This is a genomic window from Archangium violaceum, from assembly GCF_016859125.1.
Lineage (GTDB): Bacteria > Myxococcota > Myxococcia > Myxococcales > Myxococcaceae > Archangium > Archangium violaceum_A.
The window spans coordinates 3,486,820-3,542,378 of sequence record NZ_CP069338.1 but is presented as its reverse complement, the minus strand read 5'-3'; the positions used below and the strand labels follow the sequence as shown (position 1 = coordinate 3,542,378).

Sequence of the window (55,559 nt, the reverse complement as noted above, 5' to 3'; positions counted from 1 at the left end):
GAGCACAGGAAGCCGGACGAGCCGGTCGCTGCCCGGTGGCTCAGAGGGAAAGTAGAGCTGAGCAAGATTCGTAACCCTCTCGCCGCCCTCGCCGCACCCAAGCAGAACCATCCCGCCCTGGTTCCCAGGGTGGCCCGTCCAGGCATCGAAGCTGAAGCCGTCACCCCCAGATTGGTACTTCTTCTCGCTGAAGAAGCGCACGAACGTCTCGCGCGTGGGCTCGAACTGGAGCTGGAGCGCCTTCTTGCGTGAGCTTGCCTTCTCATACCAGCGGCCGTAGTCGGAGTGACACCCCGACAACAGACTGAAGAAGGTCGCCGCGCGTTGTGCACACTCCTCCGCCGACTCCCGGCGGCCGCCCCAATACGCAGCGGCATAGTAGACATCACTCATGCGTGGTAGGCCTCAATCGAGCGGTACGGTGTAGACCACCTCAATCTCCGCGACGTTCCATTCAATGAACAGCTTCTTGAAAACGGTAACCATGCGGGGTTCCGCAACATGCCAACGGACGCGCATTCCCTTGGCCAGCTTGTACTGCTTTTGCGCTTGCTTCCTCAATGCGTCCAGGCCCTGAAAGGTGAACTTCGGTCCGAGGTTTGGAAGAAACCACTGGTCATACCCGCGGGCCTTGGCTTCGAGCAGAACCCCCGCCTTTGGATCGTATCCATCATACTCCACACAATCGCCATCATGGCAGACCTTGTAGGCCCACCGCCTCGGCGCACCTGTCACCTGGGCCTGATAGGCCCGGGCCTGCTCGGACATGCTGGAGGTGTCCTCCACCCACTGCCCGGGTCCGCCTATCGGAGGCCACCCACCACCGCCCCCCGCGCCCTGGGCGCCCGTGTTGGCCATGTGCAGGACGTAGGTGGCACTCAGCGCGTTGCCCGCCACTGCGACGACACCACCCACTGGCACCACCACCAGGCGCACCGCCAGGAGTCCGTCTCCCGAGAGCGACAGCAGAGGCACCGTCATGCGACCGAGCTTCCCACCCCACGATGCCGCCTTCGCGGCCCCCGCCCCCGAGGTGCCCACCGTCAGGACCATGCCGGTCGCCAGCCGGGAGACGGTACGCACCTTCTCCGCATGAGGTTTGTGGCGGAACTCCTCCCACAGCCGCGGCGAATCTTCGTAGAGCTGCCGCACGGCGCCTGGGAGCTGCGCCAGTCCCTCCAGCGTATCCCCCGTGTAGAAGACGAGCCGGTAGAGGCCCTCCACCATATCCACCACCGCCAGCACCGCGCCCTCGGCCACCGCGAGCCCGGAGTTGTCGTCCGGCTCGTAGATGCCCACCGGACGGGCCCCCTTCGGCACCTCGAGCTTTTCGTTCACGGGAAAGAGATACCCGCCGTCGATCGCGTAGAACGGGCCCACCTCCAAGCCGCCGGCTCGCAGCGTCCCGTCCCTGGCCAGTGCCACCGCGCCCGCCTTCTGGACCGCAACGCCCGTGGTGGGCCTCGCCAGGTATCCGTCCGGGCGCAGCACGAGCACGTTCGAGAAGCGCCGCATCCGCACGTGCAGCTCGTCGCGGGACACCGGAGCTCCACCCGTGGCGGCCTCCAGGAGCAGGTGCGCCGCCACGCGTCGCGGGCCGAAGTTGCCCAGTGTCACCGGCGTGGAAAGCAGGTGCGGCACCAGCTCCAACGCTTGTTGGGGCGACAACGTGCTCCCGTCTCCGGGCACCGCGGTGATGGGCACCCCGGCGTGCACGAGGAAGCCCTGGAAGTAGTCGAGGGACATAGGCACCTCGAAGGGCCGACCGTCGCCCACCCCATCCGGCCACCCCACACCCGTGCCCTCCAGTTCCTCCTGCTCGTCCCCCTTGCTCGCGCGGCGCGCCGACCCTCGGGGCCAGCCTGCCGCTCCGTCACCCACTGCCGCGCAGACCTCCACCTCGGCGCCTTCACTGGCCTCCGCGTCGGCGGCAGCGGCCTCCAGGCCCTCGCCGGGAGCATACGGCCTCTCTCCGGCCGCCCCCCGGCCCCTGCCGCCTTGCTCCTCCGCGCCGGGGCTCACCCACCGAGAATGTCCCCGGTGGCGCGCGCCTCCTGTCGGCGTTCCGCCCATGGGGTAGCCCGTGGCACATGCCGCCAGCAGGACAGCGACCAGGAGCGCCAGCGCGGTCGGCGCCCACCGCGGTGGGCGCCGCGAGAGCCGCCGAGCCTCGAGCTGCGTACCGCCGCCCTCCCCCACCCCAGGACTCCGGTACTCCTTCGCCATGGCGCTGGCCTTTCCCCCAGGTGAAACAACGCTGAAGGATAGGATGCAGAACGACCAACCCGCACGGCCAGGCAGATTGTCGGCACGTCCTCCGACCAACTCGTGAAGCAAGATGGACAGTGGCGGTTCGCGCGACGCACCTTCCACCCGCGCTACGAGGATGACGTCGCCGTCCCCGAGCGGCTCCCCGGCATCACCGCGCCGCCGCTGTCCGGACGAAGGGAACACGGGTGGAGACCGTTCACGTGCAGGTCGCCGAGACCAGGAAGGCCCCGCAGCCGCTCCCGCCCCCGGGGGAACCCCGGGATGTGGCCGCCGCGGTGACCTTCCTGGCGTCGGAAGAGGCGGCCTCCCTCACGGGCGCCACGCTCCTCGTCGACGGGGGCATGGCGCTCGGAGGGCAGGGACGCGGGGGCGTCAGTAACAGAAGCTGTTGCAGTACGGCGCGCCGTTGGGCTGCGTGCAGCAGATCTGGCTGGAGGACGGACACGTGCCGTTGACGCAGCGGGGGCGGCAGAGACCCTCGTCCGGGTTGTCCGGCAACCAGGCGCACGTCGAGGTGCTGGGGCAGTAGCCGGTACCGTACTCACAGGCCAGCCCCTGACGGGTGCTCCCGAGCACTTCTGATTCCTCCGCAGCGTCGTTCGTACCGCAAGCCGTAATCCCGAGAGTACACAGAGCCACAACACACAGAAGTCGCCGCATGGGAACCTCCAGCTGGTAGAATGAGGAGGGCTGGATCATGCGGGTGGCAAGGGGAGCACCGCAATCCGGGCTCGAATCAACGGCCTCGCGGCGCGCGCGTGCCGCCGAGCGTGATACAGCCTCGCCATGCTCGACCTGACGACCTCGATGCTCTTCCTGGCCGCGACGCTCGCGCTCAACGTGACGCCCGGCCCCGACATGCTCTACGTGGTGGCCCGTAGCGTGAGCGAGGGCCGCAAGGCGGGCATCGTCTCGGCGCTGGGCATCGCGGCCGGATGCCTCGTGCACACCTTCGCCATCGCCGCGGGGCTCTCCGGACTGCTCATGGCCGTGCCGCTCGCCTTCGAGGTGGTGAAGCTCACGGGCGCGGCCTACCTGCTCTACCTCGGCGTGCGCGCGCTCCTCAGCCGCGACACCACGCTGACCGCGCCCACCGTCGAGCGCGCCCGCCTGTGGGCCATCTTCCGCCAGGGCGTCGTCACCAACGTGCTCAACCCCAAGGTGGCCCTGTTCTTCCTCGCCTTCCTTCCTCAATTCGTGGACCCGATGCGCGGCCCCGTGTCGGCGCAGCTCGTCCTGCTCGGGTTCCTCTTCAATGCCTCCGGCACGCTGGTGAACACGGTGGTGGCGCTCGTGTCGAGCGGGGCCGGTCAGTGGACGAAGCGCCACGTGGGCTCGTCCACCCTCTTCAAGCGCGCCACGGGGCTGGTGTTCGTGGGGCTCGGGCTGCGGCTCGCCCTGCTCGAGCGGAAGTAGTGGCCGCACCCTCGCCTCGCGTAACCTGGGCGTGGTCCGCAAGACGCGTCCAAGGAGGAACCCCGTGCTCAAGCTGCACCACCTCGTGAACTCCCGTTCGCAGCGCATCCTCTGGCTCCTGGAGGAGTTGGGGCTCGACTACGAGCTCGTCGTCTACCCGCGCGACCCGAAGACGGGCTTCGCGCCTCCCGAGATCAAGGCCATCCATCCGCTCGGCAAGTTCCCCCTGCTCGAGGACAACGGACGGGCATTCGTCGAGTCCGGTGCCATCATCGACTACCTGGTGCGCCGCCATGGTCAGGGCCGGCTCGCGCCCGCGCCGGACTCGGCCGAGTACGACGACTACGTGCATTGGCTGCACTACGCCGAGGGCTCGGCCATGCTGCCCCTCGTGCTCAACCTGTACGTGGGACGTACGGGCGAGGCGGGCGCGCCATTCATGCCTCGCATCTCCGGCGAGGTGAAGAACCACTTCGGCTACATCTCGGGAGCGCTCCGGGAGCGGGACTACCTGGTGGGCAACACCTTCAGCGCCGCCGACATCCAGATGAGCTTCGTGTTGGAAGCGGCGCGGCTCACGGGCGCCCAGGAAGTCCTTCAATCCCTTCCCAACCTCGGCACCTATCTCGAGCGGTTGCAGGCACGCCCCGCCCATCAGCGCGCCCTTCAGCGTGGCAGGCTCGGCGACACGGGCGGCCAGGACAAGCGCTAACGACTCACGCGCCCCCGCCTGGCGGGGCGGCCGTCACAGGTACACCGTACATCCGCGCCGCTCAAGCCGCTCGAGCCACCCGGGTGGCGACGACAGCTTGTTCCACCGCAGATCCAGCTTCTCGAGGTTCGGGAGCTCTCCGATGCTCGAGGGGAGGGAACGCAGCAGGTTGCCCCTCAGGTCGAGGTACGCGAGGTGGGTCAACCCGCCCAGCGACTCGGGGAGCGCACCCAGCCTGTTGTTCCTCAAGTCGAGCTCCGAGAGGCGGGTGAGGCCGCCGATCGACTCCGGGAGGGACGTCAATCGGTTGTTCTCCAGGCTGAGCTTCCTGAGACGCGTCAGCCGGCCGATGGACCCGGGGAGCGAGACCAATGCGTTGTTCTTCAGGTGGAGCTCCTTGAGGTTCGCCAGCTGGCCCAGCGATTCGGGGAGCACCGCCAACTGGTTGTTGTACAAGCGGAGCTCCGCGAGCGCCTCCATCCCGCCCAGGGTTTCGGGGAGGGCCCGCAGCGCGTTGTCCGTGGCGTTGAGATACCGCAGCGCCTTCAGCTTCCCGAGTGACGCGGGCAGGGACGTCAACCGGTTGTCGCTGAGGTAGAGGTAACCCGAGAGACCGGTCAGCTTGCCAAGCGACTCGGGCAGGTGGGTCAACGCATTGTGACCCAGGTCCAGCATTCGTAGCTTCGACAGCGCCCCGATGCCGTCGGACAGGGACGTGAGCTGGTTCTCCGAGAGATCCAGCGTCTCGAGCGCTGTCAGGTGCCAGAGCGACTCGGGCACCGACGTCAGGCGGTTCCTTCCCAGACGCAGGTCCTCGAGCCCACGCAGACGGCAGAGACTCTCTGGAACGGCCGTGAGCCGGTTGCCACGCGCGTCCAACCGCTCGAGGCGCGCCAGCCGCTCGATGGCCGGGGGAAGGGAGGTGAGCTGATTGCCGTCCACGAAGAGCTGCTCGAGCCCGGTCAATTGGCCAAGCGACTCGGGGAGCGACGCGAGCTGATTGTCGTCGGCCAGGAGCCGCGTGAGGCGCGTCAAGCGGCCGATGCTCTCCGGGAGGGAGGTGAGCTGGTTTCCCGTCACGTCGAGCTCATGAAGCCCGGTGAGCGCACCTATGGATTCGGAAAGGACCGCCAGACCGCGGCCCCGGAGCGACAAGGCGGGTCCGGTGCCGCTCTCCTTATTCTGAACCAAGGCCTCGAGGTCGTCTGGGCTCGTCATGAGGCGCATGTACCACCGGACCTCGCGCCCGCCCACTCCCCGAGCGGGAGAGGAACCTTCCACCAGGCGCGGCGAGGGCCTGGGCGGCCAGTCGCCCTCCCGGCGCCTGCTGGGCTCGGTGGGTGCCGGGCCGCGCAATCGCGTAGCAGCATACGAATTCGCTCGCCGCGGGCATGGCCCGGCCCCAGCTTGTTTCGTACCGGGGCATCATCGCCTCGCGCGGAGGGCCACATGTTCGCGCTCTACGTCACGAGCTTCATCATCGGTGGAGGGCTGCTGCTGCTCTCGCTGCTCTTCGGCGGCGAGGCCGGGGGCGTGGACGGGCTCGAGGGCGGAGAGGGCGCCGCGGAGGGAGGCGCCCTGGGCCGCGCGCTCCCGCTGGCCTCGCTGTTCTTCTGGACCTTCTTCCTCGCCTTCTTCGGGCTGACGGGGGTGCTCCTGTCCACCCTGGCGCGAGAGGCGGGGACGCTGCTCACCGCGGGACTGTCGGCGGGCGTGGGGCTGGGCGCGGGGCTCATCGCCTCGCGCGTGCTGCGGGGCCTGGGCCGCGCCGAGGTGGGCAGCGTGGTGCGGCCCGAGGATGTGGTGGGGCGGCTCGGCCGGGTGGTGGTGCCGGTGGGGAGGAATCAGCCGGGCAAGGTGCGGGTGGAGCTGAGGGGTCGAACGGTGGACCTCCTCGCCCATGGCGACTCGGTGGTGCCTCTCTCGCCCGCCCACCAGGTGTTCGTGCATGACGTCCTGGAGGACGGCTCGGTGCGAGTCGTCTCCGCCGAGGAGCCTCGCGGCCTCCAGCCACCCCTTCCCGTCTCGTGAGGAGCAGTCATGGACCCGTCCTGGAGCAACGAGTGGTTCCTCCCCCTGGTGCTCGGCGCCGCGGTGCTGCTGGCCGTCGTGGTGGCGCTGCTGGTGGCCAAGGCCCTGGTGCACGTGTGCCGGCCCAACGAGGTGCTCGTCTTCGCTGGACGGACGCACCGCGCGCGGGATGGCGGCCCGGTGGGCTTCCGGGTGGTGGCCGGCGGACGCGCCTTCCGCATTCCCCTGCTGGAGCGGGTGGAGCGGATGGATGTGAGCCTCTTGTCGGTCCCCATGTCCATCTCCGGGGCCTACTCGCTGGGCGGCATCCCCCTCACCGTGCAGGCCGTGGCCAATGTGAAGGTGTCCTCCGAGCCCGAGGTGCTCGGCAACGCGCTGGAGCGCTTCCTCGGGCACGGCCGTGCCACCATCTCCGAGGTGGCCCGGGAGACGCTGGAGGGCCACCTGCGTGGCGTGCTGGCCACCATGACGCCCGAGCAGGTGAACGAGGATCGCCTCACCTTCGCCGATCGGCTCACGGAGGAGGCCGGGGAGGATCTCCGCCAGCTCGGCCTGCAGCTGGACACGCTGAAAATCCAGCACGTCTCCGATGAGCGGCGCTACCTGGACAGCATCGGCCGGGTGCGCATCTCCGAAGTGCTGCGCGAGGCGGAGGTGGCCGAGTCCGACGCGGTGCGCGCGGCCGAGGAGTTGGAGGCGGCGGCCCATGCCCGGGCCCGGGTGGCCGAGGCCCAGGCGGAGGCGCGCATCCAGCAGCACCACCATGCCCTGGCCGAGCAGCGGGCCGGACTCGAGGCCCAGGCGCGCTCGGAGGAGGAGCGGGCCCTGGCGGCAGCCGAGGAGGCGCGCGCGGAGGCGGAGAAGGCACTGCAGGAGGTGCGCGCCGTGTTGGAGGAGCTGAGGTTGAGAGCGGACGTCATCGTCCCGGCGGAGGCCCGGCGGCGCGCCCGGGAGCTGGAGGCGGCCGGGGACGCCGCGCCCGTGGCTGAGAACGGACGCGCCACCGCCGAGTCCCTGGCCCTCGTGTCGGAGGCCTGGCGGGACACCGGGGGCCACGCGCTGGAGATGTTCGTCCTCCAGCACCTGGAGGAGCTGCTCGGGACCGTGGCGGGCGCCGCGTCCCGGGTGCGGGTGGACACGGTATCCCTGCTGGACTCGGGGGACGGCGCCACCCTGGCGAGCTACCTGCGCGCGTACCCCGCCGCGGTGGCGGAGCTGCTCCGGGAGGTCTCCTCCACCCTGGGGGTGGACATCCCCGCGGTGCTCGGCGGGCCACCCCGCGAGGCACCCCGCCCTCCGGCGAAGGACGGCTCGGGACAGGAAGCGGGAGAGGAGGCCTGGTCATGATGGTGTTCATCGTACTCGTCGTCGTCCTCGCGCTGGCCGTGGCCACGGTGGCCGGGGTGGTGCAGCGGCTGATCCACATCTGCCACCCCAACGAGGTGCTCGTCTTCTCCGGGACACGGCGGCTCGTGGAGGGGCGGCCCGCGCGCTACCGCCTGGTGCACGGCGGGCGCGGCCTGCGCATCCCCCTGCTGGAGCGCGTGGACTCGTTGGATCTCACCAACATGGTCATCACCGTGAGGGTGCAGGGCGCCTACTCGAAGGGTGGCATCCCCCTCAACGTGGAGTCGGTGGCCAACGTGAAGGTGTCCAGCGGGGAGCCCATCCTCGGCAACGCCATCGAGCGCTTCCTGGGCAAGCCGCGCGAGGAGGTGGTGCGCGTGGCGAAGGAGACGCTGGAGGGCAACCTGCGCGGAGTGCTGGCCACCCTCACCCCCGAGGAGGTCAACGGCGACCGGGCCCGCTTCGCGCAGTGCCTGCTCCAGGAGGCGGATCAGGATCTCAACAAGCTGGGGCTGGTGCTGGACACGTTGAAGATCCAGAGCGTCTCGGACGACCGGGGCTTCCTCAACGCGCTGGGCCGCAAGCAGTCCGCGGCGCTGCAGATGCGCTCGCGCATCGCCGAGGCGGAGAACCGGACCCTGGCGGCCGAGCGCGCGGCGCACAACCGCGAGGTGCGCGAGGTGGCGCGCCTGGAGGCGGAGTTCGCCATGGCGCGCGCGGACGCGGAGCGGCGCATCCTGGAGGCCCAGGCGCGGCGAGCCGCCCGGGTGGCCGAGGAGCGGGGCGCGGTGGCGTCCCAACTGGCGCGGGCCCGGGCGGAGGTGGACGTGCAGCGGGTGCGCATCGAGCAGGTGCGGCTCCTGTTGGAGGCGGACGTCCTCAAGCCGGCCGAGGCGCGGCGTCAGGAGCAGGTAGCGGCGGCTCGCGGGGCGGCCTCCCGCATCGTGGAGGAGGGCCGGGCCACCGCCACCTCCCTCTCGGCGATGGCGCGCACCTGGGAGGACTCGGACGGCTCGGCGCGGCAGATCCTCCTCGCCCAGAAGCTCGCACCCCTGCTGGAGACCCTGCTCGGCCCGGTGGGGCAGGCGCCCATCGAGCGGCTCACCGTGCTGGACGCGCGCCTGGGAGGGAATGGGGAACTGTCCTCCCGCGTGGCACTGATTGGCGAGCAACTCAAGCATGTGTTCGGGGTGGAGCCGCGTGAGCTGCTCCGCCGGCTGGCCGGCCCCCCGGCGGCGCAGGACGCCTGAAGCCCGGGTGGGAACCGAGGTGTCGGAACGGGGGCGGCACCGAGCATTGACACGGCGCCGTCCTTTCGTGCTACCTACCCGCCCAGCCATTCGACGCTCCGATGGCGGCGCGACTGAACGTCGTTGCCGTAGGGCGTCCTCGGATGGCGTTCGAGTGATTGGCGTCGTCCGAGTCTTGACCCCCTCCCAGGAGGCCGACCGTGTCCGATGCCAGGCTCCCCGTTCTCGATTTCGTTCTGAGCAATTACAAGAATTTCAACGCACGCGCGACGCGTGACGCGATCCTCGCGTACTGGCGCCACATTTCAGCGGGCGGGCGGATGTTCTGGGCCGTCGCCGGTGCGATGTCCTCCGCCCAGCTGGGGATTTCACTCGCTCCCGCCATTCGCGCCGGATTGATCCACGGCCTCTCGGTCACGGGGGCCAACCTCGAGGAGTCGCTCTTCCGGCTCGTCGCGCATCACAGCTACAAGGACTTCCCTGACTACCGGTACTTCACCAAGGGGGATGATACGAAGATCCTCGCCGACCGGATGCGCCGGGTGACCGACACCAGCATTCCCGAAGACGAGGCGTTCCGAGCGGTCGAGAAGATTGTCGTGCCCATGTGGCAGCGGGCGACAGCGAGCGGTGAGCGGCGCTTCTGGCACGAGTACTTCTACGAGGTGATCCAGGCCATCGAGCCCGGGGCGTACGAGGGCGATCCCGAGGCCTGCTGGCTCCTCGCGGCGGCGCGCGCGCGACTGCCCCTCGTCGTGCCGGGCTACGAGGACTCCACCTTCGGGAACATCTTCGCCTCGTACGTCAAGACGGGTGAGTGCAACGCCAGCATCGTGAAGTCCGGCATCGAGTACATGGCGGACTTCTACGACCGGTACCAGGAGCTCTCGGCGGGCGCTGGCATCGGGTTCTTCCAGATCGGTGGAGGCATCGCCGGGGACTTCCCCATCTGTGTCGTGCCGTCGATCAAGTATGACCTCGCCCAACCCGTGAAGCCGTGGGCGTACTTCTGTCAGATCAGCGATTCGACGACCTCGTACGGTTCGTACTCCGGAGCGACTCCCAACGAGAAGATCACATGGGACAAGCTCACGGAGACGACGCCCATGTTCGTCATCGAGTCCGATGCGACGATCGTCGCGCCGCTCGTGCTCCGCGCGCTCCTCGAGTGCAAGCACCACCCCGCCGAGGCGGAGGCACTCATCGCCCGGCACGGTGGCTAGCCGCGGCCATCTCTTCGAACGGCCGAGCCGGACCCCCGTCCCGAAGCCATCCACGGGGGTTGGGCATGTGCCTGGGGCTGGTGGGCCCCCTGGCGCCTTCCTACGCCGTGCTGACATCGGGAGCGCGCTTCGACCCGCTTCAGGGAAGCGGCCTGGGCTACTTCGGCCAGCTCGTCATGCAGAACCCCTGGTCCCTCCGCATGCGCCGCGAGGCCCTGGAGCAGTTGCAGGGCGCGGGCGTGCGGGGCCTCACCGACTGCCTCACCCAGGTGCGGTTCCGTACCAGACGCGCACCCGAGCTGCGAGACATCCAGCTCGAAATCCACGGACGGTTCCACCCGGACTGCCTGCCCCCCCCATCCTCCGTGCCCCACCTGTGGTGTCGCCATGGGCCACAGTGTCCCGGAGCCGTATGTGCTCGACGTCGCATCGCTGCCGGAGCACGTGGATGTCTCCGGCTGGCCGACGCCTCGACGCTCATCATCGCCAACGAGGTAGACCTCGTCCTCGCGCCTCCGCAGCCGCCCCTCTCCTTCGCCGACGTGGGCGGCCCGCATCATCCTGCCCCGCCAGAAGCCCAGCCTCTTCGAGCGATTCCGGAAGAAGGCCGGCGGAGCCTCCTCTACAGCCCGCCGGGCTGCGGCAAGATGCTGCTGGCGCGCGCCACCGCCGACGAGTGCGGCGCCACCTTCTACAACATCGCTGTACGAGTCCTCTGACACCTCTGCGGAGCCCCTCTTTCGAGAGGCTCTGACCCGAGTGGAGGCGTGGCCTGCACTGGGCTTGGGACTCGCGGGGTCTCAGGAGTCAGGTATGCTCGGCCGCTCCTGGGGGGAGAGAATGCCGAACCTGAAGAACCTCAGCCCTTTCGCGGTAGCGGATTTCCCGTCGCTCACGAAGGAGGGGCTCGAGGTTCTGGTGATATGCGCGGCTGGACGTTTCCGGTTGCCGAAAGCAGGTCGACCCACTTCGGAGCCATTGGAGCCGAGCGACGAGCAACCGCCGCCCCCTTTGTCTGATGTGTATTGGGGTGAGCCCGGCCGCTCCAGCCTGAGGTATGAGGCACAAACGGCCTGGAGTCGGCCAGGCACGGATGTGTACGTGTCCGGAACGGCCTGGGCTCCAGGTGGTCGGCCGGTGAAGGAGATGCTCGCGGCGGTTCGAGTGGGACCGTGCAAGAAAGGCGTGCAGGTGTGGGGGGACAGGTTCTGGAAGAACGGAGTGCTGGGCCCTCGGCCCTCCGAGCCTCTGCCCTTCGAGTCCATGTCGCTCCTGTACGAGCGCAGCTTTGGTGGCGTGGCACAGGCGAGAGGAGATGAACCTCCCTCTTATGAGCCACGTAACCCGGTGGGGCGTGGCTTCTACGCCTCGGTGCGCGAGGCGGTGGACTGTCCCCTGCCCAACCTGGAAGACCCGCTGCGGTGCATGGAAGCCCCCACCGACCGCCAGGAACCTGCGGGCTTCGGTCCCATTGCTCGTGGATGGCAGCCCCGGTTGGCGCTAGCCGGAACCTACGATGCGCAGTGGGTGGAGCGGCGGGCTCCATTGTGGCCCCGAGACTTCGAGGAGCGCTTCTTCTTCGCGGCTGCTCCAGGGCTGCGGACGGAGGTGCCCCTACGAGGTGGCGAGCAGGTCGTGCTCTCTGGCTTCTCTCCAGATGGACAGTACGCATTCCCACTGCCACGACGCCGGTTGGGGGTGAAGGTGTACTTCAGCCATCGCAAGGAGTTGCGTGAATTGCGACTGGATGCCGTCCACCTGGAACCCGATGAACAGGTATTGTCGCTCATCTGGCGCGCGACCATTCCCGCACACCGTCAGCTCGCTGCGCACGAATACAGCGTAGTTCGCGTGTTGGAGCCTTGGGAGGAGTGCTTTCCATGACGAGGCCCACGCATGCACCAGCAAGGTTGGCGATCCTTGGAATCGGGCTGTGTTCGCCCCTGGGGCTGACTGCCCGGATGACGCATGCGGAGTGGGTCGCTGGCACCACCCGATTCCGTTCCTCACAATTACGTGATAGGGCGAGGCAGCCAGTGATTGCCTCGACATTGACGCTACTGGAGCCTCGGCTCTCGCGCACCGAGCGCATGGCCGCCATGGCCGTCACCGCGCTGGAGGAATGCCTGCGTACAGGGCAGGCCGAGAAGGCCGAGCGGTTGCCCTTGGTGCTCTCTCTCCCGACGCCAGAGAGCGGCGCTCCAGTACAGGAGACAGTGCTACTCGAGGCGCTGCGGGACACCGCGGGCTCGGTGCGGCTCGAGGTGCCCGCGTCCGGGCTGAGAACAGAGGGGCGCGCCGGGTTGTTTTCCGCTCTGGTTCAGGCTGCCGAGCTCCTGAGGAGTCAGCGGTACTCGCGCGTCCTGGTGGGAGCGGTGGACTCGATGTGTGATGTCGCGTCCTTGAGTCATCTATCCAGGAAGAATCGCATTCAGGGGACCGCCCAGCGTGACGGCATCATTCCAGGAGAGGGGGCCGGATTCTTCCTGCTAACCTCGGCGGCCCACTTCGACGTACGGGGCCCCAAGCCGCAAGGCTGGGTGATTGCTCTTGCATTGGCCAAGGAGTGCCATCATTTCCTCCAGGAGGAGCCCAACCTGGCAGACGGATTGACGGATGTATTTCGCGAACTCCACCAGCATCCCCTGGTGGGGGGCCGGAAGGTGGACGAGGTCCTTTCCTGCCAGACGGGGGAGAGCTTCTGGGCGCGTGAATTCCATTGGGCGAGCCTGCGCAACGCTCCCCTCATGCCAGAGCCCCTCGTGGTTCGGCTCGTGGCTGAATCACTGGGAGACGTGGGGGCAGCCGCGGGTGCCATGGGCTTGGGGCTCGCATTGCACCGGGTGGGTAGACTGGAGCCAGCTCACGGGCAGGCCGCGCGTGTCCTGGTTCATGGATGCTCCGACACGGGACACGTCGGCGCCTGCGTCGTCGAGGGTCAACCATGAAGGCATTCGTCAACGGCCGTTCCGTGGTGCATCAAGGAGATGGGCTGACCAATACCTGCCCGGCGCCAGATGTATGCAAGACGCCGAGTCCGGGTGGGCCCGTGCCGGTGCCGTACGTCAACATCGCGAAGGACAGCGACCTCGCGAATGGCTCCACGAGTGTTGAAATCGAGGGCCACTCCATCGCACTGGCCAACTCCTATCTGAGTACAAGTACGGGCGACGAGCCAGGCACGGCCGGAGGCGGCCTCATCTCGGCGAAGACGAAGGGGAGAATGAGTTGGGCCAGTTCCAGCATTGACGTGAAGGTGGAGGGGAGAGGTGTCGTCCGTTTCATGGACATCTGCCGGCACAATGGCAACGCGGACAATACAGGTGGGGAGCCGCAGCTCGGCGGTGGGTACATGGGGAGCTACCCGAACACAGACGAGCCTGTTTGTCCCCACTGCGGAAAGCCGATGGCCGATCACCCTCCGTTCGATATCCCGCAGACCCAGGAGAGCCGCGACAAGACCGCGAGAATGATCGCGGCTCTCGAATCTGGCTATGGTCAGGGCATCCAGAAGCCCGGCAATCGGCGCGGAAAGATGGTCGGCGTCTTGATCACGGACTGCCCTGGCCCACCTCCCCATCAGGACACCTATGCCGCGGTTTCGGGACCGCCCAGCAATCCGGCCACTCCCCAGCCTTTGGATGGGTGGGAAGACGTGGCTCGCGCCGCCGGATTCAAGCCGTCCGTCTATCCGGATGGCTTTGTCAATCTGCCCAGCAGCAAGCCCATCACGGTCAAGAGGAAGAACGGTGGGAATGAGCCTGGAAACTGCGCAGCACAGAAGCTCATCCAGCAAGCGGCGAAACGGGGTTGTAGCCCGCTCGCAATGACAGAGGCCTGGTGTGGTGGTTCCAAGTCGGGACACACGCACAACCATTCCATCGAGTCCTGCGACAGTTGCAAACTGGCCATCCCCCAGATGCTTTGTGCCGCACAGCCATCCACCTGATCCGGGCCATACGAACAAGCATCATCCGATTCGAGTAGGAGTCCCGCCTTGGAAGAGCAGATTGGCGCCTTGTTGGACTACATTGCCAGATATGACCCGGAGTTCATCACCACAATTGATGGGGCCAGCAGGGAAAAAATAGGGCAGCTCGAGGACATACTGGAACGCCGCCTGCCATCGGTTCACCGTGGCTTCCTGGAATGCATGGGCCGGAGCACGGGAAAGCTCATCATCTATGAGGGAGTCATGGACCCTACCATTGAGGCCCTCCTCGAGTACTACACGGAAGAGAGCTGGCACCCTCCTTCTCGTGAATACGTGCTCTTCGCAATGGACACGGGGGCCCAGGGCTCGGATCTCTTCTTGGATTGCCGCAGGTCGGCAAACGATCCCCCTGTCATTCGCGGAGAACCCAGCCCGGATTTCCCGGCACGTGCCCGTCTGGACCATGCATCTTTGAGTGATGCGCTCTTCAGCTCCGCCCTGACGTCCATCCGGATGCCGCTACTTCCTCACCGCGCAAGTCTGTATGCAACCACGACATGGACGGACCGTTTCGAAGGAAAGGGCTTGCAGGTGTTGGGAGAAATCTGCCTCAAGTTGGGATTCGAGCGACTTCCCTTCGGAGCGGAATGGTCGCCAGCATACGAGCGAGGGGATGCGGTCATCGACGCCTATGAGGCCCCTGGCTTCCTGCCCAGTATCGAGCTCGCCGCTCTGAACCAGAAGGAAGCCGAGCGGCTCGCGGAGCTCCTCAAGGACAACCTGGGGCTTGCCCGGTATCGGTGAACAGCCCATTGCATACACCGCCCCTTCCCATGTTCAAGACGCTCCTGGGCCACCCTGACGCCGAACAGTTCATCCGCGAGTTCCAGGAAGAGCATCAATCCGAGGTGGAATTCCTCTTGCGGCAGCGACAGCGCTGCTTTCATGCACCAGACCGTTCCTGGTTGGACGCGGAGCAGATGGAAGCCCGGCTCGATCGCCACATGGACGCCCTGCGCGCTGGAGGTCACGTGGCGCTCCGGAGTGCCCGCCAGCTCATCGCCGAGGGCGACATGGGGCAGTTCATGGCCGCCGTCCACGTCCTGGCATCGCTTGCTCCCGAGGAATCCTCCATCTCACGCGTGCTGGAGGTCCGAATAGAATCCGACGAGGAACTCCTGCCTTCCTGGTTCGAGGCGATCGCACTCGCACGGCATCCAGAATGGGTGTCCGTCTGCATCCAGGCAGCCCTTCACGAGCGCCCCCTCATCCGAGCCACAGCCGCGCGTCTTCTCGGTTACCGTCGGGAAGGTGAGCATGAGCACCTCATCCGCTTGCTACGTGAGGATGCCGACTCCAAGGTCCGTAGTACCGCCGCCCTATCCCTCGCCCACCTGGGCTACGGGCCCGCACTGCCTCTCGTCGAGCAGTCCCTGAGCCACCTTCCACCGGACGACGCCGAGCCGATGCTGCGAGCCGCCCTGCTCCTGGGCTCATCCAGAGCCCTGCAGGTCTGCCGTCAGCTCTGCCAGTCCAACACCCCATCTCCTCCGCTCGTGCGCTTGCTCGCGCTCGCCGGCAGAGAACAGGATGTGCCACTCCTACGCCGGCTCTGCGCGCGCTCCTCCCTGGCCTCGTCCGCATTCGAGGCACTCGGCATCTTGGGGATCGCTTCCACCATCCCTGAGCTCATCGAGCACCTCGCGTCGCCTCAGCTCGCGCTCCGGCTCGCCGCCGCTTCCGCATTGGCGCTCGTCACTGGAGCAGGATTGACCCAGAAAGTGCATATTCCCGATGAGGAGGACGAGGACGCTCCAGACCGAGCGGTCGAGCAACCGAGTACTGATGAGAAAGCATGGCGCCACTGGTGGAAGGACCATGCCTCCCACTTCCAGAAAGCCATGCGCTTTCGTCATGGCCGCCCCTTCTCACCAACAGCATGCCTCGACGAGCTGGAGGCAGCTCGCAGTTCCTTCCAAGTGCGCGCTCGAGCAACCCTCGAGCTGGCGCTTCTCTTGGGCCAAGCCCCCAGTATCGAGCCGGATTGGCCCATCCACCGCCAACGTCAAGTGCTCGTCCGCTGGCGGCGACTCCTGCGCACGAAGTGAGGTGCAGCACTTGTCGAATCAGGGGAAGAACGAACTCGATCGTCCGCGAGCGAGGTGCGCGGCTGTGAGGGCTGCCTGTTTCATGAATGAGCTCCACTGGGGTCGCCCGCGGCGACGAGGACGATGTCTCCGGGCTCCGCTACCGCCAGGGCATCCTCCCCGCCTTTCCGCGCCTCGAAGGCACGATGCTCAAGCACCGCCTCTTCCCCCAGGCGCAGGAGTTCAGGACCTGGCTCAGGGATTGCGGCATCAACATCCACGAATGGACGATGCTCATTCCGGAGCAAGTCCACCTGCGCATCCACCGTGGCGTCCTTGAACTTCGGGCTCGCGAATCGACCACATGAAATTCCACGAGCTGGAGCGAGACTCATCGCCCCGCTACACGGGCAACCTGAACGCTGTCCACAAGTGGGGGCTGCCCGGTGTGGAGCGCTGCCCTGTCTGTGATTTACCGCCAGAGGAATATACGATGGGCCAATACCCGTGCGTGGACTTGTCGGGTCTGCCGCCCGGGGACCAGGAGAAGCTATTGGATTCCTGGCCCGTTCCGCACGAGGAGCTCATCCGGCTTCGCGAGCTGGTGCGCCCCCTGGCGCCTTCCTACGCCGTGCTGACATCGGGAGCGCGCTTCGGCCCGCTTCAGGGAAGCGGCCTGGGCTACTTCGGCCAGCTCGTCATGCAGAACCCCTGGTCCCTCTGCATGCGCCGCGAGGCCCTGGAGCAATTGCAGGGCGCGGGCGTGCGGGGCCTCGATAGGTCTCAGTCCCGAGCAAGAAGCTGCTCTGCTCACCTCGGAGATGGAAGGCCTCACGCGCCGCAAGGCCGTAGGCGTCGAATAGCTCCTCGAGGAACTTCTCGAAGGCACCACCCCTCGGATGTGGCAGGTGTCGAAACGAGCGCTTTGACACCTTATCGCTCGTGGCGCCTTTCCAGCTCAGCCAGCCCACCATCTCGAAGCATCTGAAGGTGCTCGAGCACGCGGGGCTCGTCTCGCGGGGCCGCGATGCCCAGTTCCGCCCCGTGCGCCGCAACGCGGCGCCGCTCACGGGGGCGACCACCGCCGCTTCTGGGAGGAGAGCTTCGACCAGCTCGACGAGTACGTGAAGGACCTGATGCAAAAGGAGAGGCACCATGACAACAGCCGCAAGCGCAAATGAGTCGCTCGCCGATCGCGAGCTCGTCATCACCCGCGTGTTCGAGGCCCCGGCCCGCATCCTGTTCGAGGCGTAAGCAAGCCCGAACACATCAAGAAGTGGGCTCGCCTCCTGAGAAGGCGTCGCGCGTGAACGCGACGCCGACTCCTGGCACTCAGCGAAGGATTCGCCGCATCGTCGGTGGGAACACCACCTTCTGCGGTTTGCCTGGCGCGGGGCTTCTGAGCTTCAGCGGCTCGCCGGGTGGCGGCGACGAACTCGCCAGTCCGTAGACGAAGCTGAAGTCAGAAGACCACCCCGAATCCCCAGCGATACTCGCGTTCCGGTGACAACTGATGCAATTGCTCGCATTGTCCGGAGACCCCGTCTGGATATACGTCTCCATCGTCGTGTTCGCGATGGGGATGTTGTTGGACGGAGTCGCACCGGCGAAGGGCAGCGGAACCTTGACCGGCTTCGTGGGATTCTGACTCGGAGCCGTGGACCAGAGCGTGTTCACCAGCACGTAGTTCTTCCAGACGGAGTCCGGGTAGTTCTCGGCGATCGCGGCCTGGACGGTCTGGTTGGCGGCCTGAAGAGCAGTCGATAAATCCCTCGCGGGAGCAGAGCGCGATCAGGAAGTGGAGGGGAGGGCGGAGGAAATCGCCCATCCCGAGGCGCGGAGTTGGAGGGGGGGGGTTGTACAGGTGGGAAGCAGGCGAGAGCGGGATTCAACCACACAGCCCGGGGGCTCATCGCCTGGTTGGAGCCTGAGAGGCCCGGTCACACCACACGCGGCAGGGGGCTGGCCGTCAGAAGCCAGCAGGCAAGGCGGTGACCTGGTCCACCGGCACCGGACTGATGCCGCCACCGAGAGAGGCCGCGTTGCCTGGAGCCAGCTCGAGGAGGTGAGCCGGCTCGGCAAGCGCGCTCTGGCGCGCCAGCAGCGCATCCACCAGAGGCTGGCCGTGTGCGGCCAGGTTGTGCGCCAGGGCCACCAGCAAGGCGACACACTTCACCTTGTCCAGCCCCCGCACCGTCACCTGCGTCAGGCCATAGCGCCCCTTCACCTGCGCGTTGACGTTCTCCACCAGGCCGGCGCGGGCCTTGTACTGCTCCTTGGCCTCGTCGGTGCGCATGCGCTCACGCCACGCCTCTACCTCGGGGGAATGGTCCCCCTGCTGCCCGGCCTGGGCCATGCGCTCGGGCACCGAAATGAGCGCTTCAACCCCCTTGGCCGCGCACTGCTTCACGTCTGCGCACGTGGCATGGCCGCCATCGGCCAGCACGCGGCTCGGGCACCTGGCCCGTGCGTTGCTCAATCTGCTCCACCATGGGGCTCACGCTGCCCATGTCGCTGCCCTGGTTGGTGACTTCCACTCCCACAATCGTTCGCGGCCCTCCCAGCGCCTCCCCAGCCACCGCGAATTGCAGGTTGTAGGCGGGTCGGAAACCCCCATCGGCCATCTTCATCACCCGTGCATCCGCATCCGTGGAGGAGGCGCGCACCTTCTCCTTGTCCGCCCCCTTCTTCCTGGCCTGCTGTTGCTTTATCGCCTCCAGCGCCGCGTCCACCCGCGCCTGGTAGTCACGCGCCTTGGCCTCTCGTGTCGCCTGCTGCCCACGCGTCAGCTCCGGGTCGTCCTTCTGCGCCAGCACCGCTTGCAAGTGCAGCTCGGCCTGCTCCTGGCACTCCCGCAGCGACTGCTCCCGCCGGAACGAAGGCGCCGAGGCACTGGCCCTCACCCGCGTGCCGTCCTGCGCCACCTGCTCCAAACTCACCAGCCCCTGCTGCAACAGCACCGAGAGCACGTCGGTAAACACCTGCTGCAACACCTCCAGGTGCTCCACCCGGAACTGGCTCAGCTTGTCGTGGCTCACCTTCACTCCACCGGCCAGCCACTGGTACGCCCTGTCCTCCTCGCACCGGCGCGCCAGCTCCGTCGCCGTCCCCACTCCCTGCTCAATCCCGTACACCCACAGCGCCAACAGCAACCGGGGACTTGTCACCGGGCGTCCCGCATGTCCCTCCACCGCCTTGGCCCCGGCCAGAAAGCCTCTCAGGTCCAACGCCTCCACCGCCGCCGCCACTACCCGCACCGGGTGCTCCGGCTCCACCAACTGCTCCGGCATCTGCTTGAACAGCCAGCCTTGCGACCTGTCCGGCTCTTTCGTCCGGACTCTTCCCTCTGCTGCCCGCGCTTTCTTCTGGCTCACTCCCCCTGCCTACTTCACATGGTACCTCTTGCACCCGAACCCCAGGGGTGGGGCTTTGCCTTCCCCACCCACCTTTGGATCACCCAGCTTTCACTTCCTGGGATTTATCGAGCGCTCTTGAGCGGTCGACTCGATGGGTGTCACCCGAGTCACCTGGATGGGGACCGGAGCCGGGCAGCCGCCACCGAGCCAGTAGGGGGGCGGCTCGTTCGGCGTACAGCCCACCGTGACCGAGGTGCCGCCGTCCACCGAGCAGGACTTGTCCAGAGCGATCGTCCGTGGCTTGCACTGGGAATCGTAGAAGTTCCAGCTCGTCGTCCCGGCGTCGGCGCCGTGGTCGGGCGCGTTGTTCACATGCTCGAAGGTCGCCCATACCCAGGTGGGCTGGGTGACCGTCTTGTGGATGATGTGCAGACCCACCAGCGCCACCGTGGTGGCCCGGCACTTCTGGGTCGCCGGCTCCACCACCACCGCCGGGGAAAGCTTGTACGCATTCCACCGGCTGTCCTGGGGATTGGGCACCTCCATCCACGCCGCCTTCAGCTCGAGAGCACCCATCGTATTCGGCTGCCACGAACCCATCGGGTTCACGATGGGGCTCCCCGCGCCCCCATCCACCAGGGCCAGTTGGTTGGCCGCGTTGTAGAGCCCCGCGTCCACGATATACGTGTATTCAGGCTCGCTGATCCGGACCTCGTACCAGACGTTGGTGCCATGGCTGGCGCCCAGCCACGCGGGGAGATCGCGAGGGAACGCCTGATTGCCGCTCCCCGAGGAGAACTGGGTCTCGAACTTCGAAACCACGTTCAGCGCCAGCATCGAGCTGGCCTGCTCCGGGCTGACGTTCGCCTCGGCCAGACAGTCCTCGGAGATCCTTGACGGAGTGCCCCACGGAGGTGGCGTCCCGCCGTCCGGCAGGAAGAGTTGCTCCGTGCTCATGAACGTCTGCCATTGAACCGCCCCGAGATCGCCGGGCGCGCCGAAGGAGGCGCCCGTCGTTCCACCATCCGGCAGGATGGCGGCGGCCGGCCAGTTCAGGGAGATGAACTCCGACCAGGCGAAGCAATTCGCGTCGAGCTGGCTGGTGACACGGCTCACATCCGGCGGGACGTTGGGACCGAACTGGATGTTCTGGGTGCCGCTGCACGAAAACCGCGGGGCGGGGGCGCGGGCCGAGGAGTCCTTGGCCACCGGAGGAGCCGTCCGGGCCTCGGTGCCCGCCGGCTCCTGGATGGACGGACGGCTGACGCAGGCCCCGAGAAAGAGGAGCCCCGGGAGCACCAGACGCCCGAGCGGGATGGGAAGTGGGGGCATGGGTGTGTTCTCCCTAACCAGCGACGACGTTCAGCGCGGCGGGGAACGCGATGGGGGACTGGGCCTGGTTGATCCAGACGCCCCGGAGCCCGAGCGCCGCGTTGGCGCTCACGCTCACCAGCAGCTCGAGCACCTGCGCCTCATCCGGGTAGGTATTGCCCGGCACGGCGTACTTCACCGTCCGCATGCCCTTCACCGTGACGGAGATCCCCTCCCCGAAGGAGACGGTGGGCAAGGTGGACCCCGGGACGGAGGCGGTCAGCACAAGGGGGATGTCCGACTGCCCCGGCCTCACGAGCGGCGCGATCAGGGTGCTGTTGCTGGCCAGGTTCATCTCGGTGCCCATCACGTTGGGTACCGGGGTGTTGATGAGGGCGTTGAACACGTTGGCGTGGAAGAGTTGCAACGGCATGGGCAGCGGCGGCGTCCGGTCCCCCTGGCAGTCCCTGACGGGCGCGGCCTCCTGCGCGGGAATGGCCATGCCGGTGATTTGCATGAGGAAGGTCTGGGCGACCTGGCCGCCCCACTGGATCTTCCTACCGTTGATGGTGATGTCCGAGACCGTCCAGTTCTTGCCCGGAGGGGCCTGGAAGGTGGCATGCAGGATGTAGTTGCCGGGAAGTTGGGTGCCATCCACGGTCAGCGTCTGGGTGCCGCGCACGATGGTCCAGCAAGCCGCCGGATCCGTGCCATCCGGCGTCTTGTAGTTGGAGCCGGCGAAGTCCGGCAGTTGGATGTACAGGCCCGGGGGATTGGCCAGGGTGGCCCGCATGGGAGGATCATTGGGGTTGGGCGACGTGACGAGCTGATTCACGCTCTGGCCAATATGCGGATCACTGTTGCGTTGAGGCTGGCCATAATTCGCACAACAGATGAGCGTCTCCGCGTCGGAGTTGCCGCACTTGCGCGGGGCCGCCAGGGCCCCCAGGCCGATCTCCGTCTGGAGCGTATTGGGCGTGCTGGTCAGGTGCATGGCCCCCCCTTGCGTGCTGGTCGACACGGGGCCGTTGTTCCACTTGTTCAAGGGGTTGTACGCCGGCCGCCCGGTCGATGGATCGATCACGAGCTGACCGGTGGCCGGATCCTTCAACTCCAGGTCCTGGAGTTGGATCTGCGGCTTGTTCAGGGTCCGCTGATACAACTCCAGGACCTTGAGCGGATCGATCATCCAGAGTGAATTCATGTACTCTGGGTTCTCACAGGTGAAGTCGATCCGGACGATGTTGTTGTTGCTGTCTCGCTGGACACTCCACTCGCAGTACTCATCCTGCCATCCCCGGGGACCGAAGGGGCCATAACGGCTCCTCTCCTCCGTGCAGGGATTGATGATCTGCGGCAGTTGCGCGAACGGAATGCCCTCGAGGGTCTTCCCGGTGTCCGCCAGCGAGAGCAGGTCTTCGTCGGAAAGGACCATTCCCTCGGTGTTGGCCTTTCCGCCGCCGATCTTGCCGTAGTAGTAGCTGAGACGTCCGGGAAAGGCGTTCCACTGGATCTGCGCGTAGATGGCCCCCGTCGTATCGGCGGTCGTCGGATTGAAGTAGTAGGTGTTGTCAGCCGATTCGGTGGCCGCCCAGGGGCTCCCGACGATTCCCTGGTTCGTGAAGCCCGTGAGGTTGGTCGTCCACTGCTGGTTCAGGGCGCTCTGCTTCCGCTCATCATCGGGAAAGTCGATTTGATTCGCCGGAGTAATGAATTGCTTCGCCATCTGTGGCTCCTGGGGCGCGGGGGAATCGCTATGCGTCGTCGGGTGCTGGCCTGGCCAGGGTCTCACCTGGAGTGAACAAAACGGGAGACCACATTCACCAGGAGTGTTTGACAACCCACGCGCGCGGCCCGTCAGGGGGTCAAACGACTCGTAGGGCCCGAGGTGTCGGAACCGTCTTGCGGTAGAGCCGTATGGAATATCCATACGGAATCACGGACACCCTCCCCACTTTTCGTGAGGTACCCTCCCAGGGGCGCTCGCACCGACGCGACGTGCCTTGACCCAAGGACCCCACATGATGCCCCTCCGCCATCTGTTGTCCTGGAGCGCCGCGCTCCTGGTTTCCTTCGCCCCGGTGGTCCACGCCGAGCCCTCGACCGGGCTCGCCTCCGCTCCGGCCGCTATCTGTGAAGGCTCCTCGCGGGGCGATGCCTCTCTGGCAGAGCAAGAGTCCACGACGGCGGCGCTCTGCCATGAGGCCCTTTGCGAGACGGAGCAGGACTGTTGGAACGCGTGCCCGAGCGCGCGCACCGTGGCCTGTGTCCAGTTCTCCTGCCAGTACACCTACGGCTCCGGGGGAGGAGGAGGCGGCGGACCCTTCTGCGCCGAGCAGTTCTGCTCGGAGGATTGGGAGTGTGAGTGCAACGGCCGGCCGGGCTATTGCGGCGCGGATTCAATCTGTCACTTCTAACGACAGGCTGGCGGGGCTCGAGTTTCTCGACGCCCTTTCGGGGAAGGTCAGGGATGGCTGTAGCAACTCGACATGTCTTCGCCGTTGTAGGCCGCGCCATCCTCGCAGAGGCGACCGCCGCTGCCGGAGAGAGGCTCCCACCGGAAGGCCGACCCCGAGTAGGTGATGGAGACGTAGGTGATGCCGTTCCCGAACGTGGACGTCGTCGCATGGGTGGCCACGTCCGGGCTCCCCCCCACCGCCGCCAGCAGTTCCGACACGTCCTTGCGCATGTACTTCACGGGCATCTCCGCGTGAGTAGGGCACCAAGCCTGTAATCCTTGAAACGCCAGGAACCCTGGTGGGCGCTGTCAAGCGCCTCCGTTCCCAGGGTTGCCCAAACCCTGGCAGCCACGCCCTGTCGCGCTCGGGCCACCCGCGCAAGCCATTTCCGGTGCTCCTCCAGCAGGGCGTGAACGCGAGCCGCCACGAAACCGCCAGACGCCAGAGCAGGGTGGCCAATGGAGTCCCCACTCGGAGATTGCTCTCGTATTGAAATGAGGGGATGCCTCAGACGAGGCCGAACGGGCAGAAGAACACGCTCTTTGGTGGCGAGTCGGGCTTGCCCCGGTTGGCTCCACGGTGCAGGTGCTAACGTCCGGCACAGCATGCGCCAACGCCTTCTCCCCTTCCTCATCCCCTCGCTTCTGACCCTCTTGCTCTGCACGTCCGCCGCGCAGGCCGCGCCTCCGAAAAAGCAGAAGAAGAGCGCCGATACCGCGAAGCGCGTGACGCTCGTCATCTGGGGCGGGGGCAAGACGCCCGCCGACGCCGAGCGTGCGATGAAGGACTTCACGGACCGCGGCTTCAAGTCATCGGCTCCGCTGGTCCGTCTGTTCTCCAGTGAGGTGCGGGGCCTCAATCCCGGCTTCCACATCGCGGTGCTCGGCGCCTGTTCCTCCGTGGAGGGCCACGCGCTGCTCCGCCGGGCGCGACAGTTCTACCCGGGGGTCTATGGGCGGGCCGTGCCCGCGGAAGGAGAGGTGGCGAAGCTCTCGTGCCCGAGCGTCACCACACCGCGGCGGGAATGGTACTACGAGCCCTCCCCAGACGAGCCCGCCGTCATTACCAGCTCCGAGGAGGTGCTCGTCCCAGCCGGTACGCTGAAGGTCTCCGTGGAGGCGACCATCGATTCGGACTCCGAGTTCGTGGCCGCCTCCTACTCGGTCAAGGCCCGCCTGACGAAGGGTGAGCAGGTCATCGACGAGTGGACGCACATGCAGCCCGACTTCGCGACCGTGAGCGACCTCACGCTGGATGGCAAAACGGTGGTGCTCACCACGAAAGACGCGTTGAGCGACTGCAAGGGTGACTCCTTCGCCGAGGTCGAGTTCCGCACGCGCCGCTTCTCGGTAAAGAACGGGAAGATTGCCGTGAAGGAGCAGACCACGGGGCGCGAGTCGAGCCTGTGTGGCCCCAACTACGAGGGCTCGACGCCCTGCTCCATCGCACGCCAGACAGCGTTGTACAACGCCGTGCGCGGAGCCTGCGAGAACGCCACACGCGACGATTGTATGAAGGCCATCTCGGAGTACGAGGCCGAAGCCGAGGACGTCGAGTGCAACGAGTCGTACGGCGGCGCTGACTGACCTGTGACGGGTAGACCGGGGCAGTTGCCCACTCTCCCAAGGCGCCGAGCTTCGGACAGGTACACACCTTCCGAAGCGAACCCTTTGACACTTCTCTGGGCATGTCGCGAAGGTGCGTTGAGGAGACATCGGCCAGCGGCGGCCCCAGCATCCGCTTCACCATCTGCTCCTTGAACGTGTCCGTGTTCGGCTGGTCCGCCGCCGCGGCGGGCGATGCCGCGAGGAGCGCGGCGGTGGAGGCCGCCTGTTTCATGATTGATTTCCACTGGGGTCGCCCGCGGCGACGAGGGCTATGTCTCCGGGCCAGATAGCCGCGAGGCGTTCCGCCGCCCTCCAGGCGCGCAGGCCGGAGCGGCACACGAGCACGGCGCGCTGAGCGCTGCTGGCTCGGCTCTATCAAGCCTGGGGGCCAACTCTGAAGGCCCGTGCGAGACTTCCCCAGTATGGTTGACCATCCCGTATCCTATTCTTCAGGGCTATCGCACCTGGGGAAAGGCCAGCGTCATGGCAGAGGAGCACCGGAGTCCTGGGGCGGGAAAGGGCCCCGGTACACAGCTCGAGGCCTGGCCGAGCGCTCGGGACCGGGCCTGGTGGGCCATGGGGGCGCTGGCGCTGTTGGTACTTGGGCTGCTGACGGCGTGTGCCACGGGCTACCCCATGGGCGGGACGCTGGCTGGCACCGCACGCCACTGGGAGCGCTCTCAGCGGGTGAGCCCAGATGCGGAGGAATGTCCTCGGCGGGCCCAGGCGTCATCCGCGACGAGGCCCGACGCTCCCCGCGAGGAGCTGGAGACCGCTGACGCCGGCGCGGAGGACGGCGAAAACCTCGGAGTGGTTGAGGTGAGCGCGGCTGGGGGCGACGTGGCGGCGGTACGGCCTCGGCGCCTCTCCCGCTGCGCGAGCAAGGAGAACGCGCAAGAGTACCTGGTGGGGAAGGACGTCGGATGGCCGGATGGGGTAGGCGACGGTCGGCCCTTCGAGGTGCCCATGACCCTCGACTACGTCCAGGGCTTCCTCGTACAGGCCGGGGTGCCCATCACCTCGGTACCCGGAGACGGGAGCACGCTGTCGCCCCAACAGGCGTTGGCGCTGCTGCCACACCTGCTCTCCACACCGGTGACGCTGCGCAACTTCGGCCCGCGACGCATGGCGGCGCACCTGCTCCTGGAGGTCGCCACGGGTGGGGAGTTGGTGACGCGAGACGAGCTCCATACGCGCATGCGGCGCTTCTCGCGACTGCTGGTGCTGCGCCCGGACGGCTACCTGGTGAAGGCGGCCTCCGGTGTGGCGCTCCAGAAGGCTGGCCAGGTGGTGCTGGCCGAGGACGGGACGCTGCGAGCCGGGCGCTTCGAGGTGGGCCCCTTCTACGCAATCGATGGCGGGCGCCTCTTCCTGGTGGACGAAAAGCTCGAGGTGCCGAAGGGAGCCCGGCCAGCGGGCATCTACGAGCCCGACGACAACCCCGGGCTCGCGGTGGCCGAGGGGGCCGTGCTGGCGGTGGTGGATATGGTGGAGGGCCTCTACCGGCTCGTCTTCTACACGGGCGAGACGCTCGAGGGGCTGGCGCAGCTCCCGGGCGCCGTGCGGCAGCTCTACGAGAACTCGCCGCGGCTGTGGGAGGAGTTCCGCCACAAACCTCATGCGGAAAAGGTGCGCACCGTCTCCAGGCTCGCGACGGGCATGCTCCTGACGGTGGGCACCTCGGGGGCGGGAGCTGCGAAGGCAGCCTCGTGGGGCGGAACGCTCGGGAGCAAAACCGTCCCACTGCTGTCGCTCTCGGGGGACGGGCTCCTCGCGGTACGCCTGGTGGCGGTGCCCGTCGGAGGAGCCATCGCAGTGGCGGGCAACGCGCTGAGTGCCACCTACGTCCTGCACATGGCCAACACGGGCGCCCAGGGGGCAGGTGGCGGTGGTGGGTGGCCTCCCGTTGGCGGGCCCGGGAAATGGGAACCCGCCAACGAGAGCATGTCGGAGGACTCTCGGAGCTACCAGTCCCAGGTGACGGGCGCCCCGCGGGGTTGGGTGTACCGCGTGTGGAGGAACGGCGAGAAGGCTGACTTTGACGGCTACAGCCTCTCGGAGGGTGTCCTGCAGGACGGCAAGGCGTTCAACTATGCCAAGCACTTCGACAAGAACCTCGATCCCAAGGAGTATTTTCAAGGCGCCAAGAAGCTCCTTGAAACCGCCAGACGCCAGAGCAGGGTGGCCAATGGAGTCCCCATTCGGTGGTACGTGGCGGAACCGGAGATGGTCGGTATTCTCGAGAAGATGCTTGAGAAGGCGGGCCTTCCCGGTATCGAGGTGGTCTACCAGCGCGCGGTGCAGTGAGGGATGCCCATGACGGAGAGATACTATGCAGGCGTCTACTGGCCTGCCCGGCTCGAATCCGCGGAGGAGTGCGCCCGGCGCTCGGCGACTTTCTTTCGCCTCCTCTCTCAATGCGACGAGATTTACGCTCGTTGGTATGAGCAGGGGGACACGGAGGAAGAGGCGCTCCAGCGTGAGTTCACGCCGGACCCTGCGACGTTCCTGCGCTTCTTTCAGCGGGAGGAGAACCAGCTCGGCCGGGATGGTTTCAGCCTCGGGGCCTGGACAGGTCACGCGGAAGACGGGCGCGGGGGCATGGTGAACCTCACCTGTGGAGATGCGTCCGGGGCCTACCCCAATTGCTGCCTGATTTATCTCCCCCGGACGGACGTGGAGCCCGTGGGCACGCGTGTGGTGGCGGCTCCCGTCCTGGTGAACGTACTGCGGGCCCTGGTGCTCGCGTGGGAGCCGCTCTTCGGCGTCATCGCCACGGATGAGTTTCGTCACGCGCTGAGATTGAAGAGAGATCCCAGAGGCTTCGTGGGGTGGCTCACGTACCTGTCCCGAACACGCGGGGAGGTGCCTCCACTGCCGGCACCCGTCCGGGTCGAACCTGTCGAGGACAAGGGCACGCTGATCATCCTCGCGCCCGAGCGACTCAGCGCATCCAACCCACAGCACCTCTCGCTCGCTCGCAGGGTCCAGGAGGTATTGGACTCGAAGGATCTACTTCGCCCGGTGCTCTCGTATTGAAATCGACGCCGAGCGTGCGATGAAGGACTTCACGGACCGCGGCTTCAAGTCATCGGCTCCGCTGGTCCGTCTGTTCTCCAGTGAGGTGCGGGGCCTCAATCCCGGCTTCCACATCGCGGTGCTCGGCGCCTGTTCCTCCGTGGAGGGCCACGCGCTGCTCCGCCGGGCGCGACAGTTCTACCCGGGGGTCTATGGGCGGGCCGTGCCCGCGGAAGGAGAGGTGGCGAAGCTCTCGTGCCCGAGCGTCACCACACCGCGGCGGGAATGGTACTACGAGCCCTCCCCAGACGAGCCCGCCGTCATTACCAGCTCCGAGGAGGTGCTCGTCCCAGCCGGTACGCTGAAGGTCTCCGTGGAGGCGACCATCGATTCGGACTCCGAGTTCGTGGCCGCCTCCTACTCGGTCAAGGCCCGCCTGACAAAGGGTGAGCAGGTCATCGACGAGTGGACGCACATGCAGCCCGACTTCGCGACCGTGAGCGACCTCACGCTGGATGGCAAAACGGTGGTGCTCACCACGAAAGACGCGTTGAGCGACTGCAAGGGCGACTCCTTCGCCGAGGTCGAGTTCCGCACGCGCCGCTTCTCGGTAAAGAACGGGAAGATTGCCGTGAAGGAGCAGACCACGGGGCGCGAGTCGAGCCTGTGTGGCCCCAACTACGAGGGCTCGACGCCCTGCTCCATCGCACGCCAGACAGCGTTGTACAACGCCGTGCGCGGAGCCTGCGAGAACGCCACACGCGACGATTGTATGAAGGCCATCTCGGAGTACGAGGCCGAAGCCGAGGACGTCGAGTGCAACGAGTCGTACGGCGGCGCTGACTGACCTGTGACGGGTAGACCGGGGCAGTTGCCCACTCTCCCAAGGCGCCGAGCTTCGGACAGGTACACACCTTCCGAAGCGAACCCTTTGACACTTCTCTGGGCATGTCGCGAAGGTGCGTTGAGGAGACATCGGCCAGCGGCGGCCCCAGCATCCGCTTCACCATCTGCTCCTTGAACGTGTCCGTGTTCGGCTGGTCCGCCGCCGCGGCGGGCGATGCCGCGAGGAGCGCGGCGGTGGAGGCCGCCTGTTTCATGATTGATTTCCACTGGGGTCGCCCGCGGCGACGAGGGCTATGTCTCCGGGCCAGATAGCCGCGAGGCGTTCCGCCGCCCTCCAGGCGCGCAGGCCGGAGCGGCACACGAGCACGGCGCGCTGGCCCGGTTCGGGCAGCTCCATGCCGGGGCCGACCTCCGCCACGCTCAGGCGCCTCGCGGCCGGGTGGATCAGCGGGGCCTCCTCCGCCCCGCGCAGGTCGATGGTCAGGTCTCCTGGAGTAATCTCCGAGGGGGAGACGAAGCGCGGCGCATGCGCGGGCTCCTCCGCCCCGTCGAAGCGGAAGCCTCCCGCGCGGAAGGTCGCGCCGTCGAAGGTGACGAGCCGCCCGAGGACACCTGTCTCCCCCGCCAGCAGCGCCAGCGCCATCTGCGCCTGCATCGCTCCGATGACACCCACGACAGGACCGAGCACTCCGGTCTCGGCACAGCTGCCCATCCGCTGCGGCAGGTCGGGGAAGACCGCGCGCAGGCTCGGTGCGCCGCCGCAGAAGCCACCCGCATAGCCCTCGCGCCCCGTGACGGAGGCGGAGACGAACGGGAGGCCCCTCGCGAGGCACACGTCCGAGAGGATGTAGCTGACCGCGAAACTGTCGGCGCAGTCGAGGATCAGCTCGCAGCCCTCGATGAGCCTCGGGGCGTTGGCGGGCTCCAGCGCGGCCACCACGGGCTCCACCACGCTCTCCGGGTTGAGCCCGGCGAGGTGGCGGGCACAGGCCTCGGCCTTGGGCTGGCCGAGGTCTCCCATGCGGAAGAGCGTCTGGCGGTGCAGGTTGCTCTCCTCCACCCTGTCGGGCTCGACGAGGCGGATGTGCCCCACCCCAGCCCCGACGAGGTATTGCAGCACCGGCGCGCCCAGGCCCCCCGCCCCCACGACGAGGATCCGCGCCGCCCGGAGCCGCTCCTGAGCGCCCTCCCCCAGCACGGCCGTCTGTCTGGCATAGCGGCTCACCGCGTCACCTCCATCCATTCGGCGATCCGCGCCTCGGGGTTGGGGTTCAGCGTGATGTCCGTCACCACCGAGACGATGTCGGCCCCCGCCGCGAAGACGCCCGGGGCGCGGGCGGTGCTCATGCCGCCGATGGCGACGAGGGGGAGATCTCCAATCAGGCGCTTCCATTCCGTCACCCGCTCCAGCCCCTGCTGGTGCCACTTCATCTGCTTGAGGACGGTGGGATAGACCGGCCCCAGCGCGACGTAGTCGGGCTCGAGCGAGAGGGCACGGTCGAGCTCGGCGGGGTCATGGGTGCTGATGCCGAGGCGCAGCCCCGCGCGGCGGATGGCGGGGAGGTCCGCACCGTCCAGATCCTCCTGCCCCAGATGCAGCCAGTCGCAGCCCTCCTCGATGGCGAGCTGCCAATAGTCGTTGACCACCAGCACGGCGCCGGCCTTACGGCAGAGGTCTCGGGCGGCGGCGACCTGGCGGCGCAGCTCGTCCGGCTCGCGGTTCTTGAGGCGGAGCTGGACGAGCTTCACGCCCAGGGGGAGCGCCCGGGGCAGCCACGCCACGTCGTCGAAGATCGGGTAGAAGCGGTCGAGCTTCACAGGAAGGCCTTTCCAATCACGGGCGTGGAGGGGGCGGCCATATCGCGCGGCGGCATCGGGCCGGCACCGCGGGCCAGGCGCCCGGCCTCCAGCGCCTTCGCGAAGCCCTCGGCCATCGCCGCGGGGTCTCCCGCCTTGGCGACGGCGGTGTTCAGGAGCACCGCGTCGAAGCCCATCTCCATCGCCGCGGCCGCCTGGCTCGGCAGGCCCAGCCCCGCGTCGATCACCATCGGCACGTCGGGGAAGTGCGCGCGCAGGCTGCGCAGGCCGTAGGGATTGAGCAGCCCCAGCCCCGTACCTATCGGCGCGCCCCAGGGCATCAGCACCTCGCAGCCCACCTGCAAGAGGCGGTCGGCGAGCACCAGATCCTCCGTCATGTAGGGGAAGACCTTGAAGCCCTCGGCCACGAGGAGCCGCGCCGCCTCGACCAGGCCGAAGGGGTCCGGCTGGAGCGTGTCCGCATTGCCAATCACCTCGAGCTTGATCCACTCGGTCTCGAAGAGCTCGCGCGCCATCTGGGCCGTGGTGACCGCCTCGCGGACGCTGTGGCAACCGGCGGTGTTGGGGAGCACCCGCACGCCGAGCCCTGAAATCAGGCGCCAGAAATCCTGCCCCGCCCGCTCGCCCCCCGCCTCGCGGCGGACCGACACGGTGGCGACGCCCGCGCCCGAACGGCGGAAGGCCTCGGCCAGCACGGCGGGCGAGGGATATTGCGCGGTGCCCAGCATCAGCGGCGAGGCGACTTCGGTTCCGTAGAAGACAGGCATTGGCTCAGCCCCCCTGCCTGGGCGTCACGATCTCCACCCGGTCGCCCGCGGTGAGACGCAGCCCGTCGCGCGCGGTGGCGGGCACGAAGGCCTCGTTCACGGCCGTCGCGACCTTGGCCTCGCCATGGCCCAGTTCGAGGAGGAGCGCGCCGAGCGTCTCGCTCGCCGTCTCGCGTGTCTCGCCATTCACAATGATTTTCATCGCAGGAGCTCCACGGGTTCGCCGGACAGGAGGTGGTCGGCCGCCATCCGCGCCAGCACCGGTGCCATCAGGTAGCCGTGGCGGTAGAGGCCGTTGAGGAAGAGCGTGCCGTCGCGCTGGATGAGGCGTGGGACGTTGTCGGGGAAGGCGGGCCGCGCATCGGTGCCGATCTCGAGGATCTCCGCCTCGCCGAAGGCCGGGTGCAGCGCGTAGGCGGCGCTGAGGAGCTCCAGGACCGAGCGGACACTCGCTCGCCCACGCTCGGCGCTTTCGATCATCGTGGCGCCGAGCATGTAGATGCCGTCGCCGCGGGGGACGAGGTAGATGGGAATGCGCGGGTGGAGGAGCCGGATCGGGCGCGAGAGGGCCAGGTCGGGGAGGCGCAGCACCAGCATCTCGCCCTTCACGCCGCGGAGCTCGGGGAGCGCGTCGCGCGCGGCGAGGCCCCGGCAGTCGATGCGCTGCCCCTCGGGCGCGGTCCGAGCGAAGGCGACGCCGAGCGCCGCGGCACGGGCACGCAGGGTGGCGAGGGCCACGCGCGGCGTCAGATGCGCCTCGGCCGGGAAGAAGAGCCCGCGGTGGAAGCGGCCGTCGAGATGGGGCTCGAGCGCGGAGAGCTCCTCGCCGCCCACCCACCGGTGCTCCCGCGTCCGGGCGGCGAAGCGGTCGAGCTCGGCCCGGTCGCGGCCCAGGGCGAGGACCAGCGTGCCACGGCGGACGACCTCCACCCCCTGCGCCGCCCACCAGTCGGCGGCGGTCTGCCCGAGCCGGATGACCGGCTCCTCGGCCGTCTCGCCCTCGCAGAAGGGAGCGAGCATCCCACCCGCCCACCAGGAGCAGGCATGGGGGCCCGGTTCGGGATGGGGATCGACCAGCGTCACCCGCCCGCCGCGGCTCGCGAGCTCGACGGCGGTGCAGAGGCCCATGACCCCGGCGCCGAGGATCGTGTAGCCGCTCGGGCCCGGGGTGTTCCGGGCGGTGGTGGCGCTCGCGAGGGCTGTGGGCGTCTGCATCGCGCTTCCTCTCTTCGCAACCGGCGAGGGTTCAGAGGAAGCTCCGGGGCCACGACCGGGAGATCGCGCGCCCTTGCTGCTCTCCGTTCCCTACGCCGGTCCTGGCCGGATCAGGTTCGATGGGTTGGCACCTGGCCTCTCAGCCCCCGGGAAGGGGCACCCCAACGGAATGACTCATGGCTAGCAGCCGGGCGGCACGGCGGCAAGGGGGTTGCCACACCCGGTGTTCGACAGCGGTCGGGAGAACCTCCGCGCGCCGGAAGAGGCGAGCCCTCTGGAGGCCCACCCGCCCCCGCGCTCACGAAGAGAGGAGCGCTTCTCCGGTATGCTCAGAGCTGCTGTATCTCCGCGGCGGTGAGCGCTCGGCTGTAGATGCGCACGTCGTCGATCTTCCCGTCGAAGGCATTGCCCCCACCCGGCCGGCTGCCGATGGCGACGTTCAGCGTGGAGTTGTACTGGGACGCGGGTACGCCGCTGGTGAGCGATGCATTCAACACACCATTGACGTAGAGCCGCATCGCCACGCCCGGCTCGTACGTGCCGGCGAGATGGAGCCACTGGTTGGTGGGCAGCGCGGTTCCGTTGATGTACACCAGCGTCGTCGAGCTCGTGGCGATCTGGAACGAGGCGTAACCACCACTCTCGATGTTCAATGACCAGCCCCGGCTGCCACCGCCACCCTGCTTGTTGATGATGCGGCCACTGGACGTGAAGGAATCGATCCACACCCAGGCGGACAGCGTCATCGCGCCGGTGAAGCGCAGGTGCTCCGGATTGCCAAGATTGACACGGTCATCGACCCCATCGAACTGGATGGCATTGCCCGTCTTGCCAGAGGTCCATACCGGCCCATTGACCAGCGTTCCGGTGACGAGCTGGCCCGAGGCATCCGCGGTGGAGCCACCGCTCCCCTCATCCAGCTTCCAGTGGCCCACCAGCCCCGTGGCCGGCCCGCCGCCCCCCGCGGGTGACACGGTCACCACGACCCGGCGGTAGCTGGTGAGCTGGGGGCTCCCGTTGTCGCGGACCGTCAGGATGATGTGGACGGTGGCCGGAGAGGTGACCGTTGGCGCGGTGAAGCTGGCCTCCCGCGAGGTGCCGCCGGACAGGGTGACGGCACCGGAATAGGTACCGGCCTCCCGGTACTGGAACCACTGGTAGCTCAACGTGTCCCCATCCGGGTCCGAAGAACCGAGGGCGCTCAGGCTCACGGTGCTGCCGGACACGGCGGACAGGTGGATGATCTGCTTGCTCGTATCGGATTTGAACGCGGCGACCGGCGGGTGGTTCGCGTTGGCGTAGACCGACGTATTGCTCCAATCCAGGCGCGCCGCGAAGTCGTTCTGGTACGCCTCGCGCCAGCGGGCCACCGTCCACTTCCTCCGAGTGCTGTAATCGGCGTTGCCCGCCGACGACCCGTGCGCATCCTCCGCATCGACGAAGCTCTGCCCGCCGTTCGGCTTGAAGCGGCCGCCCCAGCCACCCCACGTGGGCTGCTCGGGATCCTGGAGCCCATTGGGCAGCACGTAGAACCAGCTGGGCGTGTCACCTTCCTTCACGCCCTGGGTGTTCCGGGTGGTGGTCGGGTTCTGGGTGACGAGGGGGTAGCCCGCGCCGAGCGGGCCATGACCGCTGCGCACGTTGCTGTTCACCCAATCCCGCTGGGTGAGCGGGACGACGGCGGTCTCCACGAGTTGCACCGTGGGCCGGTCGTTGCCCGCGGAGTCGTTCTGGTACATGCCCCGGAAGAGCGCGGTGTAGCCACCAGAGCCCGCCGGTCCGGACTCGACGTACCGGAGGTTCGGGAAGTTCTGTTTGATCCACTGACCCGTGCCCTGGGGACTCGTGCCATCCTGGTCGGCGATCGCATAGACGCGCAGCTTCGAGAGGAACGTCTGGAGCTGGGACGAGGTGCGGGTGGCCCTCACGTCATGAAGCGCCTGGGCCAGTTCGTGAGCCCCGCCCCAGATGGCGACGTACAGCAGCGACGTGGATGCATCCACCTGGGCAATGATGTGGTTCGACGCCTCCGTCGAACGCCCCGGGCCCAGGTTCGCCACGCCACGGTCCTTGGTGCCAGTCTTCACCAGCCCATGGAGCGTGGCCGCCTCCGGATAGCCGCTGGCGTGCTTCACCAGATTGGGGCGCACCGCGGCATAGTCGTCGATGATGTCGTGGATGAGGTCGGGCCGCGGAGTCGCGTCTTCGAGCTGGCTCGCGGTTCCCGCCGCGGAAGCAATCAGCCCCGCGAACTGGAACTCGTTCGCGTAGAGCATCAACCGCCGCATCGACTGCTGATCATCGGGATCTCCACCAATGTCCGTGGTGACGAGCAGGCGCGGCTTGGACTGAGCCTGTGCGCTGGAGGCCGCGAGCACGGCCCCCATCAACACCGCATATCCAAGGCCGGCGCCGCAGGTGAAACGCCGTGAGGTGGAACGAAGGAACGAGAGGAGGTTCAAGACCATGGATGAGACTCGCGAGTATGTGTCCTGAATGGACTCAAAACAGTGATACTAGTCAAACAGGCCATCTCAGTAAAACGTGTTGCGCGCCCACTCGATGGTGGCGGGGGAGCCGAGCGGCGTCGGGCTGTCGAAGGTGAGTCGCGGTTTGGGCACCGACCATCAGCCCCGGAGCCCACGTCTGCCCACGTGCGCGATGAGACCGAGACACACATCTCGAGCCCACCGACCGAAACACGTTCCAAGGAGGGCTTGAACGGCTTCTTCCTGGTGAAGGTCGATGGGACGGTCTGGGACGGGTTCCGTCTGGTGTCCTCCGACTCCGACTACGTGGTGTCGGGGATGAACCGGGAGCGCGCGGAGATCACCGTGAGCCTGTGCGCCAGCTCATCGAGTACCAACCTCTCGACGGGCTTCTACTTCGTGAACGGCGACTTCTTCTGCTTCCAGGCCAACTACCAGGCCTCGAGGACAAGGCCCTCCGGGCTCCCCCGGAGGGCGGCCTCCGAGCCCCACCGGCGGCATCCAGGGCAACCAGATGCTGGCGAGTCCGTCTCCAGCGATGTCGCGAAATGCCGAACAGTCCCTGGACCGCGGCGACCGTCAACGCGTAACGTGCTCCGGCTCCGCGAGGAGCGTCAATGATGTCGTGCAGCTCCAACCATCGAGAAGGAGAGTTCGAGTGAAGATCAAGCTGCTCACCGTGTCCCTGGTCGCGTTCGGCTTCGCATTCGGGGCCACCGCGGCGTCCGGGGCCACCGCGGCGTCCGAGGCCATCGCGCCGGGGGACGATCTGCTCATCATCTGCTCAGGCGGCCTTTATTGCGAGGACGTGCGTCAGGAATGCCTCGCCTCCGGCAACAGCCAGACCATTTGCGATCGGCAGTGGCGCGGCTGCGTGCTCGACGCCTGCCCGCAGTAAGCCTGAGCGCGCTGCACCTCGGCGCGGGAGGGGGGGCGAGGAGCTGCCCGCCGCGCTGGAGTCCACGGCCTGGTTGCGCTTGTTCACGCAGCCCCGAAGCTTCACGTGGTCCTCGGCGAGCACGAGCAACTCGTCCACCGAGGGCTGCGGCTCGGCGAGCTCCCGCACCGTCTCCACGTCTTCGTGGGGCATCGCGCGGTGGTGGCGTTGCGAACCAACACCGAAAGCAATGCCCGCGCATCCTCGAGGTCGTCCGACAAGGAGCGTGCATGGGGCAGCAGGAGAAAGGTGTGGAAGGACTCCTGGACGGCATCGAGCGCGTCCTCTGCTGACAGCCCCTCGTGGCGAGCGATGCGCGACGGGAATGCACCTGCGTCCGCGCGAGCTCGGACACCCAACCGATGAAGGGAAGGGCTTCCGCGGAAGGTTCCACGAAAAACGTGTTCGACAGGCTCACGACCCCCGCGGCCCGGTAGGCAATGGCGCCGGCGACGAGGGCTTCGTTGTCGTAAGCGGCGAAGAACTGGATGTTCGCGTCGTCCAGCAGCGCGGGGCGGAAGAGGGTGTGTCCCTGCTTGGATTGGTGACTACCCGAGGAGCCGCGCCAGGCGGCTTCCCATGCGGCGAGCGAGCTCTTGTCCCGAATCGGGAGCCAACGGAGTCCGCTGGCGGGCGCAGCCACAGGTGCCGCCTGGGAGAGAGTGATCCACCGCGCGGCGAACAGCTCCGTGAAGCCTCTCGGGGTGAGGTCGAGCGTCGCGAAGCTGTCCTTGACTCCCCATTGCCCCGGCACGTCGAGCGCGGCAACTCATGACCCATGGGGATGCCGGCGAAACGGAAGCCGCTTCTTTCTTCCCTCTGCCGCGCCCAGAATGGCGAAAATCAAACGCTGCCCCCCCACATCCCGCCCCGGCTGCCTCCCCGCCATCCATCATAGGGCACATGAGTCCTCTCTCATGCACACGACGAGACGGGCCTGCGTTCCGGCTGAGGTGTGGAGCTCTGCCGCTCAGTGTGCTCCTCATGGCCTGCCAGGCCGGAGTCGTGCGTCGCGGAGGGGCACCGGGCCACTACGCGCAGTCCTTCGACTCGGCATCGAGTTCCTGCCGGACCCAACCGGCTCTGTGCGCTCGCATGGCAGGAGAGGAGACCGTCGTACCGCAGGCGGCACAACATCTGGCTGAGCGGGGAGCCTCCGCCGCCGCGGTTGCGGTCGTGCTGAATGAAGCGCACAAGAACGCCATCGAGCAGAAACTGGTGGAGTGCGCCAACATGGCTCGAGAGAAGGTGCTCCGCGAGCAGATGGGAGGCAGAAGCCCCACCCCGGAGGAATGCCGCGAGAAGAAGGAGTTCGGGGGCAGGATCAGGACGCGAGCCATGTTCCTCGGCGAGGAGATGCACAGGGTCGCGCTCGAATGTGCCGAGCTGGAGTTGGGTGCGCTGCGTCCAGGCGGCTTCAGCCGGGAGCCTCGTTATCGTTACAACAAGCAGACCCGGCAGCGAGAGCTGATCAGCCCAGAGAAGGAGGCCGCTCTGCAGGAGGAGGGGTGCTACAGCGAGTTGCGAGGCACGATCAAGCCAGACATCGTCATCCACTCGGGCGATCCGCTTATGCCCCTCGCTGCTTATGACTACAAATTCCCATGCGTGGGAAGTGACAGCGCTGATTGGTGTCGATACACCCAAGGACCTCATGCAGGCCGCTGGCAGAACGACGTGTATCAGGAAGTCCTGGGTGTTCGACCGCTCAAGATCCGCCCCTGGCTGGGAGTCACACCATGAGCGAGCACTACCCCCGCATTCGGATCTCCGCACCGAACGGGTACCTCTTGCTTCGTGAGGGCCTGAACCTGTGTTTCTACATCCGCCGTGCCCATCAGGAGATAGCACGAGGAGTCCTCCACTCACTGGAGGCCTATATGCACGCGTTAGGGCCGGGAGCACTCGGCCGGTACGTAGATGAGGAGGGAAGTCCACAGGAGCTCGATGACGCCGGGTGGAAGCGCATCCAGCGTGAACTGCTCGAGGAGCCATGGCCCCTCATCCGCCTGCTCGACACAGCTCCCGGTGAGCAGCGGTACTGCTTCGACTACTCCGGTAAACCGTTGGGCGACCCCTCCCTGGAGGACGAGCCGGACGCGTCATGCGCGGTGAGCTTCTGGCTTCCCACCGAGTACCTGGAGGAGCACGGCCCGGACCGGGTGCGTGAGCTGGCACTGGAACTGGCCGCCCCTCTGCCCTTCTGTTTCGGGCAGGCGGGTCTCTCATTCAACGGTGAGGCGGACGCAATCGGTGTCCTACGGGAAATCCGCGAGCGCTGCTTCCGCTACCCGGGCATGGATATCCCCAATCCGAGCTGGCTGTCGTGGCACCTCGGCACGCGGGTGCGCGGGCCCTCCTGGCTCACCTTCCTGGGCCAGCCCGTGCTGGGCGAGCTGGGCGGCGTGGTCGGCCTGCACTCGCGCCTGTCCTCGCCGGGCACCACCGTCCAGCAGATGGAAGGAGAGCGCGCCGTCGTCACTCTCGGCCCCTGCCCAGAAACGGGAGACACCGAACAGGGCCACACGCTTCCCTCCTACCAGGAGTTGGCGCGCGTCCTGGAGCCCTGGCTCTATCATGAGGAGAGCAACTTCGGGCTCGACTTCCCGCCTGAGACCCTGCGCCGTTGGGAGCGACGCTTCCTCGATTAGCTTGAATCTACCGGGGCGGGTGCCTGCGATCATCACACGCGTCTTATATTCGCGGCTGCGATTCTCGAGTTCCCGTTGGTCGCCGAGTAATCGAGTGACCCACCGCAGGAGGGTGGCCTGTTCCGCAGGGGAGAACAGATTCTCCAACTGGCCTTTGTATCGCTGAACTTCGTCCGAGAGCACTCCGCCGAGGCGCGCATGACACGTGCTGTTGCAACGCCTCAAGCCCTTCTTCACCCAGCCACTGTGCCCCCTTCGAGGAATTGCACACCGTGCGGATGGGAAGGAGGTTTTCGGGAGCATCCGATCCGCACTTGGCTCGAGGGCGCACATGGTCGAGAGCCTGTGACGGGCGACCACAGATTCAACAGCGGGAGCCGGTGCGAGATTTGCGAGTTGGCATGACTCAGCGGCGGGAATCGAACCCGTGAACGAGGCGATGGAAAACCCTAAGCAGGACGCGCTGTTACCCGCTATCGCCTTGATTCTCCTCGGGTTCGTCATCCCGTCCCATCCCACCCTGTGCCCTCGTTTCCGCCCCCATTCCCCGCTGGAGGGGCACATTGGGGGCACACGACGGGCGCATAGGGTCAACTGGCGGCCGAGACTTTGTCGGCGCAGATGAACGAGGCCAGTGCCTCACGCGCCGACCCGAACGTCGGCAGCGCGGATACCTCGATCCGACCATCCTCATCCACGTTAGGCGTGCCGTGCATGCACTTCCACCCGGTGGTGAACCGCATCAAGGTGAAGTGCCCGTCGTAACGTTCAACAGCGATCCGCTCGGCTTGAGCCATCAAGGTGTCCAGGTCAAGCGACTCGATGCTGGGGAGTGTCGGTCGTGTCATTCGCAGTCTCCGTTTTGTGTCCGCCGGACGTGCGGTAGATAGAACCGCTCCATCGTCCGGCAGGTGCGTGCAGGTGAGTCTATCACCGCGCGCGTGGGTCCGTGAGCCGGGCGGAAGCGCTCCCTCTGATGGGGCCCTCCTGAACGTGCAGATCGCTCCCCAGCCACCGGGGGCTTGTGCCGGAGCTGCTGCGGCAGGGGGCATCGGCTTGACGGCTCTGCGGGCTCGACCGGAGCGATGACGGGGACGCTACTTGAGGCGCGAGCGGCCTGGATGCCCGGTATCCCCCGGCTACGGGCAAGCGGTCGCCTGTCCCGGCACTGTTCGTGAGAGCGCGCCCGGCTGGCACCGTTACCGCCCTGGAGCCCTCCACAGCACCGAGATGCGGCTGCCGTGTGCCGTTCCCGTCAACCCCTCCCGAGCCCCAGCAGCCGCCCCGCTGGAGCCCTCCACAAGCCCGAGCTGCGGCTGCCGTGCGCCGCTCCCCTCCACCAGCCTTGAGCCGAAGCAGCCGCCCCGCTGGAGCCCCCTAGCGCGGTCCAGGTGCGCGCCTCACCGTTCCACCGGCCCGGGGAGACGGGGGCGTGCAACCTAGCGCCCTGTTGCCTGCACCACGCCCGAGAATGAGCTAAGCGCTGAGTTGGCGCTCGCCCTGGCCCGAGCTGCGGCTGCGGCACCCTGGCCCCGTGCCGTGCCCCCGGCGCGCTCGCTCGTGGCTGTCGGGGCGCGTTGTCATACTCCGACCGGCCCCACCAGGACCCTCTAGGTCCTAGCTCCAAGGGAGGACCCGGCCATGCGTCTCCGAGCGTGCTTCGCACTTCTGCTCTTTCTCTCAGCCTGTACGACGACACCCCCAAGCCCAAAACAGCCAGCGGCCCGCGACCCGAGGATCGCCAACCTCCAGCGAGCGGCGACGCTGCCCTGGACGGACGGGGGCAGGTGCGCTGTCCGCGAAGCTTCTGAGACCTGGCCTGTGCTGGCGGAGCGGTGCTTTTATGCCCTCGACCATGACCGGGTTCGGTTTCGGGACATCACAGGCAGATGCGCCGTCGCCTCCGCAGGTGCGGCAGTGGGCGTCGGGCTGTGCGTCTTGGCGGCGCCGGAGATCATCGTGGGAGCGGTGATCGTCGCGGGCGTGGTGGTGGTGGGCTTTGCCATCAAAGAGGCGTTGGATACCTACGCGGAGAAGAGGGGCCGTCCCCAGGTCCAAGTAAGGCCCGCGCCTGAAACGCGGCCCGTGCCTGAAACAGCGCCCGCCCCGCAGAAACCCTCGCCGAAAAAAAGGCCCAAGCCGGAGCCAAAAGGGCCGGATTTCCCTCCCGTGGAGCCACCCGAAACCTCGGAGCGAGATCGCAACAAGTGCGAGCCCATCCCGGAACCGCACGCGGGCGAGGATTACGCGCACAACAAGTGCGCCGATCAGTTTCCGCCTAACCGCTATCCCGGAATGGATGTGCGCGTGGGCGGCGTGAGCTTCGATGCGCTGCAAGTCGGCGTGCGTGTGCTGTGGGAGATCAAGACCCATCGATTTGATGCATACCCTGACTTCATTCAAGACAAGGAAATCAAGAGGGAAATGATACAAATAGAAAAGCAGCGAGAAGCTGCGGCGATATGTGGATATGGTTATGTCGTTGGGGTGAGCACCCAAGCGCACAAAGACGCGCTGCTCGATGAGGATCTTAATCTCAATGTTGTTGTCACGGGGTGCAAACGATGACTAGGCGGAGGACCCTCATTTTCATCGTCTACGCGCCTGCTCTTTTGGGCAACGACCGCCGCGCGCTCAATAGCGTCCATGGAATGGAAAAGGCGCTCCCCGGCTTGCGCCTGGAGTGGCGGCTCTCCGAAGGCGGGCGACCCATCGCATTGTCGCAGCGCGACGCGTGGCTCGTAGAAAGCATTGAGGACGGGGGATTCCCCCTTGTGTGCAACGGGGACGAGAGTTACCCCGTGACAGTTTGGGGAATGGGAAGATCGGGACTCTTTAGCGCAGGCGGTCAGGACCAGTTTGAAGTGCATGCAAAACTGCCATTGGGCGAGCCCGCGATCACGGCAGCAGCGAATGTGCTGGAAGGAATGGCGGAAGGGGCGTGCGCATTTTGGGGGCGCGTGCTGCCGAACGGAGTTGCGGCGGAGATGGCGCAGCAGGTTCGCCATTCGGTGGATCAGCCGCATGCTCCGCCCCGGGGACTCCCAGCGCTCAATCTTCCCTCGCACATTCGCTCGCCAGCAATTCCACATCACCTCGGATGGCTGAACTACTGGTCAGCCGCTGCCGCAGATGCCATCGGCTTTCCAGACCCCGCCCGCGATGCGGACCTGCTCTCGCGCTCACGGCGTACCGCGTCGGGCGGGTGGGTTGTACAGCTCACCGATGCGCCGCTCGACCTGGACAACCCGGCCCACCTGGACGCGCTCAAACGGGCCTACGAGCGCTTCCCGGAGATTGGCGGGCGCGCAGCCTCTTGAGACTCGGCGCGGCTCGCGGTGGCCGTGCTCAGGGCCCCTTCGCTTTCCCCTCGGGGAACTCGACGTTCCCGAGGGTGAAGGTGCGTGGCCCATGTGCTTCCCATAGCTTGAGTGTGCAGGGGCAGCCGAGCTGCGCGCGCTCCCCCTCGATGCCCACCACGACGGCACCGGCCCCATTCGCGGGAATGGGCGCCTCTTGCCACCGGGAAAGCTCCACCTCTTCCCCCGCCTTGTCCACCAGCGCCGCCCCCGCGAGCGTCCAGGGCTCGGCACCGGGGTTCTTGAGGGCCAGTCGCACAGCCACGCTCACCGGGCGGGTCTCGTCGCTGAGCGTGTAGCTGCGGCTCTTCTTCTCCTCCAACCCGAGCGCGTTTCCCGGCTGCTCTCTCACCGACCCGAAAAAGCGTTACGCCCACCTGTCCCCCGAGATGCTCGCGAGCGCAGTGCAGCAGCTCGACCGGCCTGTGCCCCAGCTCCACGCCGCTCCGGCCAGAAGCGCCGAAGGGGCACACTGAGGGCACATAGAGGAAAACGAGGGCAAAGAAAAACCCAGCAACCCCTTGAAGTTGCTGGGCTTCTCAGTGTGGAGGCGGCGGGAATCGAACCCGCGTCCCCTCCATACCCTCACCCCGTCCCTCTCCCAGAGGGAGAGGGGTGGGTCTTCAATTGCCCATCCAGCGGTTCGGTGAGCCCGGTGGCTCCGTCCTCGTCGAGGCCGGCCTCTTCGGCTCCAGCTCGTCCTCGATGCCGTCGGGCCTCGCCATCCGGATGCGTGTCATCGCATCAATGAGCGTCCCTCCCATCAGCAACGCCAGGAATAGCACCGATACCGGAAACACCACCCGCCTCGCTCCGGGCTGCTCCACCAGGTGCATGAAGAACATCGCCACCAGCACCGTCTTCGCCACCGCGATGAGCAGTGCCACCGGCAGGCCCATCGGCCCCAGCTTCAGCTTCGTCCCCAATACCCACGTCAGCACCGTCAGCACCGCCAGCACCGCCCACACCCCCACGTACCCCCATGCGGACTTCTTCTTCTCCTCCGCCATGGTTCCCTCCTTCACTCCACCAGGTACAGCAGTGGGTAGATGAACAGCCAGAAGACGTCCACCAGGTGCCAGTACAGCCCTCCTACCTCCACCGGGATGTGGTACCCGGCCGTGTACTTCCCCGCCACGGCCCCGAAGGCCAGCCATCCCAATAGCCCCAACGCCACCAGCATGTGGATGGCATGCAGCCCCGTGAGCAGGAAATACAGCGTGTAGAAGAGCGACCCTCCCTGCTCCGGTATCTCCTCGAAGTGGTAGTACTCCCCCGGCAGCGCTCCCTCCTTCCAGTGCTCCCAGTACTCCCATCCCTTGATGCCCAGGAACCCCACTCCCATCAGGATCGCCAGCAGCAACACCAGCGCTGTCAGGAACTGCCGCCCCTGCCGGATGTAGTGCACCGCCAGCACCACCATCAGGCTGCTCGTCACCAGCAGCAGCGTCTGCACCAGCGCCCAGTCCGCCTTCAGGTGCCTGCTCGCCTCCGCGAAGACCTCCGGGTAGTAGTACCGGTACACCCCGTACCCCACGAACAGGTTCGTGAAGAGCAGCACCTCCGAGCCCAGGAATATCCACATCCCGAGCTGCGCCGCGTGGCTCTGGTTCTCCGGACCGCTGAAATGGTCTTCCCAGGGGGACGTCTCAGTAGACACGGGGCGCCTCGGGAACGGTGTAGTCGTGCACCTCGCGCTCGAAGCTCGGTGCTCGTGTGAAGTTGTGCGGCGCCGGTGGCGAGCCGCTGAACCACTCGTACCCCCGCGAACCCCACGGGTTCGGCGCGCTCACCGGGCCATACCGCAGCGACCACAGCAGGTACACCGCGATGAGCCCGAAGCCGAACGCCAGCAGCGACGCCCCCGCCGTGCTCAACACGTGCAGCCACTGCATCTCCTGGGGGTACTGGTAGTAGCGCCGCGGCATCCCCAGGTTCCCCAACAGGAACTGCGGCAGGAACGTCACGATGAAGCCGAAGATGATGGTCATCGCCGCCAGGAAGGACCAGCGCTCCGGGTACACCCGCCCGAACATCTTCGGCCACCAGTAGTGCAGCGCCGCCAGGAAGGCCATCAACACCGCCCCCACCATGATGTAGTGGAAGTGGGCCACGACGAAGTACGTGTCGTGCCAGTGCACGTCCAGTGACGTGGTCGCCACCGCCACGCCCGTCATCCCGCCGAACATCAGCAGGAAGATGAAGCCCAGCACGTACAGCAGCGGCACCCTCAGGTCGATGGAGCCCCCATACATCGTGGCCACCCAGTTGAATATCTTGATCGCCGTGAAGATGGCCACCAGCATGCTCAGCACCCCGAAGATGCCCGAGGTGAACGTGGACTGCCCCGACACGAACATGTGGTGGCCCCACGAGAAGAACCCCACGAAGGCAATGCCAAACGTGGACGCGGCGATCATCCTGTAGCCGAAGATGTTCTTCCGGCTGAAGGCACACACCACCTCGGTGATGACGCCCATGGCCGGCAGCACCATGATGTAGACGGCCGGGTGCGAGTAGAACCAGAACATGTGCTGGAAGAGCACCGGATCCCCCCCTCGCGACGGGTCGAAGATGCCCGCGCCCAGCAGGCGCTCCATGGACACCAGCAGCAGCACCATGCCCAGCACCGGCGTGGCCACCACCTGGATGACGGACGTGCCGTAGATGGCCCAGACGAAGAGCGGAATGCGCGTCCAGTGCATTCCCGGCGCCCGCATCGTGTGCACCGTCGTGATGAAGTTGAGCCCCGTGATGATGGTGGAGAAGCCAATGATGAAGACGCCCAGCAGGATGGGCGTCAGCGCCGAGGGAGAGACCGTGCTGTACGGCGTGTAGAACGTCCACCCCGTATCCGCCCCGCTCCACAGCATGCCGAACACCGTCAGCAGCGCGCCCGCCAGGTAGATGTAGAACGAGGCCAGGTTCAGCCTCGGGAAGGCCACGTCCTTGGCTCCCAGCATGATGGGCAACACGAAGTTGCCGAACGCGGACGGAATCGCCGGAATCATGAAGAGCCACACCATGATCACCCCGTGCAGGGTGAACATGCGGTTGTACGTCATCGGGCTGATGAGGGTGGGCCCCGGCGTGAGCAGCTCCAGCCGCAGCACCATCGCGAAGATGCCCCCCAGCAGCAGCGAGAAGATGACGCCCACCAGGAACATCACGCCGATCCGCTTGTGGTCACGCGTGAGCAACCACGACATCACCGAGGTCTCGTGGTTGAGGTAGGTGATGGCCGGCTGACTACTCTCCGCCGATGGGTTCATAGACAGGTCCCCTGGACTCGACGTCTTGCAGCCGAGCGCTGCGCAGTGTCTTGATGTACTCGAGCAGCGCCGCGACCTCGGCCGCCTCGAGCTGCCCCTGGAATGACGGCATCACCGGCTCGTACCCCGCCACCAGCTTCTCCAGCGGCTTCATCATGGATTCGGTGAGGTAGGCCTCGTCCGCCACGACCGTCTCGCCGCTCGTCAGCAGCTCGCGGCGCATGTACAGGTCCAGCCACGTGGGCCCGATGTGCTGCGTGCCGTCGATGGTGTGGCACCTGAGGCAGCCCTTCGCCGCCGCCACCCGCTCGCCCCGCTCGGGCAGCGTGCCACGCTCGGCGTACATGAGCTCGCCGTGGGGTTGCTGCGCATCGTAGGTGGCCGCCCGGCGCGCCGGAGTCAGGGGTGACAGCTCCTCGGGCGCGCTGGGGGTGGCGTCCCGCCGCGCCACCAGGCCCTGGCGCTGCTGCTTCATCCACTCCTCGTAGTCCTCCTGCGAGAGCGCCACGACCTCGGCCCACATCTCCGAGTGCTTCAGCCCACAGTACTCCGCGCACATCACCCGGTAGGTGCCGGGTGTCGTCACCTCGAACCACGTCTGGGTATAGGCGCCCGGGAGCGCGTCCTGCTTGATGCGGAACGCCGGCACGAAGAAGGAGTGGATGACGTCCCGGCTCGTGAGCAGCAACCGCACGGGCCTGCCCACCGGCACCCGCAGGACGCCGATGGAGTTGGGGCCCTCGGGATAGGTGAACTTCCACATCCACTGCTTGCCCACCACGTAGACGTCCATCGCGTCCCGCGGGGGCGTCTGCATGCGGATGAAGTCGTGGTACCCGATGAAGAACCACACCAGGAACGTCGTGAGTGGCAGCCCGATGAAGAGCAGCTCCCACCCGAGCGTCCCCTGCACCTTCGGCGTGACGTCCGTCTCGGAGCGCCTCCGGTAGCGGATGAGGAAGTAGGCCGCCAGGGCGAAGATGATCGTCGCCGCCACCATCGTCGTGGAGATGATGACGTAGTGCAGGTGGTCCACGTCCTTCGAGACGGTGGACGCCTGCTCCGGCAGGAAGAGGATCCTCCGGAAGAACTCGTTCACGGCCCCGGGTTCGGTCCGGGTCGTGCCCGCGAGGGCCTCGTCGCCCGAGGTCATGGCTCGCCTCCGTCGCGCTGGGGGGGTTGCCCGCTCACGATGCGCTCGATGGCCCGCTCGATGGGGATGTGCACCACGCCCGCGTCCCGGTCCACCCAGCCGTAGCCGTGCAGCTTCCCGAGTTGCTGGTTCTTCTCCTCGTACGCCCGGGTGTCGAGCTGCATGAGCCCCGTGTTGACGAGGTTGATTTCCGCCTGGCCCAGCACCTGGGGCGTGGTGGGGCCGGCGGGGTTGAGGTGCGCCTCCCGCGCCTGGAGCTGCGCCCAGGTGCCCACCACGAAGAAGGTGAAGACGATGAGCGCACCGGCGATGACCGCGCTGATGAACCAGCCACTCACCGGCCGATTGTCGCGCTCGGGCGTCTTCCACTCCACCCTGGACCCATCGCCGCTCATTCGTCGTACCCCAGGGATTCGTGCAGATAGGGGTCTCCCACCGGCACGGTGGCATGTCCCCGCATCCGCCACAGGGTGAAGGCCACCGCGGCGCCGCCCACGCCCAGGAACGCCGACACGTCCGCCCAGTGCACCCGCACCGCGTCCGGGCTCACCACCGGCACCACCAGCCACCACGTGTCCACCCCGTGCGCCGCCAGCAGCCACACCGCCATCGCCGCCATCATCCGGCGGTGCCGCTTGAAGGGCCTCGAGAGCAACACGAAGAACGGGAAGACGAAGCGCGCGAACACGACGAACAACGCCACCGGCGCCCACGCGCCCCGCGCGCGCAGGATGTACCAGGGCACCTCGTGCGGCAGGTCCGCTATCCAGATGAGGAAGAACTGGCTGTAGGCCATGTAGGCCCAGAAGACGCTGAAGGCGAACAGGAACTTGCCCAGGCTCGCGCGGTGCGAGTCATTGACGAGCTCGCCATAGAGGTTCGGCCCGCGCGCCAGCGTCGTCGCCAGCGTCAGCACCGCCAGCGCCCCCACGAAGGCCCCGGAGAACCAATACAGCCCATACACCGTGGACACGAAGAGCGGCTCCAGGGACATCAACCAGTCCAGCGACGCGAAGGACATGGCCAGCGCCACCACCGGCAGCGCGCCCGCCCCCAGCCACCACTGCCACTTGGTGAGCTTCAGCTCGCCCGTCTCGTCCTGGCGGCGGGACCAGCGCAGCAGCAGCTCGCCCACGGCGATCCACACCCCGAAGTAGACGGCCGAGCGCACCCCCCAGAAGGGCAGGTTGAGGTAGGGCCGCTTGTGGTCGAGCCTGTGCAGCTCCTTCTCGGACAGCGGCGGATGCGGGTCCATCCACAGGTAGAGCTGGCTGGCGCCCGCGAGGAGGGGGAGGAAGAGGACGAGGAAGAGCGGGAGCGAGGCCGCCATCGTCTCCAGCATGCGGCGCAGCACCACCGGCCAGCGCGCCTTCGAGGCGTGCCACACTTCCAGCAGCACCAGGGAAGCCACCGCGATTCCCGCCCAGTACGCGAAGGCGAACAGGTACGAGAAGAGCGCGCGCCGGGTGTCCACCGCGAAGCCCAGGCCCGTCACCCCGAGGCCCACCGCGCCCACCGCCGCGGAGGCCAGCATGGGCGTACGCCCTCCCGTGAAGCGCTCCATCACCCTCACGGTGTCCCCTCCTTCAGCAGCAGCGGCCGGGCCTCGGGCGGCACGTCCTCGAGCCTCGCCCGCTGGCTCACCTGCAGCGCCCGCACGTAGGCCACCACCGCCCACCGCTGCGCGGGCGTCAGCTTCTCCGCGTAGGCCGGCATCAACCCGTACCCCTCGCTGATGACCGCGTAGTAGTAGCCGTCCGGGTAGGGCGGCAGATCCAACAGCGAGGGCGGCGGGCGCAACGCCATGTTGCGAGCCACCTGGCTCACCCCGTCCCCGAGGATTCCGTGGCAGGTGGCGCAGTAGATTTCGTAGAACCGCCCTCCGCCTTCCACGACGTCCCGCGTGAGCGGGAGGGGTACCCCGTCGAGGTAGCCCGCGTCCGGAGAGCCCGCATCCGGGACCTCCCGGCCCGTGAGGAAGAGCCGGCTCTGCCCCCTGCGGCTCCTTGGCACCGTGCCCGGCGGAGGCTGGCGCATGACCCGGTCATCCGCGAAGAACGGGCTGTCGCGGTAGGGCAGCGCCTTGGGTTGATGGTCCATCCCCGCCCAGCCCTGCAAGTCCACGGGACAGCCGGCCAGCACCGCCACCAGCGGCACACACAGGAGCAGGCGCCTCATGACTCCTCCTCCACCACGGACGTCTTCTTCGCCGCCAGCTCGCGCAGGTGGCCCAGCACCGGCTCCGTCTCCTCGCGCGTCTCCGTGGTGATGCTCACCCAGAAGCCTCCGGTGGACGCGGTGCGGAAGGACTCGAGCTCGAAGAGCGGGTGGTGGGGCCTGGGGAAGCGGTAGAGGAACATCAGGGCGAAGAAGATGGTCAGCGCGGCGAACAGCACCATCGTCTCGAAGGTGATGGGCACGAAGGCCGGCCACGCGTGCGGCGGGCGGTTGCCCACGTTGAGCGGGTAGTCCACCGCATTGGTCCACCACTGCACCACGTACGCGAACGCCGCCCCGCCCAGCCCCGCCAGGAGGGCCAGCCAGCGCACGGGCGAGGGCTTCAGCTCCAGCACCTCGTCGAGCCCCTCCACCGGATAGGGTGAGAAGGCATCCAGCGCGTCCTTCGCGTAGCCCAGCTCGCGCAGCCGCCTCAGCGCCTTCTTCGCCTCGTCGCCCGAGCCGAACTCTCCCACCACCCAATAGCGCATGGCTCAGGCCTCCTTCTCCCGGAGGGCGCTCTCCGTGCGCTCGCGTTTCGCCTTCTCCTCCAGCGCCTCCTTCAGCTCATGGTGCAGCTCCTTCACCTCGCTGATGGGCACCGGCGGGACGAACTTGAGGAAGAGCAGGAAGAGGAAGCCGAAGAAGCCCATGGAGCCGAACAGCAGCCCGAAGTCCACCCACGTGGGCGAGAAGTGCTCCCAGCTCTTCGGTAGGAAGTCATGGGCCAGCGACGGGACGATGATGGTGAAGCGCTCCAGCCACATGCCCACGTCCACCGCCAGCGCGGCGAACCACACCACCACCAGGTTCGTGCGCAGCTTCGCGAACCAGAAGAGGTGCGGCACCAGCACGTTGGTGACCATCTGCAGCCAGAAGATCCAGCCCCACGTTCCCGAGCGCTTGAAGGCGTACGCGGCCATCTCGTACTCGTCCCCGCTGTACCAGGCGAAGAAGTGCTCCTGCAGGTAGCCGTAGGAGACCATCAACCCCGTGGCCAGGAGCAGCTTCGCCAGGATGTCCACGTGCTTGTCCGTAATGACGTGGTTCAGGCCCAGGGGCCCGCGCACCGGGAGCAGCAGCGTCAGCACCAGCGCGATGCCCGAGAAGATGGCTCCCGCCACGAAGTACGGCGGGAAGATGGTGGAGTGCCACCCCGGAACCAGGGAGATGGCGAAGTCGAAGCTCACGATGGTGTGCACGCTGAGCACCAGCGGCGTGGCCAGCCCCGCCAGCAGCAGGTAGCCCGTGCGCCAGTGGTGCCAATGTCTCGCCGAGCCCGTCCACCCCAGCGAGAACAGCCCGTACCAGAACTGACGCCGCGGCGTGGTGGCCCTGTCCCTCGCCGCCGCCAGGTCCGGCAGCAGCCCCAGGTACCAGAACATCAGCGACACCAGGAGGTACGTGGTGATGGCCACCATGTCCCACGGCAGCGCGCTCTTGAACTGGGGCCATATCTTCATCGTGTTCGGGTAGGGCACCAGCCAGTAGAAGACCCATGGCCTCCCCAGGTGCAGCAGCGGGAAGAGCCCCGCCTGCATCACCGCGAAGAGCGTCATCGCCTCGGCGAAGCGGTTCACCGACGCGCGCCACTTCTGCTGGAAGAGCACCAGGATGGCGGAGATGAGCGTGCCCGCGTGGCCAAAGCCAATCCACCACACGAAGTCGATGATGCCGAACGCCCACGCCACCGGGATGTTGTTGCCCCACGCGCCAATGCCTCGCACCAGCGTCACCGTGATGGCCAGCGCGAAGAGCCCCGTCCCGCCCAGCGTCAGGAAGAAGAGCGCCCACCACACCCGGCCCGCCTTGCGCTGAAGGGGGCTCAGCAACGAGCCCGTCAGGCTCTCCGCGCTCTGCGCCCCCGCGATGAGCGGCAGCGGCTCGAGCGCGTCCCGCGTGGGCGTCTCCGATGCCTGCCCCTCAGCCATGCTCGAGCTCCGGGTTCGGGTTCTTGATGCGCGCCAGGTAGGCCGTGCGCGGCTTCGTCCCCAGCTCGTGCAGCACCTTGTAGTGGCGCGGCTCGCGGTGCAGCCGGGCCACCGTCGAGTCCGGCACGTGCAGCGAGCCGAAGGTGATGGCCTCCGTGGGACACACCTCGGCGCAGGCCGTCTGGAGCGCCTCGGTGTTGATGGGCTCGCGCTGCCGGCGCGCCTCGATGCGGGCCCGCTCTATCCGCTGCACGCAGTACGTGCACTTCTCCATCACCCCGCGCATGCGCACGGTGACTTCCGGGTTGAAGCGCAGCTTCTCCAGCTCGCTCACCCGCGGGTTGTAGTCGAGGTAGTTGAAGCGCCGGACCTTGTACGGGCAGTTGTTGCTGCAGTAGCGCGTGCCGATGCAGCGGTTGTAGACCATCTCGTTGAGGCCCTCGTCCGAGTGGACGGTGGCGTTCACCGGGCACACGTACTCGCACGGCGCGGCCTCGCAGTGCTGGCACATCATCGGCTGGGGAATGGCGTGGGGCCCCTCCGGCGCGCCCTCGAAGTAGCGGTCCACCCGCAGCCAGTACATCTCCCGCCCGTTCTCCACCTGGGCGCGCCCCACCACGGGGATGTTGTTCTCCGCCTGGCAGGCCACCATGCAGGCCGTGCAGCCGATGCAGAGGCTCAGGTCCACCGCCATGGCCCACTGGTAGGGCTCCTCGTACTCGAAGGGGCTGTACAGGGACGCCACCGGGCCCTTGAGGTGGTGCAGGTAGTGGGGCTTCTTCTTCTCGAACGTCTCCAGCTCGTCCTGGACGGCGATCTCCCGGCCGTGCATGGACCAGTGGTCCTGCGTGGTGGCGTAGCGCCCGTGTCCCTCCGCCTTGTCCACCTGGAGCCCGCCGGTGAACCACGGAGCGTCCGGGAAGCGCAGCAGGTAGGCATTGACGCCCAGCTCGCCCATGTCCCCGATGCTGTCGTCGAGCCACTCGAGTCCCCAGCCGAGCTCCAGCGACACCGTGTCGTCCGCGTGGCCGGGCAGCACGTACACCGGGGCCTCCAGCCAGCGCCCGCGGAGTGTCAGCTTCACCTTGTCCCGGGGCGACACCTTCAGGCGCTCGGCCGTGCGCGGACTGACGAGCGCCGCGTTCCCCCAGGACAGCTGGGTAAGGGGCTCCGGCAGCTCCTGCAGCCAGGCGTTGTGGAAGTAGCGTCCGTCGCGGACCTTGTAGCCGGGCAGCAGGTTGAGCTCGAGGCCCTGGGCGGGGCCGGGCGAGAAGGCGCGGACGCTCGCCACCACCGCGCCCGTGTCCACCGCGGGCGCGAGGGCCGGGGCCTCGGTGCCCGGAATGGTCCCCACCGCCAGCCACTGGTCCCACGCGTCGTCGAAGGCGAGGCCCGGGCCCCCCCGCCGCCGCGCCCAGTGGGCCTTCACCAGCTGGTGGGCCGTCAGGTCCGCCACGCCCGCGAAGGGGGAGAGCACGTCCAGCTCCGTCACCCCCATGAAGAGCGGCTGGATGAGCGGTTGGATGATGCTCGCCGTCCCGTCCAGCGCCCGCGTGTCGCCCCAGGACTCGAGCACATGGGCCGCGGGCAGGACCCACGCGCTGTGCTTCGCCGTGTCGTCCTCGCGGAACGCCAGGTAGACCGAGTGGGGCACCGCGCTCAGCGCCGCCCCCAACGCCACGCCCACCGGCGCCGTGTAGACGGGGTTGAACGCCGTCACCACCAGCGTGTCCACCCGGCCCGCGCTCGCCGCCTCGGCCAGCTCGCGCAGCACCTCGGGTCCGCCGCGCACCGCGTCCACTCCAGGCTCGTGGTGCGTGATGAGCCGCTTCTGGCTGCCCAGCGCCGCGTTGAGCACGTGCGCCACCGCGTGCACCCGCGCCGGCTGCCGCTCGCCCACCACCACCACCGCGCGCTCCGCGTGGCGTGCCAGCTCCCCGGCCACCACGCGCACCTCCTTCGCCTTCTCCGGCCAGCCGAGCGCCAGCTCCTGGAAGGGCTCGAGCCCGGCCAGGCGGTGCGTGCGCGCCAGCTCGCCCAACACCGCCAGGGCGAAGCGCTCCACCTCCGAGGGCTTCATCCGGAAGCGGTGGTCCGCGTTCATCCCCGTCACGCTGTAGTGGCCCTCCGCCACGTACAGCCGGCTCATCTCCCCTCGCTCGGGCAGCCGTGTGCGGGAGAACTCGCGCGCCTCGCGCAGGGCGAACGGGCCCTGGGTGAGGAAGTCCGCGTCCAGGGAGAGCACCACGCGCGCCTCGTCGTAGCGCACCCGCGTCTCCAGCGGCCGGCCGAACGCGAGCCTCGCCCCCTCGTACACGTTGTCCCGCGAGAGCGCGTGGTACGTCTCCACGCGCGCCCTCGGGAAGCGCTGGCGGATGCGCTCCACCATCTCCCGCCGCGTGGGCGAGGACGAGGGCTCCAGGAGGAACCACAGCCCCTCGCCGCCCGTGGCCTCCAGCACGCGCGCGCGCTCCACCTGCTCCTGGAGGTACGTCCGGAAGGAGACCAGGGTGCCGCGCAACTTCACCCCTCGCACCCGCGTGGTGTCGTAGAGGTCCACCGGCAGCGCCTGGGCGATGTGGTTGGTGGCACCGAGGCTCGCCGGATGATCCGGGTTGCCATCCACCTTCGTGGGCCGCCCCTCCCAGCTCGTCACCACCAGGCCCGCCGCGTAGCCCTCATGGGCCCAGGCCGTGGCGTAGGCGTTGGGCACTCCGGGGATGACGTCCGGGGGCCGGTGCGTGTACGGCATCACCTTCTCCGCCGGCTCCTTGCACGCGGTGAGCCCGGCCAGCGCCGCCGTGGTGCCCGCGAGCTGGAGGAAGCGGCGCCGGTCCAACCCCCGGGGGGGCTCGGCGGCACCGGGAGGGAACTCGCGCCCGGCGGCGCGAGCCAGCTCGGGCGAGCCGTGCAGCTCCTCCAGGCTGCGCCACGCGCGCGGGCGTTCAGCATCCCCGTCCTCACGGGAGGCTCCGGTCCCGGACGAGTCCTGGAGCACGGGCAGCGGATAGCGGTCGGTCAGCGGTGGCATGTCGTGCAGTTCGTTCGCGGGTGGACGTCGTAGCGGCGCGCCAGCTCCTCGGCCGCCGGGTCACCCGGGCGAGGCCGCCAGCGCATGGAGGTGATGGCCTCCAGCGGGCGCAGGTGCGGGGCCGGGTCCCGGTGGCACTCCAGGCACCAGCCCATGGACAGCGGTTGCGCCTGCATCACCGCCGGCATCAGGTCCACCCGCCCGTGGCAGGTGACGCACCCCACGCCCTTGGCCACGTGGATGGAGTGGTTGAAGTAGACGAAGTCCGGCAGGTTGTGGACGCGGTTCCATGGAATGGGCCGGTCGGCGAAGTAGTACTGGCGTACGGGCTCCAGCAGCGGGCTCTGCGTCCAGATCTGCGAGTGGCAGTTGAGGCAGGTGGACACCGAGGGGTAGCCGGCGCTGGAGGAGACCTCGACGGTGCTGTGGCAGTAGCGGCAGTCGATGGCCTCGTCGCCCGCGTGGTGGCGGTGATCGAACTGCACCGGCTGCGGAACCGGGTAACGCATGTTCTGCGCCAGCGGGCTCCAGGCGTAGAGCCAGAGCAGGAACACAACGAGCACCGGAGTGCCCAGCAGCCCCGCGGCGGCCACCCGGGCCACCGTGTTCGCACGTCGTGTGAAGATCCAGGCCATAGGGCGCCTCGGAGGACTCCGCGCGCTCACGCGCGGCTCCGAGGGCCTTCGACCCTAGAGAGAGGCACCCGGTGCAACAATCACCACGTTCCGTGCGCTTCCAGTTGTGAACCGAGGCCGCACGGGAACTGTCGGGAATCGCGCGTTCAGCCCCGGATGAAGGACAGCAGGTCCGCGTTCAGCCGGTCCTTGTGCGTGAAGTACAGCGCGTGCGGCGCGCCCGGATAGACCTCGAGGCGCGCGCCCGGAATCATCTCCGCCGCGAGCTTGCCGCTGAAGTCGAGCGGGACGATTTGATCATCGTCGCCGTGAACGACGAGCGTGGGCAGGGTGAAGGCCGCCAGGTCCTCGCGGAAGTCGGTCTCGCTGAAGGCGGCGACGCAGTCATGGGTGCCCTTCAACGACGCCATCAGCGCCATGGACAGGGTCCAGGTGAGGAGCCCCTGCGAAACCTTCGCATCCGGGCGGTTGGCCCCGGTGAAGAGCTTGCCGAAGTCGGTGAAGAACTGCGGGCGGTCGGCGAGGATGCCCGCGCGAAGCCCGTCGAACAGATCCTTCGGCGCGCCGACCGGATGCGCCTCCGTCTTCAGCAGGAAGGGCGTCACCGCGCCAATCAACGCCGCCTTGGCGACGCGGCTCTTGCCATGGCGGGCCAGATAGCGAGCGACCTCGCCACCGCCCATCGAGAAGCCCACGAGGACGATGTCGCGAAGGTCGAGCGCGTTGATCAACTCCGCCAGGTCATCGGCGAAGTGGCCGTAGTCATAACCCTCCCACGGCTGGCTCGAGCGGCCGAATCCCCGGCGGTCATGGGCGATGACGCGATAGCCCCGCTCGGCGAGGAACATCATCTGGTATTCCCACATGTCCGAGTTCAGCGGCCAGCCATGGCTGAAGACCACGGGCTGCCCCTTGCCCCAGTCCTTGTAATAGATTTCCACTCCGGACTTCGTCTTCAGCGTGGCCATTTCCCGTTCCTCTCCTCAGACGTGGATTGCGCGGATGAAGATCGCGCGGACCCGCTTTTTCAAGAGCCGAGTGGGGCTAGCGATCGTCAGTGAACGATGCAGGCGGGACGGAAGGGAGCACTCGACCTGACTCGGCGGACTCTGAGAGACTGAGACCCTCGAATCCATGGGTCCGCCAGACGCGAATGAGGAGGGAACGGGGGGGCTCGGGGGCCCGGGTCGTCCGGAGGATCGAACCCAGACAATCG

General features: G+C 67.4%; 56 protein-coding genes, 1 pseudogene and 1 riboswitch (2 of these 58 only partly in view). Of the genes and pseudogenes, 28 read left to right on the top strand and 29 right to left on the bottom strand.

Annotation, left to right across the window (positions count from 1 at the left end):
• Both JQX13_RS15285 and JQX13_RS15280 read right to left on the bottom strand, forming a co-directional pair.
• Window positions 1-393: the 5' portion of an immunity 52 family protein gene (locus JQX13_RS15285; protein WP_203409751.1), read on the bottom strand. Its footprint begins 366 nt before the window's first position; only the first 393 of its 759 coding nucleotides appear in the window; its start codon is at window positions 391-393; its stop codon lies off the left edge, out of view.
• A gap of 12 nt (window positions 394-405) precedes the next feature.
• Window positions 406-2,226 carry a Tox-REase-5 domain-containing protein gene (locus tag JQX13_RS15280; protein ID WP_203409750.1) on the bottom strand — a complete coding sequence of 607 codons (1,821 nt, stop codon included), beginning with the start codon at window positions 2,224-2,226 and terminating at the stop codon, window positions 406-408.
• A 230-nt stretch (window positions 2,227-2,456) separates the two neighbouring features.
• On the opposite strand from JQX13_RS15280, the gene JQX13_RS15275 reads away from it, so the two are divergent.
• Complete coding sequence (locus JQX13_RS15275) at window positions 2,457-2,726, top strand: SDR family oxidoreductase (RefSeq protein ID WP_343211094.1); 270 nt, start codon at window positions 2,457-2,459, stop codon at window positions 2,724-2,726.
• On the opposite strand, the gene JQX13_RS15270 is transcribed toward JQX13_RS15275, so the two are convergent.
• Window positions 2,644-2,847, bottom strand: coding sequence for a hypothetical protein (locus tag JQX13_RS15270; RefSeq protein ID WP_239015575.1), 204 nt, complete (start codon window positions 2,845-2,847; stop codon window positions 2,644-2,646). The two genes, JQX13_RS15275 and JQX13_RS15270, sit on opposite strands and share 83 nt — an antisense overlap.
• Before the next feature lie 210 nt (window positions 2,848-3,057).
• Between JQX13_RS15270 and JQX13_RS15265 the strand changes: the two genes are divergently transcribed.
• Window positions 3,058-3,687: a LysE family translocator gene (locus JQX13_RS15265; protein ID WP_239014763.1), complete on the top strand. Its 630-nt coding sequence runs from the start codon at window positions 3,058-3,060 to the stop codon at window positions 3,685-3,687.
• Between the two features lie 64 nt (window positions 3,688-3,751).
• Complete coding sequence (locus JQX13_RS15260; RefSeq protein ID WP_203409747.1) at window positions 3,752-4,399, top strand: glutathione S-transferase family protein; 648 nt, start codon at window positions 3,752-3,754, stop codon at window positions 4,397-4,399.
• Between the two features lie 33 nt (window positions 4,400-4,432).
• Here the strand turns inward: JQX13_RS15260 and JQX13_RS15255 are convergent, their stop codons facing one another.
• Window positions 4,433-5,617 (bottom strand): leucine-rich repeat domain-containing protein, encoded by a 1,185-nt coding sequence (locus JQX13_RS15255; RefSeq protein ID WP_430384178.1) that lies wholly within the window; start codon window positions 5,615-5,617, stop codon window positions 4,433-4,435.
• Between the two features lie 231 nt (window positions 5,618-5,848).
• Between JQX13_RS15255 and JQX13_RS15250 the strand changes: the two genes are divergently transcribed.
• From JQX13_RS15250 to JQX13_RS55375, 13 genes and pseudogenes are all read left to right on the top strand, one after another.
• A complete protein-coding gene (locus tag JQX13_RS15250) occupies window positions 5,849-6,430 on the top strand; it encodes a hypothetical protein (protein WP_203409745.1) in 582 nt (193 codons plus the stop codon).
• 9 nt (window positions 6,431-6,439) lie between these two features.
• Window positions 6,440-7,777 carry a flotillin family protein gene (locus tag JQX13_RS15245; protein ID WP_203409744.1) on the top strand — a complete coding sequence of 446 codons (1,338 nt, stop codon included), beginning with the start codon at window positions 6,440-6,442 and terminating at the stop codon, window positions 7,775-7,777.
• Window positions 7,774-9,027 carry a flotillin family protein gene (locus tag JQX13_RS15240; RefSeq protein WP_203409743.1) on the top strand — a complete coding sequence of 418 codons (1,254 nt, stop codon included), beginning with the start codon at window positions 7,774-7,776 and terminating at the stop codon, window positions 9,025-9,027. Before JQX13_RS15245 ends, JQX13_RS15240 begins: the two co-directional genes overlap by 4 nt.
• 200 nt (window positions 9,028-9,227) lie before the next feature.
• Window positions 9,228-10,250 carry a deoxyhypusine synthase family protein gene (locus tag JQX13_RS15235; protein ID WP_203409742.1) on the top strand — a complete coding sequence of 341 codons (1,023 nt, stop codon included), beginning with the start codon at window positions 9,228-9,230 and terminating at the stop codon, window positions 10,248-10,250.
• Between the two features lie 65 nt (window positions 10,251-10,315).
• Complete coding sequence (gene sitI6, locus JQX13_RS15230; protein ID WP_239014762.1) at window positions 10,316-10,969, top strand: SitI6 family double-CXXCG motif immunity protein; 654 nt, start codon at window positions 10,316-10,318, stop codon at window positions 10,967-10,969.
• 94 nt (window positions 10,970-11,063) lie between these two features.
• Complete coding sequence (locus JQX13_RS15225; RefSeq protein ID WP_343211093.1) at window positions 11,064-12,134, top strand: DUF2169 family type VI secretion system accessory protein; 1,071 nt, start codon at window positions 11,064-11,066, stop codon at window positions 12,132-12,134.
• A 1,060-nt stretch (window positions 12,135-13,194) separates the two neighbouring features.
• Window positions 13,195-14,199, top strand: a complete 1,005-nt coding sequence (locus JQX13_RS15220) for a DUF4150 domain-containing protein (protein ID WP_203409740.1) — start codon at window positions 13,195-13,197, stop codon at window positions 14,197-14,199.
• A gap of 48 nt (window positions 14,200-14,247) precedes the next feature.
• The gene (locus JQX13_RS15215; protein WP_203409739.1) at window positions 14,248-14,988 is read left to right on the top strand and encodes a hypothetical protein; all 741 of its coding nucleotides are present in this window, start codon (window positions 14,248-14,250) and stop codon (window positions 14,986-14,988) included.
• Window positions 14,989-15,017: 29 nt separating this feature from the next.
• Window positions 15,018-16,292 (top strand): HEAT repeat domain-containing protein, encoded by a 1,275-nt coding sequence (locus JQX13_RS15210; protein WP_203409738.1) that lies wholly within the window; start codon window positions 15,018-15,020, stop codon window positions 16,290-16,292.
• A 137-nt stretch (window positions 16,293-16,429) separates the two neighbouring features.
• Window positions 16,430-16,603 (top strand): annotated as a pseudogene (locus tag JQX13_RS15205) (DUF2380 domain-containing protein); the annotation flags it as partial.
• 32 nt (window positions 16,604-16,635) lie between these two features.
• Window positions 16,636-17,259 (top strand): SitI6 family double-CXXCG motif immunity protein, encoded by a 624-nt coding sequence (gene sitI6, locus JQX13_RS15200; RefSeq protein ID WP_203409736.1) that lies wholly within the window; start codon window positions 16,636-16,638, stop codon window positions 17,257-17,259.
• Window positions 17,214-17,399, top strand: a complete 186-nt coding sequence (locus JQX13_RS56295; RefSeq protein ID WP_239014761.1) for an ArsR/SmtB family transcription factor — start codon at window positions 17,214-17,216, stop codon at window positions 17,397-17,399. Before sitI6 (JQX13_RS15200) ends, JQX13_RS56295 begins: the two co-directional genes overlap by 46 nt.
• A gap of 385 nt (window positions 17,400-17,784) precedes the next feature.
• On the top strand, window positions 17,785-17,919 hold the full coding sequence (locus JQX13_RS55375; RefSeq protein WP_275424996.1) for a hypothetical protein: 135 nt from the start codon (window positions 17,785-17,787) through the stop codon (window positions 17,917-17,919).
• Between the two features lie 321 nt (window positions 17,920-18,240).
• Here the strand turns inward: JQX13_RS55375 and JQX13_RS56290 are convergent, their stop codons facing one another.
• From JQX13_RS56290 to JQX13_RS15175, 4 genes are all read right to left on the bottom strand, one after another.
• Window positions 18,241-18,681 carry a transposase gene (locus JQX13_RS56290; RefSeq protein WP_430384177.1) on the bottom strand — a complete coding sequence of 147 codons (441 nt, stop codon included), beginning with the start codon at window positions 18,679-18,681 and terminating at the stop codon, window positions 18,241-18,243.
• Window positions 18,653-19,645: a transposase gene (locus JQX13_RS15185; RefSeq protein ID WP_203409734.1), complete on the bottom strand. Its 993-nt coding sequence runs from the start codon at window positions 19,643-19,645 to the stop codon at window positions 18,653-18,655. The genes JQX13_RS56290 and JQX13_RS15185 overlap by 29 nt, the downstream gene beginning before the upstream one ends.
• A gap of 90 nt (window positions 19,646-19,735) precedes the next feature.
• The gene (locus tag JQX13_RS15180; protein WP_203409733.1) at window positions 19,736-20,959 is read right to left on the bottom strand and encodes a cytochrome c family protein; all 1,224 of its coding nucleotides are present in this window, start codon (window positions 20,957-20,959) and stop codon (window positions 19,736-19,738) included.
• A gap of 13 nt (window positions 20,960-20,972) precedes the next feature.
• The gene (locus JQX13_RS15175) at window positions 20,973-22,664 is read right to left on the bottom strand and encodes a hypothetical protein (protein ID WP_203409732.1); all 1,692 of its coding nucleotides are present in this window, start codon (window positions 22,662-22,664) and stop codon (window positions 20,973-20,975) included.
• A gap of 295 nt (window positions 22,665-22,959) precedes the next feature.
• On the opposite strand from JQX13_RS15175, the gene JQX13_RS15170 reads away from it, so the two are divergent.
• A complete protein-coding gene (locus JQX13_RS15170) occupies window positions 22,960-23,355 on the top strand; it encodes a hypothetical protein (RefSeq protein WP_203409731.1) in 396 nt (131 codons plus the stop codon).
• Between the two features lie 47 nt (window positions 23,356-23,402).
• Here JQX13_RS15170 and JQX13_RS15165 read toward each other — a convergent pair whose 3' ends face one another.
• Window positions 23,403-23,636 carry a hypothetical protein gene (locus JQX13_RS15165; protein ID WP_203409730.1) on the bottom strand — a complete coding sequence of 78 codons (234 nt, stop codon included), beginning with the start codon at window positions 23,634-23,636 and terminating at the stop codon, window positions 23,403-23,405.
• 366 nt (window positions 23,637-24,002) lie between these two features.
• Between JQX13_RS15165 and JQX13_RS15160 the strand changes: the two genes are divergently transcribed.
• The 4 genes from JQX13_RS15160 to JQX13_RS15145 all read left to right on the top strand — a co-directional run bounded on the left by JQX13_RS15160 (window position 24,003) and on the right by JQX13_RS15145 (window position 28,869).
• Complete coding sequence (locus JQX13_RS15160; protein ID WP_203409729.1) at window positions 24,003-24,983, top strand: hypothetical protein; 981 nt, start codon at window positions 24,003-24,005, stop codon at window positions 24,981-24,983.
• Window positions 24,984-25,487: 504 nt separating this feature from the next.
• Window positions 25,488-27,311 (top strand): Tox-REase-5 domain-containing protein, encoded by a 1,824-nt coding sequence (locus JQX13_RS15155; protein WP_203409728.1) that lies wholly within the window; start codon window positions 25,488-25,490, stop codon window positions 27,309-27,311.
• Between the two features lie 9 nt (window positions 27,312-27,320).
• Window positions 27,321-28,043 (top strand): immunity 52 family protein, encoded by a 723-nt coding sequence (locus tag JQX13_RS15150; RefSeq protein WP_203409727.1) that lies wholly within the window; start codon window positions 27,321-27,323, stop codon window positions 28,041-28,043.
• A gap of 19 nt (window positions 28,044-28,062) precedes the next feature.
• Window positions 28,063-28,869 carry a hypothetical protein gene (locus JQX13_RS15145; protein ID WP_203409726.1) on the top strand — a complete coding sequence of 269 codons (807 nt, stop codon included), beginning with the start codon at window positions 28,063-28,065 and terminating at the stop codon, window positions 28,867-28,869.
• Between the two features lie 249 nt (window positions 28,870-29,118).
• Here JQX13_RS15145 and JQX13_RS15140 read toward each other — a convergent pair whose 3' ends face one another.
• From JQX13_RS15140 to JQX13_RS15115, 6 genes are all read right to left on the bottom strand, one after another.
• Window positions 29,119-30,093, bottom strand: a complete 975-nt coding sequence (locus tag JQX13_RS15140) for a HesA/MoeB/ThiF family protein (protein WP_203409725.1) — start codon at window positions 30,091-30,093, stop codon at window positions 29,119-29,121.
• A complete protein-coding gene (locus JQX13_RS15135; RefSeq protein WP_203409724.1) occupies window positions 30,090-30,686 on the bottom strand; it encodes a thiamine phosphate synthase in 597 nt (198 codons plus the stop codon). Before JQX13_RS15135 ends, JQX13_RS15140 begins: the two co-directional genes overlap by 4 nt.
• Window positions 30,683-31,453: a thiazole synthase gene (locus tag JQX13_RS15130; RefSeq protein WP_203409723.1), complete on the bottom strand. Its 771-nt coding sequence runs from the start codon at window positions 31,451-31,453 to the stop codon at window positions 30,683-30,685. The genes JQX13_RS15135 and JQX13_RS15130 overlap by 4 nt, the downstream gene beginning before the upstream one ends.
• 4 nt (window positions 31,454-31,457) lie before the next feature.
• A complete protein-coding gene (gene thiS, locus JQX13_RS15125) occupies window positions 31,458-31,655 on the bottom strand; it encodes a sulfur carrier protein ThiS (RefSeq protein WP_203409722.1) in 198 nt (65 codons plus the stop codon).
• The gene (locus JQX13_RS15120) at window positions 31,652-32,668 is read right to left on the bottom strand and encodes an FAD-dependent oxidoreductase (RefSeq protein WP_239014760.1); all 1,017 of its coding nucleotides are present in this window, start codon (window positions 32,666-32,668) and stop codon (window positions 31,652-31,654) included. Before JQX13_RS15120 ends, thiS begins: the two co-directional genes overlap by 4 nt.
• Window positions 32,669-32,738: 70 nt before the next feature.
• A riboswitch (TPP riboswitch) is annotated at window positions 32,739-32,842 on the bottom strand.
• A 155-nt stretch (window positions 32,843-32,997) separates the two neighbouring features.
• Window positions 32,998-35,136 carry a nucleoside hydrolase-like domain-containing protein gene (locus JQX13_RS15115; protein ID WP_203409721.1) on the bottom strand — a complete coding sequence of 713 codons (2,139 nt, stop codon included), beginning with the start codon at window positions 35,134-35,136 and terminating at the stop codon, window positions 32,998-33,000.
• 249 nt (window positions 35,137-35,385) lie between these two features.
• Here JQX13_RS15115 and JQX13_RS15110 point away from each other — a divergent pair, with 249 nt between their 5' ends.
• From JQX13_RS15110 to JQX13_RS15095, 4 genes are all read left to right on the top strand, one after another.
• Window positions 35,386-35,778 carry a hypothetical protein gene (locus tag JQX13_RS15110; RefSeq protein WP_203409720.1) on the top strand — a complete coding sequence of 131 codons (393 nt, stop codon included), beginning with the start codon at window positions 35,386-35,388 and terminating at the stop codon, window positions 35,776-35,778.
• 37 nt (window positions 35,779-35,815) lie between these two features.
• Entirely contained in the window at window positions 35,816-36,055 is a 240-nt protein-coding gene (locus JQX13_RS15105) for a hypothetical protein (protein ID WP_203409719.1), read from the top strand.
• Window positions 36,056-37,189: 1,134 nt separating this feature from the next.
• Complete coding sequence (locus JQX13_RS15100) at window positions 37,190-37,837, top strand: hypothetical protein (RefSeq protein ID WP_203409718.1); 648 nt, start codon at window positions 37,190-37,192, stop codon at window positions 37,835-37,837.
• 137 nt (window positions 37,838-37,974) lie between these two features.
• A complete protein-coding gene (locus JQX13_RS15095) occupies window positions 37,975-38,745 on the top strand; it encodes a DUF3396 domain-containing protein (protein WP_239014759.1) in 771 nt (256 codons plus the stop codon).
• A 590-nt stretch (window positions 38,746-39,335) separates the two neighbouring features.
• Here JQX13_RS15095 and JQX13_RS15090 read toward each other — a convergent pair.
• Window positions 39,336-39,593: a hypothetical protein gene (locus JQX13_RS15090; protein WP_203409716.1), complete on the bottom strand. Its 258-nt coding sequence runs from the start codon at window positions 39,591-39,593 to the stop codon at window positions 39,336-39,338.
• 793 nt (window positions 39,594-40,386) lie between these two features.
• Here JQX13_RS15090 and JQX13_RS15085 point away from each other — a divergent pair.
• Both JQX13_RS15085 and JQX13_RS15080 read left to right on the top strand, forming a co-directional pair.
• Window positions 40,387-41,313, top strand: coding sequence for a DUF6310 domain-containing protein (locus JQX13_RS15085; protein ID WP_203409715.1), 927 nt, complete (start codon window positions 40,387-40,389; stop codon window positions 41,311-41,313).
• A complete protein-coding gene (locus JQX13_RS15080; RefSeq protein WP_203409714.1) occupies window positions 41,310-42,065 on the top strand; it encodes a DUF5953 family protein in 756 nt (251 codons plus the stop codon). The genes JQX13_RS15085 and JQX13_RS15080 overlap by 4 nt, the downstream gene beginning before the upstream one ends.
• A gap of 28 nt (window positions 42,066-42,093) precedes the next feature.
• Here the strand turns inward: JQX13_RS15080 and JQX13_RS15075 are convergent, their stop codons facing one another.
• The 13 genes from JQX13_RS15075 to JQX13_RS15015 all read right to left on the bottom strand — a co-directional run bounded on the left by JQX13_RS15075 (window position 42,094) and on the right by JQX13_RS15015 (window position 55,311).
• Entirely contained in the window at window positions 42,094-42,426 is a 333-nt protein-coding gene (locus tag JQX13_RS15075) for a DUF2381 family protein (RefSeq protein WP_203409713.1), read from the bottom strand.
• A gap of 301 nt (window positions 42,427-42,727) precedes the next feature.
• Window positions 42,728-43,114, bottom strand: coding sequence for a cytochrome C oxidase subunit IV family protein (locus JQX13_RS15070; protein WP_203409712.1), 387 nt, complete (start codon window positions 43,112-43,114; stop codon window positions 42,728-42,730).
• 11 nt (window positions 43,115-43,125) lie between these two features.
• Window positions 43,126-43,764, bottom strand: coding sequence for a cytochrome c oxidase subunit 3 (locus JQX13_RS15065; protein ID WP_239014758.1), 639 nt, complete (start codon window positions 43,762-43,764; stop codon window positions 43,126-43,128).
• Window positions 43,754-45,376: a cbb3-type cytochrome c oxidase subunit I gene (locus JQX13_RS15060; RefSeq protein WP_203409711.1), complete on the bottom strand. Its 1,623-nt coding sequence runs from the start codon at window positions 45,374-45,376 to the stop codon at window positions 43,754-43,756. Before JQX13_RS15060 ends, JQX13_RS15065 begins: the two co-directional genes overlap by 11 nt.
• Window positions 45,354-46,475, bottom strand: coding sequence for a cytochrome c oxidase subunit II (coxB, locus tag JQX13_RS15055; protein ID WP_239015301.1), 1,122 nt, complete (start codon window positions 46,473-46,475; stop codon window positions 45,354-45,356). Before coxB ends, JQX13_RS15060 begins: the two co-directional genes overlap by 23 nt.
• Window positions 46,476-46,525: 50 nt before the next feature.
• On the bottom strand, window positions 46,526-46,924 hold the full coding sequence (locus JQX13_RS15050; RefSeq protein ID WP_203409709.1) for a hypothetical protein: 399 nt from the start codon (window positions 46,922-46,924) through the stop codon (window positions 46,526-46,528).
• The gene (locus tag JQX13_RS15045; RefSeq protein WP_275425015.1) at window positions 46,921-48,093 is read right to left on the bottom strand and encodes a hypothetical protein; all 1,173 of its coding nucleotides are present in this window, start codon (window positions 48,091-48,093) and stop codon (window positions 46,921-46,923) included. The genes JQX13_RS15050 and JQX13_RS15045 overlap by 4 nt, the downstream gene beginning before the upstream one ends.
• A gap of 5 nt (window positions 48,094-48,098) precedes the next feature.
• Window positions 48,099-48,707 carry a c-type cytochrome gene (locus JQX13_RS15040; protein ID WP_203409707.1) on the bottom strand — a complete coding sequence of 203 codons (609 nt, stop codon included), beginning with the start codon at window positions 48,705-48,707 and terminating at the stop codon, window positions 48,099-48,101.
• On the bottom strand, window positions 48,704-49,237 hold the full coding sequence (locus JQX13_RS15035; protein WP_203409706.1) for a DUF3341 domain-containing protein: 534 nt from the start codon (window positions 49,235-49,237) through the stop codon (window positions 48,704-48,706). The genes JQX13_RS15040 and JQX13_RS15035 overlap by 4 nt, the downstream gene beginning before the upstream one ends.
• Before the next feature lie 3 nt (window positions 49,238-49,240).
• Window positions 49,241-50,677, bottom strand: a complete 1,437-nt coding sequence (gene nrfD / locus JQX13_RS15030; RefSeq protein WP_203409705.1) for an NrfD/PsrC family molybdoenzyme membrane anchor subunit — start codon at window positions 50,675-50,677, stop codon at window positions 49,241-49,243.
• Complete coding sequence (locus JQX13_RS15025; protein ID WP_203409704.1) at window positions 50,670-53,708, bottom strand: TAT-variant-translocated molybdopterin oxidoreductase; 3,039 nt, start codon at window positions 53,706-53,708, stop codon at window positions 50,670-50,672. The genes nrfD and JQX13_RS15025 overlap by 8 nt, the downstream gene beginning before the upstream one ends.
• On the bottom strand, window positions 53,696-54,343 hold the full coding sequence (locus JQX13_RS15020; RefSeq protein WP_203409703.1) for a cytochrome c3 family protein: 648 nt from the start codon (window positions 54,341-54,343) through the stop codon (window positions 53,696-53,698). Before JQX13_RS15020 ends, JQX13_RS15025 begins: the two co-directional genes overlap by 13 nt.
• 146 nt (window positions 54,344-54,489) lie before the next feature.
• Entirely contained in the window at window positions 54,490-55,311 is an 822-nt protein-coding gene (locus JQX13_RS15015) for an alpha/beta fold hydrolase (protein ID WP_203409702.1), read from the bottom strand.
• 166 nt (window positions 55,312-55,477) lie between these two features.
• Here JQX13_RS15015 and JQX13_RS15010 point away from each other — a divergent pair, with 166 nt between their 5' ends.
• Window positions 55,478-55,559, top strand: the 5' portion of a protein-coding gene (locus JQX13_RS15010; protein WP_203409701.1) for a bifunctional serine/threonine-protein kinase/formylglycine-generating enzyme family protein. Its footprint extends 3,785 nt past the window's final position; the window shows 82 of its 3,867 coding nt (coding positions 1-82); the start codon lies at window positions 55,478-55,480; its stop codon lies beyond the right edge, outside the window.

Excerpts from the sequence above, each read along its gene's own strand:
- JQX13_RS15085 (WP_203409715.1), top strand. The coding sequence starts at position 40,387 with ATGCGTCTCCGAGCGTGCTTCGCACTTCTGCTCTTTCTCTCAGCCTGT.
- JQX13_RS15155 (WP_203409728.1), top strand. The coding sequence starts at position 25,488 with ATGGCAGAGGAGCACCGGAGTCCTGGGGCGGGAAAGGGCCCCGGTACA.
- JQX13_RS15115 (WP_203409721.1), bottom strand. The coding sequence starts at position 35,136 with ATGGTCTTGAACCTCCTCTCGTTCCTTCGTTCCACCTCACGGCGTTTC.
- JQX13_RS15175 (WP_203409732.1), bottom strand. The coding sequence starts at position 22,664 with ATGGCGAAGCAATTCATTACTCCGGCGAATCAAATCGACTTTCCCGAT.
- JQX13_RS15070 (WP_203409712.1), bottom strand. The coding sequence starts at position 43,114 with ATGGCGGAGGAGAAGAAGAAGTCCGCATGGGGGTACGTGGGGGTGTGG.
- JQX13_RS15240 (WP_203409743.1), top strand. The coding sequence starts at position 7,774 with ATGATGGTGTTCATCGTACTCGTCGTCGTCCTCGCGCTGGCCGTGGCC.
- JQX13_RS15020 (WP_203409703.1), bottom strand. The coding sequence starts at position 54,343 with ATGGCCTGGATCTTCACACGACGTGCGAACACGGTGGCCCGGGTGGCC.
- JQX13_RS15095 (WP_239014759.1), top strand. The coding sequence starts at position 37,975 with ATGCACGCGTTAGGGCCGGGAGCACTCGGCCGGTACGTAGATGAGGAG.
- JQX13_RS15080 (WP_203409714.1), top strand. The coding sequence starts at position 41,310 with ATGACTAGGCGGAGGACCCTCATTTTCATCGTCTACGCGCCTGCTCTT.
- JQX13_RS15120 (WP_239014760.1), bottom strand. The coding sequence starts at position 32,668 with ATGCAGACGCCCACAGCCCTCGCGAGCGCCACCACCGCCCGGAACACC.
- JQX13_RS15160 (WP_203409729.1), top strand. The coding sequence starts at position 24,003 with ATGCGCCAACGCCTTCTCCCCTTCCTCATCCCCTCGCTTCTGACCCTC.
- nrfD (WP_203409705.1), bottom strand. The coding sequence starts at position 50,677 with ATGGCTGAGGGGCAGGCATCGGAGACGCCCACGCGGGACGCGCTCGAG.
- thiS (WP_203409722.1), bottom strand. The coding sequence starts at position 31,655 with ATGAAAATCATTGTGAATGGCGAGACACGCGAGACGGCGAGCGAGACG.
- JQX13_RS15180 (WP_203409733.1), bottom strand. The coding sequence starts at position 20,959 with ATGCCCCCACTTCCCATCCCGCTCGGGCGTCTGGTGCTCCCGGGGCTC.
- JQX13_RS15170 (WP_203409731.1), top strand. The coding sequence starts at position 22,960 with ATGATGCCCCTCCGCCATCTGTTGTCCTGGAGCGCCGCGCTCCTGGTT.
- JQX13_RS15130 (WP_203409723.1), bottom strand. The coding sequence starts at position 31,453 with ATGCCTGTCTTCTACGGAACCGAAGTCGCCTCGCCGCTGATGCTGGGC.
- JQX13_RS15100 (WP_203409718.1), top strand. The coding sequence starts at position 37,190 with ATGGCAGGAGAGGAGACCGTCGTACCGCAGGCGGCACAACATCTGGCT.
- JQX13_RS15245 (WP_203409744.1), top strand. The coding sequence starts at position 6,440 with ATGGACCCGTCCTGGAGCAACGAGTGGTTCCTCCCCCTGGTGCTCGGC.
- JQX13_RS15015 (WP_203409702.1), bottom strand. The coding sequence starts at position 55,311 with ATGGCCACGCTGAAGACGAAGTCCGGAGTGGAAATCTATTACAAGGAC.
- JQX13_RS15210 (WP_203409738.1), top strand. The coding sequence starts at position 15,018 with ATGTTCAAGACGCTCCTGGGCCACCCTGACGCCGAACAGTTCATCCGC.
- JQX13_RS15265 (WP_239014763.1), top strand. The coding sequence starts at position 3,058 with ATGCTCGACCTGACGACCTCGATGCTCTTCCTGGCCGCGACGCTCGCG.
- JQX13_RS15150 (WP_203409727.1), top strand. The coding sequence starts at position 27,321 with ATGACGGAGAGATACTATGCAGGCGTCTACTGGCCTGCCCGGCTCGAA.
- JQX13_RS15060 (WP_203409711.1), bottom strand. The coding sequence starts at position 45,376 with ATGAACCCATCGGCGGAGAGTAGTCAGCCGGCCATCACCTACCTCAAC.
- JQX13_RS15050 (WP_203409709.1), bottom strand. The coding sequence starts at position 46,924 with ATGAGCGGCGATGGGTCCAGGGTGGAGTGGAAGACGCCCGAGCGCGAC.
- JQX13_RS15255 (WP_430384178.1), bottom strand. The coding sequence starts at position 5,617 with ATGACGAGCCCAGACGACCTCGAGGCCTTGGTTCAGAATAAGGAGAGC.
- JQX13_RS15250 (WP_203409745.1), top strand. The coding sequence starts at position 5,849 with ATGTTCGCGCTCTACGTCACGAGCTTCATCATCGGTGGAGGGCTGCTG.
- JQX13_RS55375 (WP_275424996.1), top strand. The coding sequence starts at position 17,785 with ATGCAATTGCTCGCATTGTCCGGAGACCCCGTCTGGATATACGTCTCC.
- JQX13_RS15220 (WP_203409740.1), top strand. The coding sequence starts at position 13,195 with ATGAAGGCATTCGTCAACGGCCGTTCCGTGGTGCATCAAGGAGATGGG.
- JQX13_RS15045 (WP_275425015.1), bottom strand. The coding sequence starts at position 48,093 with ATGGAGCGCTTCACGGGAGGGCGTACGCCCATGCTGGCCTCCGCGGCG.
- JQX13_RS15145 (WP_203409726.1), top strand. The coding sequence starts at position 28,063 with ATGAAGGACTTCACGGACCGCGGCTTCAAGTCATCGGCTCCGCTGGTC.
- JQX13_RS15035 (WP_203409706.1), bottom strand. The coding sequence starts at position 49,237 with ATGCGCTATTGGGTGGTGGGAGAGTTCGGCTCGGGCGACGAGGCGAAG.
- JQX13_RS15280 (WP_203409750.1), bottom strand. The coding sequence starts at position 2,226 with ATGGCGAAGGAGTACCGGAGTCCTGGGGTGGGGGAGGGCGGCGGTACG.
- JQX13_RS15090 (WP_203409716.1), bottom strand. The coding sequence starts at position 39,593 with ATGACACGACCGACACTCCCCAGCATCGAGTCGCTTGACCTGGACACC.
- JQX13_RS15225 (WP_343211093.1), top strand. The coding sequence starts at position 11,064 with ATGCTCGGCCGCTCCTGGGGGGAGAGAATGCCGAACCTGAAGAACCTC.
- JQX13_RS15040 (WP_203409707.1), bottom strand. The coding sequence starts at position 48,707 with ATGAGGCGCCTGCTCCTGTGTGTGCCGCTGGTGGCGGTGCTGGCCGGC.
- JQX13_RS15025 (WP_203409704.1), bottom strand. The coding sequence starts at position 53,708 with ATGCCACCGCTGACCGACCGCTATCCGCTGCCCGTGCTCCAGGACTCG.
- sitI6 (WP_239014762.1), top strand. The coding sequence starts at position 10,316 with ATGTGCCTGGGGCTGGTGGGCCCCCTGGCGCCTTCCTACGCCGTGCTG.
- sitI6 (WP_203409736.1), top strand. The coding sequence starts at position 16,636 with ATGAAATTCCACGAGCTGGAGCGAGACTCATCGCCCCGCTACACGGGC.